This is a genomic window from Paenibacillus sp. ISL-20 (genome assembly GCF_018613005.1).
Classification (GTDB): Bacteria; Bacillota; Bacilli; order Paenibacillales; family Paenibacillaceae; genus Paenibacillus_AQ.
The window spans coordinates 1-57,671 of record NZ_JAGGRD010000011.1; the positions used below are offsets into that span (position 1 = coordinate 1).

The 57,671-nt window shown below is 49.9% G+C and carries 58 protein-coding genes (1 of these 58 running past the window's edge); 41 read left to right on the forward strand and 17 right to left on the reverse strand.

Features of this window, described 5'->3' with window-relative positions:
- Positions 1–294: 294 nt before the first annotated feature.
- Both J7E85_RS07735 and trxB read left to right on the forward strand, forming a co-directional pair.
- A complete protein-coding gene (locus tag J7E85_RS07735; protein WP_483311306.1) occupies positions 295–2,031 on the forward strand; it encodes a tetratricopeptide repeat protein in 1,737 nt (578 codons plus the stop codon).
- A 111-nt stretch (positions 2,032–2,142) separates the two neighbouring features.
- A complete protein-coding gene (trxB, locus tag J7E85_RS07740) occupies positions 2,143–3,096 on the forward strand; it encodes a thioredoxin-disulfide reductase (RefSeq protein WP_076326141.1) in 954 nt (317 codons plus the stop codon).
- Between the two features lie 128 nt (positions 3,097–3,224).
- Here the strand turns inward: trxB and J7E85_RS07745 are convergent, their stop codons facing one another.
- Positions 3,225–3,710, reverse strand: coding sequence for a spore coat protein (locus J7E85_RS07745; RefSeq protein ID WP_215156581.1), 486 nt, complete (start codon positions 3,708–3,710; stop codon positions 3,225–3,227).
- Positions 3,711–3,798: 88 nt separating this feature from the next.
- Positions 3,799–4,251 (reverse strand): GNAT family N-acetyltransferase, encoded by a 453-nt coding sequence (locus tag J7E85_RS07750; protein WP_076326142.1) that lies wholly within the window; start codon positions 4,249–4,251, stop codon positions 3,799–3,801.
- 181 nt (positions 4,252–4,432) lie between these two features.
- On the opposite strand from J7E85_RS07750, the gene J7E85_RS07755 reads away from it, so the two are divergent.
- The 12 genes from J7E85_RS07755 (at position 4,433) to J7E85_RS07810 (ending at position 17,884) form a co-directional block, all read left to right on the forward strand.
- Positions 4,433–5,251, forward strand: a complete 819-nt coding sequence (locus tag J7E85_RS07755; protein ID WP_215156583.1) for a helix-turn-helix domain-containing protein — start codon at positions 4,433–4,435, stop codon at positions 5,249–5,251.
- Between the two features lie 119 nt (positions 5,252–5,370).
- Entirely contained in the window at positions 5,371–5,709 is a 339-nt protein-coding gene (locus tag J7E85_RS07760; protein ID WP_076326144.1) for a DUF2642 domain-containing protein, read from the forward strand.
- A 7-nt stretch (positions 5,710–5,716) separates the two neighbouring features.
- Positions 5,717–6,655, forward strand: coding sequence for an aminoglycoside 3'-phosphotransferase (locus tag J7E85_RS07765; protein WP_353049472.1), 939 nt, complete (start codon positions 5,717–5,719; stop codon positions 6,653–6,655).
- A 19-nt stretch (positions 6,656–6,674) separates the two neighbouring features.
- Complete coding sequence (locus tag J7E85_RS07770; RefSeq protein ID WP_215156585.1) at positions 6,675–7,169, forward strand: GNAT family N-acetyltransferase; 495 nt, start codon at positions 6,675–6,677, stop codon at positions 7,167–7,169.
- A gap of 43 nt (positions 7,170–7,212) precedes the next feature.
- Positions 7,213–7,764 carry a GNAT family N-acetyltransferase gene (locus tag J7E85_RS07775; RefSeq protein ID WP_215156587.1) on the forward strand — a complete coding sequence of 184 codons (552 nt, stop codon included), beginning with the start codon at positions 7,213–7,215 and terminating at the stop codon, positions 7,762–7,764.
- Between the two features lie 236 nt (positions 7,765–8,000).
- Positions 8,001–8,909 (forward strand): carbohydrate ABC transporter permease, encoded by a 909-nt coding sequence (locus J7E85_RS07780; RefSeq protein WP_076326148.1) that lies wholly within the window; start codon positions 8,001–8,003, stop codon positions 8,907–8,909.
- Between the two features lie 99 nt (positions 8,910–9,008).
- Complete coding sequence (locus J7E85_RS07785; protein ID WP_215156589.1) at positions 9,009–9,830, forward strand: carbohydrate ABC transporter permease; 822 nt, start codon at positions 9,009–9,011, stop codon at positions 9,828–9,830.
- A gap of 130 nt (positions 9,831–9,960) precedes the next feature.
- Positions 9,961–11,322, forward strand: coding sequence for an ABC transporter substrate-binding protein (locus J7E85_RS07790; RefSeq protein ID WP_215156592.1), 1,362 nt, complete (start codon positions 9,961–9,963; stop codon positions 11,320–11,322).
- Between the two features lie 134 nt (positions 11,323–11,456).
- Complete coding sequence (locus tag J7E85_RS07795; protein WP_251035549.1) at positions 11,457–13,256, forward strand: sensor histidine kinase; 1,800 nt, start codon at positions 11,457–11,459, stop codon at positions 13,254–13,256.
- Complete coding sequence (locus J7E85_RS07800; RefSeq protein ID WP_251035553.1) at positions 13,225–14,829, forward strand: helix-turn-helix domain-containing protein; 1,605 nt, start codon at positions 13,225–13,227, stop codon at positions 14,827–14,829. Before J7E85_RS07795 ends, J7E85_RS07800 begins: the two co-directional genes overlap by 32 nt.
- Before the next feature lie 30 nt (positions 14,830–14,859).
- Positions 14,860–16,779 (forward strand): DUF2264 domain-containing protein, encoded by a 1,920-nt coding sequence (locus J7E85_RS07805; RefSeq protein WP_215156595.1) that lies wholly within the window; start codon positions 14,860–14,862, stop codon positions 16,777–16,779.
- Positions 16,760–17,884 (forward strand): glycoside hydrolase family 88 protein, encoded by a 1,125-nt coding sequence (locus J7E85_RS07810; protein WP_215156597.1) that lies wholly within the window; start codon positions 16,760–16,762, stop codon positions 17,882–17,884. The genes J7E85_RS07805 and J7E85_RS07810 overlap by 20 nt, the downstream gene beginning before the upstream one ends.
- Positions 17,885–18,097: 213 nt before the next feature.
- Here J7E85_RS07810 and J7E85_RS07815 read toward each other — a convergent pair whose 3' ends face one another.
- The 5 genes from J7E85_RS07815 to J7E85_RS07835 all read right to left on the reverse strand — a co-directional run bounded on the left by J7E85_RS07815 (position 18,098) and on the right by J7E85_RS07835 (position 22,908).
- Positions 18,098–18,343 carry an HPr family phosphocarrier protein gene (locus J7E85_RS07815; protein WP_215156599.1) on the reverse strand — a complete coding sequence of 82 codons (246 nt, stop codon included), beginning with the start codon at positions 18,341–18,343 and terminating at the stop codon, positions 18,098–18,100.
- 35 nt (positions 18,344–18,378) lie between these two features.
- Complete coding sequence (locus J7E85_RS07820; RefSeq protein WP_215156601.1) at positions 18,379–19,800, reverse strand: NAD-dependent malic enzyme; 1,422 nt, start codon at positions 19,798–19,800, stop codon at positions 18,379–18,381.
- A gap of 36 nt (positions 19,801–19,836) precedes the next feature.
- Positions 19,837–21,363 (reverse strand): tripartite tricarboxylate transporter permease, encoded by a 1,527-nt coding sequence (locus J7E85_RS07825; RefSeq protein ID WP_215156603.1) that lies wholly within the window; start codon positions 21,361–21,363, stop codon positions 19,837–19,839.
- Positions 21,364–21,381: 18 nt separating this feature from the next.
- The gene (locus tag J7E85_RS07830) at positions 21,382–21,837 is read right to left on the reverse strand and encodes a tripartite tricarboxylate transporter TctB family protein (RefSeq protein WP_215156605.1); all 456 of its coding nucleotides are present in this window, start codon (positions 21,835–21,837) and stop codon (positions 21,382–21,384) included.
- 63 nt (positions 21,838–21,900) lie between these two features.
- The gene (locus J7E85_RS07835; protein WP_098741316.1) at positions 21,901–22,908 is read right to left on the reverse strand and encodes a Bug family tripartite tricarboxylate transporter substrate binding protein; all 1,008 of its coding nucleotides are present in this window, start codon (positions 22,906–22,908) and stop codon (positions 21,901–21,903) included.
- A 257-nt stretch (positions 22,909–23,165) separates the two neighbouring features.
- On the opposite strand from J7E85_RS07835, the gene J7E85_RS07840 reads away from it, so the two are divergent.
- The 13 genes from J7E85_RS07840 to J7E85_RS07900 all read left to right on the forward strand — a co-directional run bounded on the left by J7E85_RS07840 (position 23,166) and on the right by J7E85_RS07900 (position 32,952).
- Complete coding sequence (locus J7E85_RS07840) at positions 23,166–24,776, forward strand: ATP-binding protein (RefSeq protein WP_215156608.1); 1,611 nt, start codon at positions 23,166–23,168, stop codon at positions 24,774–24,776.
- Positions 24,754–25,446, forward strand: coding sequence for a response regulator (locus J7E85_RS07845; protein WP_215156610.1), 693 nt, complete (start codon positions 24,754–24,756; stop codon positions 25,444–25,446). Before J7E85_RS07840 ends, J7E85_RS07845 begins: the two co-directional genes overlap by 23 nt.
- A 44-nt stretch (positions 25,447–25,490) precedes the next feature.
- Positions 25,491–25,751, forward strand: coding sequence for an HAD family hydrolase (locus tag J7E85_RS07850; RefSeq protein WP_215156708.1), 261 nt, complete (start codon positions 25,491–25,493; stop codon positions 25,749–25,751).
- Positions 25,752–26,020: 269 nt separating this feature from the next.
- Complete coding sequence (locus tag J7E85_RS07855) at positions 26,021–27,127, forward strand: VanZ family protein (RefSeq protein WP_215156612.1); 1,107 nt, start codon at positions 26,021–26,023, stop codon at positions 27,125–27,127.
- 103 nt (positions 27,128–27,230) lie between these two features.
- Positions 27,231–27,848 carry a hypothetical protein gene (locus J7E85_RS07860; RefSeq protein ID WP_353049473.1) on the forward strand — a complete coding sequence of 206 codons (618 nt, stop codon included), beginning with the start codon at positions 27,231–27,233 and terminating at the stop codon, positions 27,846–27,848.
- Positions 27,849–27,894: 46 nt separating this feature from the next.
- Positions 27,895–28,371 (forward strand): hypothetical protein, encoded by a 477-nt coding sequence (locus J7E85_RS07865; protein ID WP_215156614.1) that lies wholly within the window; start codon positions 27,895–27,897, stop codon positions 28,369–28,371.
- A gap of 186 nt (positions 28,372–28,557) precedes the next feature.
- Positions 28,558–29,019, forward strand: a complete 462-nt coding sequence (locus tag J7E85_RS07870; protein WP_215156615.1) for an NUDIX domain-containing protein — start codon at positions 28,558–28,560, stop codon at positions 29,017–29,019.
- A 66-nt stretch (positions 29,020–29,085) separates the two neighbouring features.
- The gene (locus J7E85_RS07875; RefSeq protein WP_006207549.1) at positions 29,086–29,289 is read left to right on the forward strand and encodes a DUF4177 domain-containing protein; all 204 of its coding nucleotides are present in this window, start codon (positions 29,086–29,088) and stop codon (positions 29,287–29,289) included.
- A 26-nt stretch (positions 29,290–29,315) separates the two neighbouring features.
- Entirely contained in the window at positions 29,316–30,065 is a 750-nt protein-coding gene (locus tag J7E85_RS07880) for a DUF3891 family protein (RefSeq protein WP_215156617.1), read from the forward strand.
- A gap of 104 nt (positions 30,066–30,169) precedes the next feature.
- Entirely contained in the window at positions 30,170–30,346 is a 177-nt protein-coding gene (locus tag J7E85_RS07885; protein WP_215156624.1) for a hypothetical protein, read from the forward strand.
- A 63-nt stretch (positions 30,347–30,409) separates the two neighbouring features.
- Complete coding sequence (locus J7E85_RS07890) at positions 30,410–31,219, forward strand: DUF368 domain-containing protein (RefSeq protein ID WP_215156712.1); 810 nt, start codon at positions 30,410–30,412, stop codon at positions 31,217–31,219.
- A gap of 262 nt (positions 31,220–31,481) precedes the next feature.
- Positions 31,482–31,676, forward strand: coding sequence for a hypothetical protein (locus J7E85_RS07895; protein ID WP_098741325.1), 195 nt, complete (start codon positions 31,482–31,484; stop codon positions 31,674–31,676).
- A 262-nt stretch (positions 31,677–31,938) separates the two neighbouring features.
- Positions 31,939–32,952: a serine hydrolase domain-containing protein gene (locus tag J7E85_RS07900; RefSeq protein ID WP_215156714.1), complete on the forward strand. Its 1,014-nt coding sequence runs from the start codon at positions 31,939–31,941 to the stop codon at positions 32,950–32,952.
- A gap of 89 nt (positions 32,953–33,041) precedes the next feature.
- Here the strand turns inward: J7E85_RS07900 and J7E85_RS07905 are convergent, their stop codons facing one another.
- The 8 genes from J7E85_RS07905 to J7E85_RS07940 form a co-directional block, all read right to left on the reverse strand.
- Positions 33,042–33,494: a hypothetical protein gene (locus J7E85_RS07905; RefSeq protein WP_215156626.1), complete on the reverse strand. Its 453-nt coding sequence runs from the start codon at positions 33,492–33,494 to the stop codon at positions 33,042–33,044.
- Positions 33,495–33,555: 61 nt separating this feature from the next.
- Positions 33,556–34,245, reverse strand: coding sequence for a hypothetical protein (locus J7E85_RS07910; protein WP_215156628.1), 690 nt, complete (start codon positions 34,243–34,245; stop codon positions 33,556–33,558).
- A complete protein-coding gene (locus J7E85_RS07915) occupies positions 34,238–35,116 on the reverse strand; it encodes an ATP-binding cassette domain-containing protein (protein ID WP_215156630.1) in 879 nt (292 codons plus the stop codon). The genes J7E85_RS07910 and J7E85_RS07915 overlap by 8 nt, the downstream gene beginning before the upstream one ends.
- 12 nt (positions 35,117–35,128) lie before the next feature.
- The gene (locus J7E85_RS07920) at positions 35,129–35,491 is read right to left on the reverse strand and encodes a GntR family transcriptional regulator (RefSeq protein WP_215156632.1); all 363 of its coding nucleotides are present in this window, start codon (positions 35,489–35,491) and stop codon (positions 35,129–35,131) included.
- Positions 35,492–35,663: 172 nt separating this feature from the next.
- Positions 35,664–36,275: a response regulator transcription factor gene (locus J7E85_RS07925; RefSeq protein WP_215156634.1), complete on the reverse strand. Its 612-nt coding sequence runs from the start codon at positions 36,273–36,275 to the stop codon at positions 35,664–35,666.
- Entirely contained in the window at positions 36,208–37,440 is a 1,233-nt protein-coding gene (locus J7E85_RS07930) for a sensor histidine kinase (protein WP_215156635.1), read from the reverse strand. Before J7E85_RS07930 ends, J7E85_RS07925 begins: the two co-directional genes overlap by 68 nt.
- Before the next feature lie 19 nt (positions 37,441–37,459).
- Complete coding sequence (locus J7E85_RS07935; RefSeq protein ID WP_215156637.1) at positions 37,460–38,206, reverse strand: ABC transporter permease; 747 nt, start codon at positions 38,204–38,206, stop codon at positions 37,460–37,462.
- A gap of 2 nt (positions 38,207–38,208) precedes the next feature.
- Positions 38,209–39,132 carry an ABC transporter ATP-binding protein gene (locus tag J7E85_RS07940; protein ID WP_213646112.1) on the reverse strand — a complete coding sequence of 308 codons (924 nt, stop codon included), beginning with the start codon at positions 39,130–39,132 and terminating at the stop codon, positions 38,209–38,211.
- A gap of 311 nt (positions 39,133–39,443) precedes the next feature.
- Between J7E85_RS07940 and J7E85_RS07945 the strand changes: the two genes are divergently transcribed.
- From J7E85_RS07945 to J7E85_RS07980, 8 genes are all read left to right on the forward strand, one after another.
- Positions 39,444–40,394, forward strand: a complete 951-nt coding sequence (locus J7E85_RS07945; RefSeq protein ID WP_076326177.1) for an ROK family glucokinase — start codon at positions 39,444–39,446, stop codon at positions 40,392–40,394.
- 52 nt (positions 40,395–40,446) lie between these two features.
- Positions 40,447–41,355: an RNase adapter RapZ gene (gene rapZ / locus J7E85_RS07950; RefSeq protein ID WP_215156639.1), complete on the forward strand. Its 909-nt coding sequence runs from the start codon at positions 40,447–40,449 to the stop codon at positions 41,353–41,355.
- Positions 41,356–41,412: 57 nt separating this feature from the next.
- Positions 41,413–42,354, forward strand: a complete 942-nt coding sequence (locus tag J7E85_RS07955) for a gluconeogenesis factor YvcK family protein (protein ID WP_215156716.1) — start codon at positions 41,413–41,415, stop codon at positions 42,352–42,354.
- Between the two features lie 5 nt (positions 42,355–42,359).
- Positions 42,360–43,289, forward strand: a complete 930-nt coding sequence (gene whiA, locus J7E85_RS07960) for a DNA-binding protein WhiA (protein ID WP_076326180.1) — start codon at positions 42,360–42,362, stop codon at positions 43,287–43,289.
- A 102-nt stretch (positions 43,290–43,391) separates the two neighbouring features.
- Positions 43,392–43,661, forward strand: a complete 270-nt coding sequence (locus J7E85_RS07965) for an HPr family phosphocarrier protein (RefSeq protein ID WP_006207570.1) — start codon at positions 43,392–43,394, stop codon at positions 43,659–43,661.
- A 327-nt stretch (positions 43,662–43,988) separates the two neighbouring features.
- Positions 43,989–45,788: an ABC transporter ATP-binding protein gene (locus tag J7E85_RS07970; RefSeq protein WP_215156641.1), complete on the forward strand. Its 1,800-nt coding sequence runs from the start codon at positions 43,989–43,991 to the stop codon at positions 45,786–45,788.
- Between the two features lie 45 nt (positions 45,789–45,833).
- Positions 45,834–46,514: a response regulator transcription factor gene (locus J7E85_RS07975; RefSeq protein ID WP_215156643.1), complete on the forward strand. Its 681-nt coding sequence runs from the start codon at positions 45,834–45,836 to the stop codon at positions 46,512–46,514.
- On the forward strand, positions 46,514–47,590 hold the full coding sequence (locus J7E85_RS07980; protein ID WP_215156645.1) for a HAMP domain-containing sensor histidine kinase: 1,077 nt from the start codon (positions 46,514–46,516) through the stop codon (positions 47,588–47,590). Before J7E85_RS07975 ends, J7E85_RS07980 begins: the two co-directional genes overlap by 1 nt.
- Before the next feature lie 1,149 nt (positions 47,591–48,739).
- Here J7E85_RS07980 and J7E85_RS07985 read toward each other — a convergent pair.
- Together J7E85_RS07985 and J7E85_RS07990 are read right to left on the reverse strand one after the other, a co-directional pair.
- Positions 48,740–49,468: an amino acid ABC transporter ATP-binding protein gene (locus J7E85_RS07985; protein WP_076326183.1), complete on the reverse strand. Its 729-nt coding sequence runs from the start codon at positions 49,466–49,468 to the stop codon at positions 48,740–48,742.
- Positions 49,461–50,849 carry an amino acid ABC transporter substrate-binding protein/permease gene (locus J7E85_RS07990; protein ID WP_251035555.1) on the reverse strand — a complete coding sequence of 463 codons (1,389 nt, stop codon included), beginning with the start codon at positions 50,847–50,849 and terminating at the stop codon, positions 49,461–49,463. Before J7E85_RS07990 ends, J7E85_RS07985 begins: the two co-directional genes overlap by 8 nt.
- Before the next feature lie 322 nt (positions 50,850–51,171).
- Here J7E85_RS07990 and J7E85_RS07995 point away from each other — a divergent pair, with 322 nt between their 5' ends.
- The 6 genes from J7E85_RS07995 to J7E85_RS08020 form a co-directional block, all read left to right on the forward strand.
- Positions 51,172–51,933, forward strand: a complete 762-nt coding sequence (locus J7E85_RS07995) for an SIMPL domain-containing protein (RefSeq protein WP_215156656.1) — start codon at positions 51,172–51,174, stop codon at positions 51,931–51,933.
- 404 nt (positions 51,934–52,337) lie between these two features.
- Complete coding sequence (locus tag J7E85_RS08000; RefSeq protein ID WP_285228796.1) at positions 52,338–53,309, forward strand: ABC transporter ATP-binding protein; 972 nt, start codon at positions 52,338–52,340, stop codon at positions 53,307–53,309.
- A complete protein-coding gene (locus J7E85_RS08005; RefSeq protein WP_215156658.1) occupies positions 53,306–54,154 on the forward strand; it encodes an ABC transporter permease in 849 nt (282 codons plus the stop codon). The genes J7E85_RS08000 and J7E85_RS08005 overlap by 4 nt, the downstream gene beginning before the upstream one ends.
- Positions 54,155–54,961 (forward strand): ABC transporter permease, encoded by an 807-nt coding sequence (locus J7E85_RS08010; protein WP_353049474.1) that lies wholly within the window; start codon positions 54,155–54,157, stop codon positions 54,959–54,961.
- A 59-nt stretch (positions 54,962–55,020) separates the two neighbouring features.
- On the forward strand, positions 55,021–56,073 hold the full coding sequence (locus tag J7E85_RS08015) for an ABC transporter substrate-binding protein (protein ID WP_285228795.1): 1,053 nt from the start codon (positions 55,021–55,023) through the stop codon (positions 56,071–56,073).
- A gap of 626 nt (positions 56,074–56,699) precedes the next feature.
- A protein-coding gene (locus J7E85_RS08020; RefSeq protein WP_215156666.1) for a PdaC/SigV domain-containing protein crosses the window boundary here: on the forward strand, positions 56,700–57,671 show its 5' portion. The gene runs 102 nt beyond the window's last position; 972 of the gene's 1,074 nt are visible here — the first part of the coding sequence; the start codon lies at positions 56,700–56,702; its stop codon lies off the right edge, out of view.

Here is a 57,671-nt window from a genome sequence, read left to right on the forward strand (position 1 = left end):
CATGCAACTACAAGGGGCGATGGCCATATTCGCTGTAAATCTCAAGCGAATACTGAAATTAGTAGACTAAGAACTACTGGTGAATACAGCATTATGAAGACAAAAAGAAGACATTCATCTCCAAAACGCGGGGTGAATGTCTTCTTTTTACACTATTTGCACCGCCTCCGAAGAAAAACGCAAGTTCTTCAGTGGCCTCGTGTAAACTGGTGTCTTTTTTCTGCAAATGACGTTGAAACTTGTGTTATACTGTTGTGGATAGAGGAGCAAGTTAAAGGAGGTGCCTTGCTTTTCGTGAATGGTTATCCATATGGGTCCAGTGACCCCCACAATGTTATATCTATCGAGATGAATGCCAATTTCTTCTTCGATCGCGCGGTTCGTTCGCTTGATCGTTTCCAATATGACAGGGCTCTGAAATATTTTCGCAAAGCTGTTGAATATGAACCGGATAATCCGGTGAATCATTGCAATATGGCGGGTATATTATCAGAGACGGGAGATTATAAAGCTTCCAACGATGTGCTGGTTCACATTTTGGAGCAAGTTGACCCGTTGATGACGGAGTGCTACTTCTACATGGCGAACAATTACGCCAATATGGAACAGTTCGAGCAGGCGGAAGAAGCGCTTGTTACTTATCTGGAGGAAGACCCCAGTGGTCAGTTTCTGGATGAGGCCGAGGAGATGATGGAGCTGCTTCATTATGAGCTGAATCGTCCTGCCAAGCTGAACCGGATCAAGAGTCGTGAAGGCGTGGTCGAGCATGAGCATGCCCGGGCGCTGCTTGAGGAAGGGAAATTCGCACAAGCGGTCAAGCTGTTGGAGGAAATCGTCAAGGATTATCCGGATTTTCTGGCTGCTCGCAACAATTTGGCTCTGGCCTATTATTATATGGGGCGCTTTGATACTGCGAAGCGTACCATTGGCGAGGTGTTGGATCAGGAACCAGGCAATCTGCACGGTTTATGCAATCTGGCTATCTTCTTTCAGCATGAAGGAAATCAGGAGCAGCGTGACCGATTGATGGACATGCTAACGGTGACGGTTCCTTTTCATCAGGAGCATGTGTTTAAGCTGGCGACAACGATGGGAATACTGGGGCAGCACGAAATTGCCTACGGTCATTTTCGCCGGTTGTTGAAGGAAGAGGAGTTTAGCGGAGATCCTAGTCTGTATCATTATACGGCCGTTGCGGCATGCAACAGCGGTTATTATGACAGGGCCGAGAAATATTGGCGGCAAGCATTGAAGCTGGACGGAGATTCGGTGATTCCGAATTTCTATCTGGCGCAGCTGCAGAAGCGTAAAGAGACCGGTACGGACCAGATGAAGGTGAGTTACCACTATCACCTTCCGTTCGAAGAGCAGTTCAAACGCTGGGAGCATGACGGCGACAAATTGACGGAGGAAGCGAAACAGAATCCGCTGATTCGTTCTTCGTTCTTCTGGGCGCTCCGGCATGGCGATCCCCATACCAAGCTGCAGGTGATCCGGACGCTGGAATTGATTGCCGATGAAGAGGTGCAGCATGCCCTGCAATCGTTCCTACAGGAACCGGGAGAGGATGCGGAGCTGAAAGATGCCGCCCGCCTGGTACTCCAGCAGATGGAGACCGCAAGCAATCGGCTGAAGGAACGCCGCGACGATCGCGATATATCCAGCAGTAAGACCCGCGAGGTGCTGCCGGATTGGCTGCCTTCCTGGAAGGCGGTGCTGGAGAAGGCAGAGCAGACCATGGACATGCGGGTAGACCCTTTTTGGAAAAAAGAGATGGAGAATCTCTGGTCCGAGTTCCTGAGCCGGCTGTACCCTGATATTCCGAACATTCGGAATGTGGAGGGCTGGGCAGCGGCATTGGAATATCTGACGGCCAAGAAGCGTGGACGAACCCTAACCTATGAACAGGTGGCTGTCCGTTACGGTATTTCACCATCAACGGTGAGTCGTTACGCACGTCAAATGGATAGTGTATGTGAAACGAAAGCACAGCCGGATGATAATTTCCGGCCATTTACGGAAAACATTTAAGTAAGAACCCATATTCGGATACTTAGGAGACCTTGGTACATGAAGATTCCATAAGTCCTGAATAGGATGTAACACGTAACAGAAATCGACACCTTAAAGGAGGCCGTATCTATGTACAAATCAATCGTAATCGGAACAGGACCTGCCGGATTGACGGCAGCCATCTACTTGGCACGCGCGAACTTGAAGCCGCTCGTTATCGAGGGAATGCAGCCGGGCGGTCAGCTTACGACAACGACGGAGGTTGAGAACTTCCCTGGATTTCCGCAAGGAATCATGGGTCCCGAGCTGATGGATAATATGCGTCAACAAGCGGAGCGCTTCGGTGCAGAGTTCAAGAGTGCCTGGGTCGAGTCCGTTGATTTCTCCGAGCGTCCGTTCAAGGTGAATGTCGAGGGCATGGGCGAGCTTCTGGCTGAGTCCGTTATTATATCGACGGGAGCTTCCGCGAAGTATCTCGGAATTCCGGGAGAGCAGGAGAACGTTGGCCGCGGCGTAAGTACATGCGCCACATGCGACGGGTTCTTCTTCCGCGGGAAAAAGATCATTGTCATCGGCGGCGGCGACTCCGCGATGGAGGAAGCCAGCTTCTTGACGCGTTTTGCTTCCAGCGTAACGGTAGTGAACCGCCGTACCGAGCTGCGTGCATCCAAGATCATGCAGGATCGTGCACGTGAGAATGAGAAGATCCAGTGGGCTCTGGACCGTACGCCGGTTGAGGTGGTTACCAGCGAAACCGGTGTTAAAGGGCTGAAGGTCCGCAACAACGAGACCGGAGAAGACGAACTGATTGAAGCGGAGGGCGTATTTGTGGCTATCGGCCATACACCGAACACAGGCTTCCTTGGCAATCAGATTACGACCGATCCAACGGGCTACATCTTGGTTAAACCGGGTACGACGGAGACGAACATTCCGGGCGTATTCGCTTGCGGTGATGTCCAGGATACCCGTTACCGCCAAGCCATCACGGCTGCAGGCACAGGCTGTATGGCCGCTATGGACTGCGAGAAATATCTCGAGGGCCATATGGTGCATGACTGGAGCGAAACGCTGAATAAATAATCTCCGATTTTTTGAGGGATGATATGTGAAATAGAAAAAGCCTCTGAGCTATACAGCAGACGGTTTTGGCGAGACTAACATCTCGTACAAAACCTGAATTGTGTAGCCCGAGGCTTTTTTTGCTGAGGTTACAGGCTTAATGCCTTGTTGGCATTCTTCACGTCATTCTCCAGCAGCTGCTTCAAATTGTAGGACGGATACAGACCGCGCTCATACATGAAATAGAAGATCTTCCCGTGCAGTTCGATGGCCTTGTTTAACTGCTTCTGCAGCGTTTCTCTAACACTTGGTGTGGCCGCTTCGGTAATGGCAATGGCGTAGCTGCGGACCGAGGTTTTGGCAAAGCCCAGCAGATGGCCTGCGTAATACGCCGTCAAATCGGCATCAGAGAGACTGCGGGTTCCTGTTGGCGCTTCTGAATAGTAAGGTAAAAGTTCTCGCAAATTTTGTTCTATACCTTGGATCGCTTCCGTATATAGTCCATGAAGCTTCGGGTCCCTAATGTCATGCAGTGACATCTTGAACGCCATCAAGTGATTCGCCTGAAAGGCGGTTAATTCATGAATTTCCAGCGTCTCATGCCAAGCGAGATGCCTCGGATTGTTTTGACTCATGCTCAATAGGTTCTCCTCCATAATCAATATGCGATAGCATAGCCTATTCACCGGATGGAGGAATGATGCATCTGCCCAGCCCCGAGCCTTACAAATCTTGCGCCAACCGCACCATGTCACGCAGTCGCATGCCGTTCTCATAGATTTCCTCATCATAATGGCGAACAAAAAAGTCCCGATCGATGCTTGTCATCCGAAATCCGCATTTCTGATACAGCGCCAGTTGCGCCACGCCAGTGCTTCCTGTGCCCACTTCAATTGTTGCATATCCGAGTTCCCGTGCCTGCCCGATGGCATGATTCACAAGCTGTTTGCCATAGCCCTGGCCGTGCAGATTCTCGCTTACCGCAACGTTAACCAGCTCGATCGTATCGGGCCTTGTAGGCAGCAGGACGTAGACCCCGATCTGATGCGAGTCCTCTTCAGCCACATAGCAATGACCGCGCTTTACATAGTCATCAACCAGCCTTAACGATGGATCCGCAAGCAGCAGCAGGTCCATAGGGGGTTTTTCATGAGTATTCAGCTTTCTAATGTTCACGAGCGTTCTCCTTATATCTATAGTGATTTTAAAACAGGTTTATTGTAACATGCCTGGGCACGGAATTCCTGGATTTGGATGATTTCAACTGACGGTTGAATTCTTCCGGGATTCAAAAACCAGGTTATTGTATGCCTTACGTAACGCCCCTACAATGAGGTTAAATAGGAGAGTGATCCATATGAGAGACATGTTAGCCAAAAATATTAATCGTTACCGCAAAGAACGGGGGCTCACCCAGGAGGGATTGGCTCACAAGCTGGGCGTTACGTTCCAGGCGGTATCCAAATGGGAAACGGGACAGACCATGCCCGATATCGCGCTGCTTCCGGAGCTGTCACAGCTGCTGGACGTCAGCATCGATAAGTTGTTTGGTTACTCTGGGGCGGGCAAGCCGATCAGCATATATGAAGAGGAGTACAAAACACCGGAGTACTATTGGGGCACGGAGCCGAACGCGGCCTGTTACCAGGTACTTGAAATGATCCCGCCCACAAGAAGGGTAAAGCTGCTGGATATCGGGTGTGGGGAAGGGAAGGATGCCGTGTTTTTTGCCCGTAACGGCTATGAGGTCACAGCATTCGACATATCGGATGCGGGGATCGAGAAAACGAAGCGATTGGCTGATAACATCGGGGTACACGTGAACGTATTCAAGGCGGATATTTCGGACTACCGTCTGGACTCGGAGTTTGACGTGTTGTATTCCAGCGGCGTTCTGCATTATATCAGACCCGAGTATCGTGAAGAAATCTTTACTAATTATAAAAAATTCACGTCGGCAGAGGGATTTCATTGCCTGAATGTGTTCGTACAAAAGCCGTTCATAACGCCTCCTCCCGAGGATGAGCCGTACGCTTACGACTGGAAATCCGGGGAGCTTATGATGCATTATCACGATTGGTTGATTCACAGCTGCCCGGAGGTTATTTTTGATTGCAATTCGTCAGGCATACCGCACCGGCATGCGATGAGTAAGTTGATGGCACAGAAGGCGTAATGGAAGGCGAGTTAGGCTGCTTTCTAACTTTTTCGTACAAATATGAGGATGGTTAACATAGCTACCCCTTCCCAAACATACATAAGGGTGTAGATTAATATTGGCATGGGAGGTCTTTCATGAACAACCATAACCATTTTGGTTATCCAGCGCCGCCTGCGGGTTATGCACCGGGTTACTATGCTTATCCCCCGCCCCAACCGATACCACTGTATTACGCGCCTCGTACCCCGGCAATTCCGCAGCCAGCCCATTACGCAACGTTGGTTGAACCGGTATTTATTGAACATCTGCTCCGGCATAAAGGAGCCAAGGTAGTCATCGTGACTACCGCGGGGAAAGTCGATGGGATCTTGTCCGCAGTTGCGGTGGACCATCTCCAATTGACGGTTGGGGATAATAAGGCACTGCACATTCGTCTGGCCGAGGTGGTGTACTTCGAGGGAGTTCCGTTCTGATAAATAGGTGAGCAAAAATAGTTTAAATAAAAAATTACCGGCTGGAAGGGAAGGATTAGGCCAGCAAATCGCCAATTCATACAGTACAGATCCGAAGGCGTTCCGAAGGGGACGTCTTTATTCTATTGAACTGAGGCCGACCGATTGGACGGGTCGGTATGGAGGAACGATGAAAAAAGTACGCATTCCATTCGACATAAAAACGCTGCCTGTTAGCTTGCAGCCCTATATCCAGACAGCTGCCGTCTATGACAGTAGCTCCTCGGAACAGGCCAAAACCCTGTACATCGAGGGAGCGAACCAACCGATGTTTTTGAAGATAACGAAACGAGATGAACTTAAGAGAGAAGGGTTGATGTCGGATTATTTACACGGAAAAGGCCTGGCTCCCAAGGTGCTGGCCTATGAGCAGCATGGCGATAACGATTACCTGCTGACCGTCGCCCTGCAAGGGGATGATGGGGTGTCCGGGGGACATCTGGAAGATCCGAAGAGACTGGCTGCCGTGTTCGGGGAGAGTTTGCGTTATCTCCATTCTATATCTGCTGCCGACTGTCCTTTTCCGAATCGAACGGCTGAACTTATCCAGGAGTATCGGGAAAGTTTCATGAACAAAACGGGAGATATCAAAGGGTTTCCGGGCGGAAGAGAACAGGCTCTATTATGCCTTGAGAAGCTGCAGGGAACGGCTGATCATGATGTGCTGCTCCACGGCGATTATTGTCTGCCGAATTTGATTATGAGAGATTTCCAGCTTGAAGGTTTTATCGATCTGGGTTATGGCGGGATCGGAGACCTTCATTACGACCTCTATTGGGGAATTTGGACGCTTCGATATAACCTGGGGAGCGATGACTACCAGGATATTTTTCTCGACCATTACGGCCGGAACGATTTTGATCCGGAGAGATTGGCGCTATGGACCGCATTAACGGATAGTATCTAGGGTGGGAAGGAAGATGCACATGAATTCATACCATATTCGAGTCGCTGGCCGGGAGGATGAATCCTTTTTGCGGGAGATGCTGTATGAGTCTCTGTATGTGCCCGAGGGAGAGGAGCCTTTTAGCCGAGACATACTCGAAGAGCCGTTCATGAAAAAATACGTGGACGACTGGGGGCGAGCGGGCGATTTAGGCTATATTGCCGTGAATGCCACAGGGAAGCCGATAGGCTCGATTACGATCCGTCATTTTGATGAAGAGAACAAAGGGTTCGGTTATGTGAGTGATGACATTCCCGAGCTGGGCATGGCGCTGCTGCCGGAATCCCGCAGGCAAGGGCTTGGAACGGCCCTGATGAAGGAATTGTTCAGAGGAATGAAGGAGCAGGGGATTCAGAAGGTATCGTTAAGCGTCGCTCCCGAGAACACGGCCGCTATGAAATTATATGAGCGTTTCGGATTTCAAGAGGTAGGTGTAAGCGGAACATCTATCACGATGGTTGCGGATGTCATCTGAAACACGGGAATTGGGGATTTAATAAGGAAGATGGGGGATCACGATGCTGGTGTACGAGGCTGGACCGATTACGGTTCGCGAGCTGGAGGAGAAAGATGAATTATCTTTAGTTTCTTGGTTGTCGAATCCGGATGTGCTGCAGTATTACGAGGGACGGGATAATCCTCATGACGTGGAGCGGGTGCTGGAGCATTTCTATGTGGATGATGATGAGACCCGCTGTATTATTGAGTATGAGGGGAAACCGATCGGGTATATCCAGTTTTATCTTTTGGATGAGGAGACGTTAGGCGAGTATGGGTATAACGGGAGTGATGCAGACTGCAGAACATTCGCCACGGATCAATTTATCGGGGAGCCGGATTATTGGAATCGAGGCATCGGTACGAGGCTCGTGACTTCCATGGTGGAGTATCTCGTGTTTCAGAGGCAGGCTGACCGGATCGTGATGGACCCGCAGGCTTGGAATGAACGGGCGATTGCTTGTTACGAGAAGTGCGGCTTTCGGAAGATCAGGCTGCTGGAGAAGCATGAACAGCATGAAGGAGAACTGCGAGACTGCTGGATTATTGAATATCGGGCGGAGCGAAATTAGCGAAATTAAATACATTTGGATATAGAGGGATGGGCCAGCGTGGCTCATCCTTTTTTGTTCCGCGCAAACGCACAAAAAGTAAAATTCGTTCCAAAATGCACATTTCTCTTTCTTATAAGCGGCAAGCGACTTTTTTACAATGGAGGTATCCAGATTCTATGTTCAACAGCATCGGTCTCAAATAGAGATACAAGTGAAATGTGGTGCTAAGCAAAAATGCCCAGGAGGAGAGACGTATGAAACGAACAAACAAATCTGCCCATCTTAGCATGGCAGCGAAGGAGCAAATTGCCGGATATTTATTTGTTGCTCCTTTAATGCTTGGGCTGTTTATTTTGACATTAATCCCTGTCATTGGGTCTTTGCTGCTAAGTTTCACGAATTGGAACTTCGTAGCCGGGATGGGCGCAATCAAATTTGCAGGACTGAGTAATTTCGTCACCCTATTCAAGGACAGTGCGTTTATGCAAAGTTTGGTTAACAATCTGGTCTTCATTATTACCGTTCCTGTTACCATGATTTTGGCCTTGGTACTTTCGGTACTGATTGACCGGCAGGTCTATCTTAAGGGTGCCTTTAAGGTTATTTACTTTCTTCCCTATATTTCAAGCATTGTTGCTGTCGCCATGGTGTGGCAGGTTCTATTCCACCCATCTCTTGGCCCGGTGAATAAGTCGCTGATGTCCCTGGGTATAGATAATCCGCCGAAATGGCTTGCGGATATCGATTTTGCGCTGCCGTCCCTGATGATGATTCAGGTGTGGATCCTATTAGGGTACAACATCATCATCTATATTGCCGGATTACAGTCCATCCCAAGAGACCTGTATGAAGCTGCCGAGATTGATGGAGCGAATGCATGGGTGAAATTCCGCAGTATTACGCTGCCGTGCATATCGCCGACCACCTTTTTCTTATTAGTGACCGGGATCATCGGCACCTTCAAGATTTTTGATCTTATCCAAGTGCTAACACAGGGCGGACCGGCTAATTCGACAACTGTTATCGTATATGAATTATACGATACAGCCTTCAATCAGCTGAAGACAGGTTATGCCTCCAGTATGGCTTTGATCCTGTTCCTGATCTGTCTGCTGATCACGGGCGCACAGATGCTAGCTCAGAAGAAGTGGGTCAACTATTAGAGGTTGTTCAAAAAGTCATCCTTTGACCACGAAGCAGCACATGAAGCTTAATCGACATCGAATATTGAATTTAGCCGGGTATGAGAGGAGAGGTATCCCATGAAATTAAATATATCCAAATTGATTTGGACGATCATTATGGCCTTCATCGGTATTCTGTTTATTCTTCCGTTTGTATGGATGTTGTCAACCTCCTTTAAACCGGAGATGGATGTGTTCAAATTTCCGATTGAATGGATTCCGAAAAATTGGAATGCCGTAGAGAACTACCAGACGGTATGGAGCGGACAGTTCGTACGTTATTATTGGAACTCCATTTATATCACGATCGCAACGACCGTCATTAATGTGTTTGTATGCGCACTTGCAGCCTATGGCTTCTCCAAGCTGCGTTTTCGCGGCAGAGATGCCATGTTTGTGCTTGTTCTGGCTTTGTACATGGTTCCGCCGCAGGCTTCGCTGGTACCGCAGTTCTTATTGTTCAATTGGATGAATCTGATTGATACCCATGCGGGTCTGATCCTGCTGAACAGCTTCAGTATTATTGGAGCATTCATGTTGAAACAATTTTTCATGGGCGTGAACAACGAGTATATTGAGTCCGGCAAAATGGACGGGGCGGGCCACTTCCGAACCTTCTGGCAGATTGCTCTTCCGCTTATCCGTCCGGGTGTCGCTACTTACGCTATTCTCCGGTTCATCTGGACATGGAACGACTATCAGTATCCATTAATTTTCTTGAAGTCCAAAGATCTGTTTACGATCCAGCTCGGCATCCGACTCTTTGGGGACCAATATGGGGATGTATATTCCCTCATGATGGCTGGCGCAGTATCGGCCATATTGCCTCTGCTTATCATTTTTGCGATTGGTCAGAAGCAGGTTATCGAGGGCATTTCGCTTGGCGGGGTCAAGGGCTGACAAAAAGTCAAAATAGTTTGGCTTCCGTAAAAATAGGGAACTACGCTGAAAGATCGATCATGATAGGATGATTTTGTAAGCACTTACTTCTATGAATAACGGGAAGCAGTTACTTTCGAGGAGGGTCAATATGAAAATCAAGAGATTATCGGCGATGTTGTTAAGCTTATCCTTTGCGCTTGTTGTTTCGGCTTGCGGAGGTGGAGGCAGCACGACGTCTGATTCGGCCGCTCAAGGCAGCGCGGACGCAGGCAAAGAAGCAGCACCTGATCAAATTGTGTTGAAATTAAGCACGTGGCAGACAGATGCAAAAGCGCAATGGAGCAAGATTATTCCCGAGTTTGAGAAGAAGTATCCAAACATCAAGGTAGAGCTGGATCTTCTGAACGAGAAGGGCGATTCGCTTGCTTCCATGCAAAAACTGGACCTGATGGCCGCTTCGAATGACCAACTGGACATCGTTGAGCTTCCTTATACGAATTATTCGCAGCGGGCAGATATCGGGCTTTTTGAACCACTCGAGAGCTACATAGAACAAGATGGCTACCAATACGATGATGAATACTTGGTGGATACCAGAGTCAACGGCAAAATTTACGCACTGCCATCCTCCATGCAGCGCTGGTTCGTTATTATGAACAAAGCGATGTTGGAGGAAGCGGGTCTGCCGATCCCTACGGACTGGACGTGGAAAGAGTTTGAGGATTACGCGAAGAAGCTGACCAAGGGGGAAGGTGTCGAGAAACGATATGGTGCTTACCTGCACAATTGGCCAGATTACTTCCAGCTGCAATTGATGAGCAAGCCGTCTGATAATACGTTTCTTAAAGGCGACGGAACATCCAATGCCAAGGACCCACTGCTGAAAGCTAATCTGGAAATGATGAAGCGAATGATGTATGAGGATAAGAGCGCGAATCCGTACGAAGATATTATTTCGCAAAAGCTGGCTTACCGTAATCAATACTTCAACGGGCTTGCTGCTATGCTCCCTATGGGCGATTGGATGGTGGCGGAGTCTGGAGGAACGGACGCCATTCCGGCTACCTTCGAAACCGTATTTGCACCTCTGCCTAAACTGGAAGGGGAAAGCAAACATTACTCCCCGGTACAACCGACATATATGGCAGTGGCAGCAAAATCCGAAAATAAGGAGGCCGCTTATCAATTCGTCAGATGGTATACGTCCGAAGGTCTCGAAATAGGGGGAAGAGTATTCTCCGGCTGGGCCAAATCGGATACAGATAAGCTGATCGATACAATTGTAGGCTCCTCGAAAGATCCATCGAAGATCGATGTGGAGTCACTGAAATATACGATTAATAACACGGTGCCAGGATCAGCTCCGGTGCCTGTAAAATATGCCGAGGAAGCAAAGAATGTTGTGATTCCTGAAGCGGAGCTGTATATTCTGAATAAGCATGATCTGGACAAAACGATCGACAGCATCGATCAGAAGATTACCGAGGTTGTGAATAGTAATAAAAATTAGGCTGAGTTCGCAAGAATGTGATATGCCTAATGCATTAACAGGATACGAGGATGGTTAAGGGGAAAACTCAGGTTTTCCCTATTCCAATTCATTAAGATTTGAGGACTGCATCTGTGATGATTCCCAAATTATCATTGCGAAAAAAATTAATCTGGTCAGCACTGTTATGTTTTCTGTTTCCCCTGGGCGGAATATATTGGGTTACCAATTATTTAACCAAGGATCTTCTGCTGGATAGGGCCATTGTGAGCTCTGAGGATGCACTAAAAGCGGTTCAATCCGATGTGAATAGCGTTCTGGATCAAACATTGGAGCTGTCCAACATGGTGCTGACGAACTCGGAGATCAGACAGCAAATTATGTCCAGGCAGAAGCAGGGCACGCAGGAATACAAGAATGAGATCCTTGTAAACTACAGCCGCTTGATCCGGCTGCTCGATGAGCTCTTTAGACAGCATGATGATTATTATGTCACCATCCTTGGAAAGAACGATTTTACATATACCAATTATTCTCACAACGACTTTAATCCGGCCATCTTATACAAGCAGCCGTGGTTCGCGGAGCTAAACCAAATTCCCTCGTTCTCAACCTATTGGGTGGGATTGCAGGACAATTATTTTCATGCTGCCGACAAGGATGGTTCTTATCTGATTACGATCGGGCGACCGATAAGAACCTCCTCCAACAGCATCATCGGTTATGTCATCATCAGCGTGAATGAACGTAAGATCCGCAGCCATCTTCAGAGCGGCTCTAATTCAGACCAGGATATGATGCTGCTGGACGAGAAGGGTGTGGTCATCTCTCACTCCGATCCGTCCCTTATCGGAAGCAGGATGACCTGGTGGAATCAGGATGAGCCTGCACGAACGATTGAAATGGATAGCCGGGAATATGTATACGCGGAGCAGTCCATTCGTCCGAATACTTGGAATCTGGTCGGCTTAATTCCGTTATCATCAGCCGTCTCCAAGTATAAACAGATTTTATTAATTAGTTTTGGGCTGCAGGTGCTTTTCTTTACCTTATTCTGTCTTCTTCTGATGGTATTAATTTCGGCCTTTACGAAGCCGATGAGGGAACTGAGCAGCTTCATAACCCGCATTGGCCGGGGGCAGCTGGATATCCGCTCGGGCATACGCGGCAACAACGAGGTGACTCAGCTCGCACGGACGATTGATCATATGCTGGACAGGATCGAATCCAATATCGAGCAAATTACCGTGGAACAGGCCAAGAAGCGAAAGGCCGAGCTGGAGATGCTGCAGGCTCAGATCAACCCGCACTTTATGTTTAATCTTCTGAATTCCATCCGGCTTAACATATTGATCGAAGGGGATAAAGAGAACGCCGAATTAATTGCCTCCTTGTCTTCCCTGCTGCGCATGACGATTAACCGCGATAATGAATTTATTCCGCTTCATGAAGAGGTGCAGACGGTTCATCACTATATCCGGCTCATGAATTTCCGGCATGCCAACCAGGTGAGACTTGAGGTGAATTACGAGGCAGGCTGCGAGCAAGCGTTAGTTCCGCGCTTCATGATTCAACCAATAATTGAAAACGCTATTATTCATGGCTATGAGCAGTTTGCCGGGGTCATCTTCATCCAGGCGGTCCATATCACTGAAAAAGGAGCCAACGATATCTGCATCACGGTCCGTGACAACGGGATCGGGATGAGTGAGGCTGCGCTTCAAGAGCTGCGCGCCAATGTGGACTCGGTTCAGGGAGCAGCAGCACCTGCCAAAAAGGGATTTTCCGGCATTGGTGTCAAGAATGTATTTCAGCGCCTTCGTCTGATCTACGGAACGAACGCCCAACTGGAGATTCACAGTGAGCAGGACATTGGAACAAACATCACGTTAAAGTTTCCATTCGAGGTGGAGAGAGGTGAGCATGGTGTTGACAGCGATTCTGGTGGACGATGATTATCCTGTTGTGCGCTATTTGTCGCAAAGCATTGCGTGGAAAGAGCTGGGTGTTGAATTGATCGGTTGTTACTCGAACGGCTTGGAGGCTTGGGAGGATGCGCAGCTTAAGCAGCCTGACATTATTATTACGGATATCGGGATGCCCAAGATGAATGGCCTGGAGATGCTTGAAAAGTTCAACACAGTGAATCCCTTGTTTCGAGCTGTCATTTTATCCTGTCATAACGAGTTCCATTATGCGCAACAAGCTATGAAGCTCAAAGTGAGTGATTATATTCTAAAAGAGAGTTTGGATGTAGAGCAGCTGCAGCAGCTGCTGCATAACATCGCTATTGATCTGAGCGAGGAGAAGCACAAAGCGGCAGAAGTGATGATGTATATGCAGAAGGAATCGCTCAACCGGTCCGCGCTAAAAGATCAATTGCTGAAGGATACCCTGTACCAGTTATCTTGGACAAAGGAAGCATGGATTAAGCATGCCCGGTTAAATGGTGTTGACCTTCAGGCCAGATATTACTTGCCTTTCGTTGTCTCTATTGACCGAATGCCCGAAGTTTCAAGGACACGCAAAATGAACGATTATACGATTGCATTCGCGGTCGAAAATGTGCTGCAGGAAGTGCTCGATTCGATGCACCGCAGCGTTATTTTTCATTACAGCAACAAAGAACTGGTTGTTTTCATCTGTTGCGAGGACCCTGTTAAGGAACAGCAGATACTCTACTATTCCCTGCAGCGGGCGATAACGGCCATGAAACAATATTTGAAAATATCCGTTACCTGTCTATTGGGACGGGAAGCCGCAGCACCTGAAGAGCTTCGGCTTATATTAATGCCCATGCTCAAGGAATGGAGCCATCGCTTCTATCTGGAGGAATCCAGCATCTGCCGGTACGAGAAGGCGTCCTTCACCAGCGGAGATATGTATGGAGAGTATGCCGTATTCTTCTCGCGGATCAATGACATGCTGGCCTTGAATCGGCCTGAGCACGTAGAGGAGATTGTAAAGGAATGGGCGGCATGGGTGGAGACGAACCGGTTCCCTCCTGCGGATGTGAAAGAATGGGTGCTGCAGCTGCTCATGGATTTACAGATGAAAACGAAAGTGACATTACAGGTTCAGGACAGCATAACCGAAGAGAAGCTGTATGACGCGATCAACGATATTCATTCCATGGAACATCTGCGGAGCTGGATCATGGCATATCTGACGGAGCTCTCCCGCAGATTAAGTGTATTATCCATCCGCTCTAAGCGTTCCGAGATCATCCGGGCACAGAAATATGTGATTCAGCACGTGACCGAGAAATTGACGCTTGAAGAGATGGCGGGTTATTTAAATTTGAACTCAAGCTATTTCAGCCGCTTGTTTAAACGTGAAACGAACCAGAATTTTATCGAATATGTCAATATGGTCAAACTCCAGAAGGCGAAGCAGTTACTTCAACAGTCTAATAAGACCGTCGAGGAGATATCGGACTATCTGGGTTATGCCAATAAGAGCTATTTTATCAAATTGTTCAAGCGGGAAATTGGCATGACGCCGAGCGAGTTTACGTCTTGGAGTTAATTTTTAGCGATAGGAGGAGAGAGTGAGATCATGGAACAGACACAAGGATCGTTACAAGGCTTTCCACTTCGCACCAAAGCCGATCTGCAGAAGGCCGTGCTGGATACGCTGGAGCCTTTGAAGCGGCGGTTCACGTCGGGATATGCCGGGCTAACGCTTGGATCTACAGCAGCCATACATAATGACGCCATCGCACTTATGGAGGCTTTTGCCAGACCCTTATGGGGATTGATTCCTCATGCCAGTGGAGGCGGCGAATCGGATTTATGGCCGCTGTACCTGAAGGGCATCGTGAATGGCACGGACCCGAAGCATGCCGAATATTGGGGAGAGTTTACGACCCAGGATCAGCGTATGGTCGAGCAGGCGGTATTCGGATTTGGACTGGCGCTTGCTCCACATAAGCTGTGGGAGCCATTGCAGGAGCAGGAGAAGCAGCAGCTGTACCGGTGGCTCAATCAGATCAAACTCGTGGATCATTCCAATCCGAACAATTGGCTGATGTTTACAGTGCTTGTAAATATGGGCTTCAAGAAGGTGGGCATGCCTTACAATCAAGCCATTATGGATGAGTATCTCGATATCATCGATACTTACTATTTAGGCGATGGATGGTATTCCGACGGCAAGACGGACCAGCGGGATTATTATATTCCGTTTGCGATGCACTTCTATACGCTGATCTACGCGAAGCTGATGGAGCAACATGATCCTGAACGTGCTCGGATTTATAGGGAGCGGGCGAAGATGTTTGCAGAGCAATTCATTTATTGGTTCGCCGAGGATGGAAGCAGTCTTCCCTTTGGACGAAGCCAGACCTATCGCTTCGCCCAGGTCTCCTTCTGGTGTGCGCTCGTATACGCCGGCGTCGAGCCATTCTCCCTCGGCGTAATCAAAGGGATCATTATGAGGCATTTGCGGTGGTGGTTTGCCCAGCCCATCTTTACGACAGACGGCTTGTTAAGTATCGGATATGCCTACCCCAATTTGATCATGGGGGAAAGCTACAATGCGCCGGGATCACCATACTGGGCGTTTAAGTCATTTCTCATATTGGATTTGCCGGATGATCATCCGTTCTGGACAGTGGAAGAGGAGCCCTTGCCAAACTTGAAACCGGTGTCAGCCCAGCCTCATGCCAGAATGCTGATATGCAAACCGGAAGATGATGGACATATAACAGCCCTGGCTTCCGGTCAAATGGCTAACTTTGATATGGCACACAGTGCAGCCAAATATGCAAAATTCGCCTATTCTACGCGATTTGGTTTCAGTGTTCCCAAAGGGTATTATGGCCTCGGACAGGGGGCTTATGATTCGATGCTTGCTCTAAGCGAATGCGATGAGCATTATCGTGTACGGCGCTTTTGCGAGGAGTTCCGCATCGAAGAACAGCATGTATACTCCAGATGGCTTCCTTGGCATGATGTCGAAGTGCGGACATGGCTGGTTCCTGCCGGACTGTGGCATGTACGGATTCACCATATCCATTCAAGCCGCTGCTTGACTGTGGCTGAGGGCGGATTTGCCGTGGGAAGGATGATTGATTTTGCCCTGAGCGAGACCGAGGCGGTCAAGGCGGAACCCCAACGGATGGCTGCGATGATGCCGGGTGGAATCAGTGGAATCGTCAATGTGCAAGGATACGGCGGTGCGGTCATGGTTTACCCGGAGGCCAATACGAACCTGCTCAAGCCGAGAACGATGATTCCGACGTTAACCGTCCAGCTGGAGCCAGGGGAACATGTTTTGATATCGGCCGTATACGGAGCTTCAAACCGCGAGGACAATCGGAGACGCTACGACTTCCCTCCGATTGTAGAGCGCACACTCGAAGGAAACATCGTTGTTATGGATGCCGAGAACGGAAGCGTCCTATTTCGTTTGGACATATTGCACAATCAAGCATATGAGCAAGGGGAGGATGAACATGTGGAAAGGCACAATTGAGGATGCCATTCAGAAAATCAAGCAAAATATTAGGAAGCATCCGGGGAAGTTGCCGCATATTATCGAGGGCCAGCGATACGAGTGGGGCGATAATAACGACTGGATCGAAGGGTTCTATGTCGGGATGATGTGGCTTGCCTACGAGTATGGACAAGATCCCTTCTATAAGGAGGCGGCTGAGTCTTACCTGACCAATTTTCAGGATCGGCTGGATCGGCATGTGGCATTGGATCATCATGACATCGGTTTTCTATATTCACTGTCTGCGGTAGCGCAGTGGCGTGTAACGGGGAGCGATGCGGCTCGTATGACGGCACTGCAGGCAGCGGACACCTTGCTGGCACGGTGGCGCCCCCAAATGGAAATCATACAGGCATGGGGGGCAGCGAATGATCCGGAGAACGGGGGACGGATCATCATCGATTGTCTGCTGAATCTCCCGCTATTATTTTGGGCTCATGAGCAGACAGGGGAAACAAAGTATTATGATGTTGCCATGAAGCATGCCTTGCAGAGCCAGAAATTTCTGGTGCGTGGGGACGGTTCCTCCTACCATACGTTCTATTTTGATGTTAACAATGGAAATGCGCTTCGGGGCGGTACCCATCAAGGGTACCAAGACGGATCGACCTGGACACGTGGTCAGGCTTGGGGGATATACGGTTTTGCACTGGCTTACAGATATACGAAGCATGAGGCATTTTTGGATACGGCCAAGCGTCTTGCCCGATATTTTATCGAACGCATGGCTGAGGATGGGGTTGTCTATTGGGACTTCGATGTGCCAATTGATGAGGGCACACCGCGCGACAGCTCGGCATCGGCTATTGCAGCGTGCGGATTGCTGGAGCTTCTGGAGCTTATGGAAGACCATGATTCGGACCGGGCGCTGTTCGAGGATGCCTTGAACCGCAGCATGAGCGCATTGGTGGAGCATTATTCAACGATGGACCTGCCCGATGCGGAGGGGCTGGTGAAGCACGGCTCTTACCATGTGAGGGGCGACCGGGCGCCGGATGATTATATGATCTGGGGAGATTATTTTTATTTGGAAGCGCTGGTCCGGCTCGAACAAGGAATTAAAGGCTATTGGTACGAATCTTAAAGCGAAATATGTAACGGGTATAGACCTCTGTCGGCGATCTGCCTGCAGAGGTTTTTTGTGTATCTGACGAACGGGACGAGGTAGCTAACGTAAAGAGGCCGAGCGAACATGCAAAGAGCAAGAGAGTACGGTTCCTGTTAGGACCGTACTCTCTTGCTCTTTTTTTTCGGACTCATATCGTACGGCCCAAGCTCGATTTCGGTTGCTCGACTCTTAGGGATCCTCTTTCAGCTGCAGCTGCAGATGGTGCTTGGCGAATACTTCCCGCATGGCAGCTTTCGCCTCCATTTGGTCCGGACCATAAACGTAGAGAAGGTACGTTTGGTTGCGGTACAGTGTCATGCTTAGACCCAGTATGCTTTTTGCGTCGTGATCCGGTCCAAGGACGAGTACGATGCTGGATGAGAAATCATTCGCCCTCTTATTGATGTCCACGATAGCTCGTATGCTGCTCCCCATTCCTGAACCCTCCCCGTTTCATGGAATCGTAATCGTTAGCGGTATTCCCTTGGAATACGGCGCGCGACCCCGGTTCGGATGGCTGCCTGGATGACAAGGTCCCGGATGCCGCTGACGACTTGCTGGTTGAATACGCTCGGGATGATGTAATGCCGACTCCGTTCCTTGTCCGTGACCGTCGAAGCGATCGCTTCGGCTGCGGCGAGTTTCATCTCCTCATTGATGGCGGAGGCTCTGCAGTCCAGAGCGCCGCGAAAAATACCGGGAAAACATAACACGTTGTTAATCTGGTTCGGATAATCGGATCTTCCCGTTGCAATGACGCCCGCGATATCCTCGGCCTCTTCCGGCAAAATCTCCGGGATCGGATTGGCCATCGCGAAGACGATAGGACGCTCTGCCATCGCCTGAACATCCTCTCTCTTCAGGATTCCGCCGGCAGACAAACCGATAAACACGTCGGCGCCTTGGATGACGTCTTGAAGTGATCCGGAACGCCGTTCGGGGTTGGTGTTGCTGGCGTACCATTGCCACATGGGATGGTCATACGTCTGATCGGCGGTCAGCGCGCCGAGGCGATCGACGCCGATGATGTTCTTCACGCCAGCCGACATCAGGATCTTGCTGCAGGCAACGCCCGCGGCGCCGATGCCGCAGACGACAACTTTCAGATTCTCCACGGTTTTTCCGACGACCTTCAGTGCATTGATCAAGGCAGCGTACAGGACGACGGCGGTTCCGTGCTGATCGTCATGGAACACTGGGATGTCCAATTCCTCGCGCAGGCGCTGCTCAATCTCAAAGCATCGCGGCGAGGAGATATCCTCCAGATTGATACCGCCAAACGCGGGAGCGATCGCTTTGATCGCCGTAATGATGCCCTCGGTATCCTGCGTATCCAGGCAGATCGGGAAGGAGTCTACGTCCGCCAGCTGCTTGAAGAGCATCGACTTGCCTTCCATCACCGGCATGGCCGCATAAGGGCCGATATTGCCAAGTCCCAGGACGGCGCTGCCATCGGAGATGACGGCCACGGTGTTACGTTTGACGGTGAGCGTAAAGGCTTTACGCGGTTCTTCGTGGATCGCCATGCATATGCGAGCAACATCCGGAGTATACACGCGGGAGAGGTCGTCGCGGTTCTGGATCGGCGCTTTCAGCTTGGTTTCGATCTTTCCTCCCAGGTGCAGCAGGAAGGTGCGATCAGATAGATGCAGCAGCTGAACGCCGGACATGCTGCGAATGCGCTCGGCAATAATGTCGATGTCGATGGTGTCGATTACCGTGATGGTGACGTCGCGAATCGTGGTATGCTTGCTCGTCTGAATGACATCAATGGCCACGATGTCGCCGCCAGCCTCAAAGATGGCGGCCGTTACTTGACCGAAGCTGGCTTCTTCCGTATTCATTTCAATTCTAGCGATGACACTTTTGCCGCCTAGTTTGCTGGTATTCATGACTGCCTCCTTGAGCTATCGATATACGTATGATGGTTAGCCTTCTTCGTTCACGACAACTTCCTTGCCTCTTCGCTTGAGTAGAATCGGAACGACAATCCAGAGCAGGGCGATGATGAGAAATGCCAGCGACATCGGCTTCTGCAGGAAGATCATAAAGTCGCCGTTGGACGTGGTCAGCGCCCGGCGCATATTGTTCTCGATCATGGGACCCAGCACGAGTCCGAGCACCAGTGGCGCGAGCGGAAAGTCATTGCGGGCCAGCAGGAAGCCGGCAATGCCGCAGATGAGCAGCAGGACCAGGTCGAAGATCTGCGCTTGTACGGCGTAAACGCCGAAGATGGAGATGGCAATGATGATTGGAATGAGATATTTGGCCGGGGTCTGGATGACCTTGGCGAATACCTTGACCAGCGGCATGTTCAGTACGAGCAGAAGCAGGTTACCAATGAGCATGCTCGCAATCAGTCCCCACGCAACTTGAGGATGCTCCTCGAACAGCAGCGGGCCTGGCTGGATGTTGTACATGATGAGCGCCCCCATCAGGATGGCCGTTGTCCCGGAACCGGGAATGCCCAGCGTCAGCAGCGGGATCATGGCGCCTCCGGAAGCCGCGTTGTTGGCCGACTCGGGGGCTGCAACGCCAGCGATGTTACCTTTGCCGAAGGATTCCGGATGCTTGCTGACCTTTTTCTCAACAATATAACTGAAGAAGGAAGCAAGCGTTGCCCCGGCGCCCGGCAGAATACCGATAAAGAAGCCAAGGATCGAGCCTCGGGCAATCGGTCCCGCGCTATCCTTCAGGTCTTGGCGAGTCGGCAGGATGCGGCCGATCTTGGAAGTTGGACCTGCTGCGTAGTCTCTCTCCAGGATGGATTTGAACACTTCGCCAAGGGCAAACAAACCGACAGCGATCGTTAGAAATTCCAGTCCAGAGTACAGGATGGGGATATCGAAGGTGAACCGTGCGACGCCGGATACGGTATCCATGCCGATGGTAGCGAGCAGCAGACCGAATACGGTCATGATGAGTGCCTTGGTGATCGATTTGCCTGCAAGCCCGCTTACTGCACAGAGTCCAAGCAGCAGGAGCGAGAAATAATCGGCCGGGCCGAATTTAATCGCTACATTGGATAAGGGCTCCGCCAGCGCGATCAATGCCACAAGCGCGAAGAGCCCGGCTGCGAACGAGCCGATCGCAGCGATGGACAAGGCCGGGCCTGCTCTGCCTTGCTTCGCCATCTGGTAGCCGTCCAGCGTCGTCACGACAGACGAGGACTCTCCGGGCGTATTGAGCAGGATCGAAGTTGTAGAGCCTCCGTACATGGCCCCATAATAAACGCCTGCGAGGAGAATGATGGAGCTGGTTGCTGCTGCTTCCGCTGGCAAGCCGCTAGTCATGGAGGCGGTGACGGGGATCAGAAGCGCGACGCCACTCATCGGACCGATGCCGGGCAGCACGCCGACCGAGGTGCCGATCAGCACACCTATGAAGGCAAAGAGCAGATTATGCCACTGCAAGGCGGTCATAAAGCCATCCGCCAAATAATCCAGAACGTTCATTGTAGATTCCTCCCATGCTCATGATAGCCAAGACGGGAAGCCCGGCATGGAGCCTTCCAGCAAGACAACAAAGATGACGTATACACCGCCGGAGAACAGCGCGGAGATTAGAATGGATTTCAGCCACTTGCCTCGTTCCAGTGTCTGAAACGCAAACAGGAGGAACAGGAAGGTGCCGATGATATATCCGATGAATTCCAGGAAATAGGCATAGAGAAACGCTGCTGCAAAAATCATGAAAAAGCGTTTATAGTCCAGCTTCTCCACATGGTTCTCCGTCGGCTTGGCTTTCAAGGCTTCATAAAACAAACGAATGCTTAGCAGCGTAAGCGCCAATCCGAGACCAAACGGGAATATGTTAGGGCCGACGGTGCTCCCGTATGCGGATGCGCTGATCTTGGCGCTCTGCCACATAAAGCCGATGCCAAGGAGCAGAAATACGATGCTGGCGTAGCGGTCAAACGTTCTGTTCAAGGTTGACACCTCCTCAAGGATGAAACGGGAGAGGGGAGCGCACCGCTCCCTCAATTCCAACGCTTACTTCTGCATGCCTAGCGCTGTGAGCAGCTCCTGCACGTCTTGCTCCTGTTCTTCAAGGAATGCCTTGAAGTCAGCAGCGTTTCGGTATTCGCTTGCCCAGTCGTTGGCAACCAGCTCTTTTTGCCACACTTCGTTCTCGGAGAGCTCCTTCAGCGTTTTGTCCCAGAAGGCCAGCTGCTCTTCCGACAGTTCCTTCGGACCGAATACACCACGCCAGATGGTGAATTCGGCATCCAGACCCAGCTCCTTCAGAGTCGGCACATCTGCAAAGTCTCCGCCTAGGCGTTCGCTTGAGGTAACCGCCAGGATTTTGATCTTGCCTGCTTTCAGGTAGCTCCCGAGCGAAGAGATGTCCGTGCCGATCGCATCGGCATTGTTGCCGAGGAGGGCCGCGATGGCCTCGCCGCCGCCATCATAGGATAAATACTTCACGGTTCTCGGATCCACACCGGATTTGAATGCAGGCAGAACGCTGATCAAGTGGTCCATCGAGCCCGGAGCGGAACCGCCCGCAAGTGTGACGGAAGTCGGATCGGCTTTGATCGCATCGACCAGCGATTGCAGGTCGGTGAATTTGGAGTTTGCCGGTACGGCAATCGCTCCGAAGTCTTTGGTCATTTGGGCGAGCGGCGTCACGTCCTTGTAGCCGAATGGACTGTTCCCTTCTTTTTTTAGATTGTTAATTAGAATGGGGGGAGAGCTGACGAACAGCTTGTAGGGATCTTTGTTGTCTTTTGCTACGTATTCAGCGAGAAACACGGTCCCGCCGCCGCCGGGCTTATTCTCAACCGTCATGGTTTGTTCGATGAGCTTTGTTTCCGTAAGTACTTTGGTGAGGGAACGTGCGGTTTTGTCCCATCCACCGCCGGCGCCAGAAGGCGCGGTCACGATAAATGGTTTTTTCGGATATTCGCCGGCGCTGCTTCCGGTGCTGTTGCAGGCTGTCAGGCTCATGGCCAGGACAAGCGCAGCGGTTATAATTTTTATGCCGTTTCGTTTAAGCATGAATAAGTTCCTCCTTATCGTTGTGCGAGAGTTCGCATATTTGTAAGCGCTTACTTAATTGAAGTTCCTTCATATTATCATCGAGCGTCTGGCTTGAACAGAATTGCGGCATAAGTTGAAAAAACATCATTTCGCTAATTTTGTTCATAAAATTTACGACCGATTTTTTCCAGAGACTATTGTCACATGTGTGATCTAGAATACAATAGGAAAATCAGAGCTACGCTTATGGCGACAATGTGTATGGAGGAATATGAATGCGTTTACAGACGAGATTGATTCTGCTTATAGGCACCCTGTTGTTCGCCGTCATTGTCGCCCTCACCTTCAGTTTTGAGCGGTTGCTCATCACAACGCTGGAGAAGAGTATCGGCGCTTCGGCATTAAAGCTGGCGAAGGCCGTGGCGGAAATGGACGTTATTCAGAATGCGTTCGAGGAAGAGGACCCGTCAGCCATCATTCAGCCCGTGGTGGAGGAAATTCGGCTGGAGACGGATGCGGAATATATCGTCATCGGTAACCGTGAAGGAATTCGGTATGCGCATCCTCTCGCCGATCGGATCGGCAAAGAGATGGTCGGTGGCGACAACGGCCCGGTATTGAAGGGCATGAGCATCATATCGAAGGCGATTGGATCCATGGGACCCTCGCTCCGGGGGAAGACGCCGATCTACAATGATAAGAACGAAATTATTGGTATCGTATCGGTTGGCATTCTAATGAAAGATATCGAGATATCAGCACAATCGTACCGAAATCGTGTCCTGTTCTTTGCAGGAATTGCGTTAATCCTGGGATGCGGCGGCGCTATATGGATATCGTCCAGCGTCAAGCGATCCATTCACGGGCTGGAGCCCAAGGAAATCGGTTTATTGTATCAAGAGAAACGCGCGATTCTGGAAACGATTCATGAAGGCATTATCGCCGTCAATCGAGAGGGCATCGTAACCTTGGCCAATCATACAGCCATGATGCTGATCGATCCAAAGGAGCGTAGGGTGATCACCGGGCAGTATGTTCAGGATGTCATCCCGGGCACTAGGCTGCTGGAGGTGATGCAGTCCGGGGTAGCAGAGAAGGATCAAGAGATGGTCATTAACGATCACGCGGTTGTGGTCAACCGGCTGCCTATCTATGATCATGAGCATCGGATTGTGGGGGCGGTCTCCAGCTTTCGGAACAAATCCGAGCTGCTGCGCCTGACCGAAGAGCTTACGCAGGTGAAGAGGTATACGGAAGCGCTGCGCGCGCAGACGCATGAATATTCCAATAAGCTGTATACGATTTACGGACTGATTCAGCTGGAATCGTATCAGGAGGCAATGGATCTGATTACGCATGAGACGGATGTGCATCAGAACCTGATACAATTCCTGCTGCAGGAAATTCCCGATCCGATCATTGGCGGCATTCTCATTGGAAAGTTTAATCGCGGAAGCGAGTTAAAGGTGAAGGTTGAGATTGACCGGAGCAGTTCCTTTAAAGACATTCCCGGTCATATTAGCCGAAACCAGCTAGTTGCCATTATTGGAAATTTGATCGACAACGCCATGGAGGCGGCATTGGGATCCAAACCGGAGAACAGATGGGTAAGCGTAAAGTTACATGACAAGGGCAATCAATTAATGATCGAAGTATCCGACAGCGGGTCCGGTATCGCCGAGGCTGGAACGGATCGTCTGTTTGAGCGGGGCTATTCCACCAAGGGGGAACGCAATCGAGGATTTGGCCTATCGATCGTCAACGGGGCAGTACAGCAATTACACGGTACGATTGCGTGCCATAACTCGCCTGCGGGCGGTGCGGTGTTTACGGTCAAGATTCCAAAAACAGGGGGGAATATCCATGATTCGGGTCGTAATCATTGAAGATGATGTGCGCATTGCCAGCATTAATCAACGGTTCGTAGAGAAGGTAGAGGGCTTCGAGGTCGTCGGCATTGCAACGGATCGGGTCCAGGCACATGAGCAGCTGGATATTCTGGCGCCTGATCTGGTGCTGCTGGATTTGTATTTTCCCGATATGTCGGGATTGGATCTGCTGCAGCATATACAGCGGGGATACCCGAATACCGATGTTATTATCATAACGGCAGCCAAGGAATTCGATACGGTGCGGGAGGCGATTCGCGGCGGAGTGTACGATTTTATGATCAAGCCGGTGGTCTTCGACCGTTTCCAGGAGAAGCTGAAAGCCTACCGGAAATATTACGAGCAGATGAAGCAGCTCGGCGGAGCAAATAAGCAGATCGATCAACAGGGCATCGACCAGCTGTTATGGCGTGCCGGTGAACGGATGGAGAGGGAAACGTATTTTCCAAAAGGCATCGATAAATTGACGAGTGAGAAAATCCTGTCCTACATCGAGGAGTCCGAGGACGTGTGGACCGCGGAGGAGCTTGGAAAACGTGGCGGCTTCAGCCGAACGACGGCCAGAAGATACCTGGAGTACTTCGTGGAGAAGGGCATCCTCATGGCGGATATTTCATATGGCACGGTAGGCAGGCCGGAACGGGTATACCGGAGAGCAGGGGATTAGATGACCGGATGCTGGCGCGGCATCTCTCCTAAACTTACAGCGATATATCGCTAGAGCCATTACCCGTATCTGAGTTTCAACAAAATTGTGTCGATTTCCCCAATCTGCATGCAACGTTGGACAGCTTGAAAGGCAAAGGGATAAAACTCGGACTGATCACCAATGGTTACGGCGAATTTCAATACAGCAACATCAGGGGACTCGGCATCGAACCTTATTTTGATCTCAACGTAATCTCGGAATGGGAGGGCAAAGATGGGGAGATCACCGATTTACTCGAAATTATCCACGATTTAAAAAGTTGAAAAACCATTCTCTGTGCATCCTCGTTATTATGATATGAGCCTAATTGGGATAACCATTCAATCCAATGCATTTTGCATATGGTGATCCTGCCCACACTGTTGGTGTGGGTTATTCGGTTTTGGAGTATAGCTACCCCCAGGTTAACAGCAGGGCCGATTATGACGCGGAAGTGCCTTTTTTAAACGCATTTTAAACGAAGGAATCCCCGTCATTTAAACTTGATCCTTTAACCTATAAGTAGAACATCACAGAGGGAGTGAACGAAAGCATGCTGGAAGCCTACCTGTTTCCAATATCTTATGCATTTTTAACCTTTCCCATAGCGGCTTTGCTGTGCGCAGTTCCCTTTCTGATTGTGCAGTATCGCAAATATGGTTATTTTAATAAATTCCGGGGATTTCTGCTGTATTTATTTCTGCTCTACATGATGAACGCAGTGTATCTGGTGCTTCTTCCTTTGCCTGCCTCGCGGCATAATGCTCCAATGAATGTCGCCTCGGTCATGCAGTGGATTCCTCTGAACTTTATCCAAGACATATTGAAGGAGACCAAGGTGGTATGGGGCGAGCCTTCGACTTACATGCATCTATTCAAGGAAAGAGCCTTCTTGCAGGTCGTGTTTAACGTATTTCTCGTGGTTCCGTTCGGCATGTTCCTGCGTTATTATGCTCGGGCATCTTGGGTTACGTGTTTGGTGGCCTCATTCGGATTATCGCTGTTCTTTGAGGTGACCCAGGTGACCGGTATTTACGGCATCTATGATCACCCTTACCGGTTGTTTGATGTGGATGATCTGCTGTTGAATACCATGGGTGGAATGATCGGATTCGTGCTCGCGGATTGGATGAAAAATCACCTGCCTCGCCTCGATCGGCTGGATGAGAAGGTGGATCTATCGCAGAAACGGGTCAGTTATACGCGCCGGGCGATCGCTTTCGGTATTGATGCAGGGGTCGTGTTGCCGATGATTGGCGTGTTGACGGTGCTGAATGTGAAGGGTGCGTATTTTATTGTCGTGATTTTATATCATATCGTGCTGCCGTATATGATGCAGGGACAGACGCTGGGCAAGTGGATTGTCCGGGTCCAGATTCGTGGAGCAGAGGAACATCTGAAGTTGAAGGAAGTGATCATCCGTAACGGACTGCTATATGTGGTATGGGGTGGATTTCATGCCTTGCTTATTCCCGTTAATGTTTTGGGTTCGCAAATCCTGGCTGCCATGTATGCGCTGGGGGTATTGCTTCTGGATGGCGTTGTGTTTATCCATATGCTGTTATGTCTCATCCATCGTGACCGGAAGCTCCTGCATGAGGCCAAGAGCGGAACGAGGCTGGCTATCGTAGAGAATAAACCATTAACTAAGACTGATTAATGTAGGTTACCACAGGGTCTCTTATTTGTTATAATGTGGGAAACGGGTTCGTCGAGGAGGAGTTAAACTGAAAAGTAAAATTCTCTCCATTTCTGCAATCATCGTGGGGTTGCTGTTTATTTCCATCCAACATCTGGGCTACTCGTTCGGAGATGATTTATTCCGCTGGGCAGGGATATCTCCCTGGACTAAGGAAGACAATTATGGTCTTCATTTGCCTGTTCTAGCAGGCCTTATCTTATTGGTAGCTGGCATCTTGTGGGTGGTACGGATTTATCGTCCACGTTATCCGAAGATTATGAGCCGATTATTGCTCGGCTGTGTCGTTTGGATCGTTATTTTTCCATTCATATCAGAGTTTGTGATGTATGCGGTGAATTACAATTCGAGCGGAATATCCACCGTGTCGTACTCCAAGAAAGACAGCAAGTGTGATTACCGCACAGAGAACGATGCTATTCGGGCACACTGCCAGATTCATATTTACAGCTATGGTACCGAGCAACAGATTATGGTGCGGCCGCTAAGCGTTGATATTGGCGGGAGGATGGTTGATTTCGAGTCTAAGGTGGTTACGGTTCGGCCCCGAGGTCGGATACAGATTATTGAAACCTTTGAGGGTTTCTTGGAACAGCCTGACTCTTCTTACAGTATGTCGGGCGGATCCAACGAGCCGGGCATCGAGCTGATCGTGGATGGCAGAAGCAAACAGGTGAAATAGCCATCCGGTTCTTCAGATAACATGACTCTGAATTGTGAGGTGAACCATGGTCGATATTCACCGTGCGGGTCGGCTTATGCAAATATCGCTGGTCACGCTGCTGTTGCTGGTGATGGGTTCATCGCCAGCTGCAGTTGCTTCCTGGGCATATCCATTTGTCGTGAACGACGGGAAGATTTTTGTCGTGTCAGAGAACCGCGTGGATGGGTCCACGCTTGGAGACGTGGTGGGGAAGGTCACCTACCATACGGATCAGGAAGGGACCTACGGCGGCAACTTCTCTAATATTTACCCAAAGGGAACGAAATACTATGCCATCCAAGGAATCGCTCCTGAATCCGCCATCGCGGTTGAGACGCAGGAAGGTTATGTCATGGCTCGTTATGAGGGTGAGTATGGCGGGTCTCGTGTTCCGTGGGAAGTCATCAAGGATTGGATTGTGGCGGGGTTGATTCTGCTAATCGTTGTGTGGGTGGCGGCCGTTGTTCGAAAGAAGCGGGCAAGTGGCTCATATAGGCGTTAGCTGCTTCGGGAGCTAAGCAGACTTATTCACGATGTGCAATAACAGCCGGTATTCATTGAGCATGCTCATTGGACACCGGCTTGTTACATTCATGTATTTGTACGGATTGCAGATTGGCCTATGGAGGATTTATATTTGCTACAATAGAAAATAGAACTAGAAACCGATACGATAAGGAGACAGCTCATGAAACCGATACGAAACTCGGCCAAGGCCGTTATTATGCGGAATCATCAAATTCTTCTAACGAAAAACGTAGACCATTTGGGGGATTTCTATCTGTTCCCTGGCGGCGGGCAAGAAAAGGGGGAAACCTTGGTGCAGGCGGTGATCAGAGAGTGCCAGGAGGAAATCGGGCGTAAGGTGGAAGTTCGTGATCTCCTGCATGTCCGTGAATACATAGGTTCCAATCATGAATTTGCGGAATGGGATTCCGATGTGCACCAAGTGGAGTTTTATTTTGAGTGCAGCTTGGCGGATGCAGGGGATACCTTTCTTGGCCATAACCCGGATGAATACCAGGTGGGTGTGGAATGGATCGATCTGTCCGCATTGGATGAGATTCGAGTATACCCTCGATCCCTGGTAAAGCCACTCCAGGATAAGGCTGCACACCCCGTAGTTTGCTATGTTGGAGATACGAACTGATTTTATCTACAGAAAGTCTTGAAGTCTATGGTCAAAAATTCAATGGGATGATGGAGGATGCCGAATATGGATCAATGGGAATACAAAACGCTGAAATACAAAACCGGAGGATTCCTTGGAGGCAAGGTGAACGAAGAGGAATTTGAGGATTTATTAAACAGTTACGGAATTGACGGCTGGGAATTGATCTCGTGCTTTGATACGAGTGTGCATCAAGGCCAGTCCAGAGACATCATTGCCGTAATGAAGCGAAGAGCTTATCTGGGGTGAGGAATGAATAAAGGGGAGATGATACTATGATCATTCGCGAGACAGAGGATGCTTTTGTGATGACGGCCCAGGACGACCATGGCCGATTCTCGGGCGATGTAGCCCGGGGCTTCAGGCGAGAGCTGTTTATGGATGAGTCTGTATTGGAAGAAGTACTGCTGGCTATAACAGAGCATGACCGCGCTTGGCTTCGGATGGATGACACGCCGATCTGGAATGACGAGAGCCGGACTCCATACACTTTTATCGATTATCCGGTCCTGCCGAAAATGCTAATGTATACAAAGGGTGTTGATGAGATCGAAGCGATGAGTCCTTATGCAGGATATCTCTGCAGCCTTCATTTTGCGTCATTTATGAAAGAGGCGACGGAAACGCCGCTGGTGGAATTCTACCATGAGGAGTTGGCTCGGCAAAAACGACTAAGTGATCAGTTTCCATTTCCCGATGAAGATGTCGTTAACAGACAGTTTGGCCTGCTGCAGCTGTGCGATGATATCTCGCTCTATGTAAACATGAATGATCCTGGTGTTTCCAAGGATCAGGAGCATCCTTGGTTCAAAGAGGGCTTCGATATGTCGATCGATGGGGAAAGGGTCATAGCGGCCTGGGCAAGCGAGCATGAGATTCGATTGCGACCGTTTCTGTTCGAACAGGCATGGTCGGCTTCGGTGAAGTGGAAATATGTGCTGAAGGCGAAGATTGATGAACTGGGAGTGGCCAAGGCATTTGATGGTGCGGCGTGGACGGAGCAGACGGTTACTTTTGTACCATAAGTTCATATGAACGATCATACTTCATCGGCAAAAATATGATATGATCACCGCAGTGGGTTGTAGACTGGACAGATTTGATTCTGTAGGAATGTAGAGGATGAAGAATGAAGAAAAAGGAATTTTTGATCGTTGCGCTGCTTAATTTTTTGGCTGCGATAGCGTTCTTGGTGGTCGTTTTCATTACGGATCGAAGCTCTTGGCAATGGGGATTTGGAATCGTTTCACTGTTGTTTGCGATTGGTGGAATAGGGAATTTGGTATTGCATGCCAAGAACAAGTAAAACCTCCTTCGCAGGGCTATCACGATAAGATTCACTTTGTAAGGTAGGAGGATTATGATTTTGATGGAATGGAAGAACCTATATCGGGGTGTGCTGATGGGAGTCAGTGACCTGATTCCAGGTATAAGCGGCGGCACTATTGCTGTCGTGCTGGGTATCTATGATCGTTTGTTGGCGGCTATCAGTGGATTTTTCAGCAGGGAATGGAAGAAGCAGCTGGGCTTTTTGATTCCACTTGGCGTTGGAATTGGAGCAGCTCTATTGTTACTGAGCCGCGTGATTGAATACCTGCTGGCAAGCTATTATGAGCCAACCCAGTTTTTCTTTACAGGATTGATTTTAGGGGTGTTACCTCTTATTCTGCGTAAAGCGGAGGCGAGAACCAAATTCAAAGCCGTGCATGTGGTCGTGTTGATTGTGGCAGCCGGTGTATTAGCTTCGACGGCCTTTCTCAGAACGGATGCCACATCCGATCCGATATCCGTCCTGACCTGGTCCAACGGGATCGGACTGTTCTTATCCGGCTGGTTGGCCAGCATGGCGATGCTGCTGCCTGGCATTAGCGGGTCGTTTGTACTTCTCCTTCTGGGTGTGTATTCTACTGCCATTTCAGCTCTATCCTCATTAAATATAGGGATTATAGCTGTCATTGGGGCGGGAGTGGTGATTGGCTTCGTGGTTAGCAGCCGGTTGATTCGGTACCTGCTGGACCGTTTCCCACATATGACGTATGCCGTGATTATTGGATTGATATTAGGATCTATTGTTATCGTGTTTCCGGGTATTCCATCCGGAACGGGTATGATGGCTACCAGTATAGGAACCTTGCTGCTGGGGCTTATCGTAGCGGTGTTCATGGGTAGAAAAGAATAAGAATGAAATATAAAACAGGGAGCCGCGGGCTTCCTGTTTTTAGGTTGCACTGAGCAACTTTGCTTCGAAGGAGCGAAGGGTTGAGATGGCATATGAATGATTTATGCCTTTACTTGTCATCGCATTTATGTGACAATATTCACAAATGGATTAACATTAAAAAAGTATTCATGAATAGGATCCGTGAGGATTCCGTTCATATTAAATGATAAAGCAATGCATAGATGTCGATGTTGTCTTTCCAAGTAAAGGAGCGTTATTCATGAGGAATAATGGGATTTGTGTCAGCTGCGGCGGCGAGGTATACCCTGCCTCTAACAGATGCGCTCAATGCGGAATGCTGCAGACATCCGGTCCAACCAAGCACACATTCATGCTGCAGGTCGCTTCGATGATTGGGGCCGGGTTGCTTATTTTTGCGGTCCCGGTGATCCTGCTGCTGATGTGGAGACATTAGGGTAGAAGCGAATATACATTTTACAATCCCCCCACTTGCAGACTGTGATCGAAGCGTTCATCAAGTGATGAAATTCGACATGGTTGGCAGAAAGGGGTTTTTGTGCTTGGAGCAGCGAAAGACCTAAATGGGCTTCCCCCTGGAGCTTCAACCGGCATTCCGGACATAAGAAGGGAATATTTCATTATACTGGTCCTGTACCAAGACCCTCATCCAAAAAGATGTTAAAATATCCCTAACCAGATAAAGGATGGGGTTCTTGATGATACATAAAATGAAGGAATTTGCTGCCGGCATTCGTTTTTCGGGAGCTGTGCTCGTAACAGATGAAAATGACAACATCGTAGGGGATGGTGCCTTCGGTTATTCCAACCGGGCCGATCACATCCCGAATCAAACAGACACCAGGTTTGGCATTGCTTCAGGCTGTAAGCTGTTCACCGCTATTGCGGTTTGTCAGCTTATCGAACAGGGCAAGCTGTCGCTGGACAGCAAGCTAAGCGATTGTCTGGATATTTCACTGCCTAATTTTAGCTCGGAGATTACCGTTTTTCATTTGTTGAGCCACAGCTCGGGTATTCCGGATTATTTTGATGAAGAGGTCATGGATGACTTTGAGGATCTGTGGAAGGCGGTTCCCATGTATACACTCCGGAACGGAAGGGATTTCCTTCCTTTGTTCCAGGATGAGCGCATGAAATTTCAGCCCGGCGAGAGATTTCATTATAACAATGCAGGCTTTGTATTACTCGGTCTGATCGTTGAACAGCATGCCGGAATCCCGTTTCGCGACTATGTCCAGCAGTTTGTATTTGAGCCGTGCGGCATGCAGGATTCGGGATATTTCCCGCTGGATCGTCTGCCCGCAAATACGGCCTACGGGTATATTGATGAGGAGGACGGCACGTGGAGAACGAACCAGTATGCTATCCCGATTCAAGGTTATGCGGACGGCGGGGCGTATGTGACGGCACCGGACATGATAAAGTTATGGAGATCGCTTATGAACAATACGCTGCTCACCGCATCCATGACGGAGAAGCTGCTGGCTTCCCATATGCACGTTCCGGACAGTGACCTGCATTATGGGCTTGGCGTGTGGATTACCAAGAGAAATGAGGATGTGTTTAAATACCACGTCATGGGCTATGATCCGGGTGTGAATTTTCGGTCTGCCTATTATCCGGCCACCGGCTATACCCTTGTAGTGGCTTCCAATGCCGGTGGTGGCGCTTTTGAAATGATACAGTTCATCGAGGAAGAATGGTTGAAGTGAGCTTGACCTACATGAAACAGCCCCAGGCCTTGAATAGGCCAGGGGCTGTTGTTCTGTTGATCCCAAGATCAAGCCGGTGTTGGGTTGACCTACGATTCGGCTTTGAAGTACCGATTCGCCGCGGGTCTGAACATAAATACCAGGGCCGCAACAACGGCGATCATATGAAGGGTACGACTGGAGGCAAATAGTATGGAAATATTGTCTGCATGAGCAAAGGCGTCCCAAAGGGAACCGCCTGTTAGGAGCCATTTGATAGGGTCAATGATTAGGGAGAGAGTACCAAACCCGCCTAAAAACAAAGCCAGTGCGATTCGCGCCCAATTCTTACCACGAAGCATTCTGATCATGATGTAGACAAGGACAGCGAACATCGTCGTTCGTGCGGCGACTTGAATGAGAATACCGACAATTCCAGCACCCGTTAGGCTGGATATCGAATCGATGACAGCCAGGATCATCTCAAATACCCCTGCACCGATGGCAATTATCCATAACAGAAAGGACTGGAACACCTCAAGGGGGGCAGCATCCTTTTTCAAGATCCATCATTCCTTTCGTGCTAGAGTGATCCAAAATTACGCGTTGTTAGGGGAAACAAGCTTAGGCGATGGTGCGTCTGGCCGTGAACCACCAGCCTCCTGCAAGCAGAACGAGAGAGATGATCAGCGTGAGTCCGAGTCCTTGCAGCAGCGAATCGTTGAAGAGAAGGGCCAGCAAGCCATCAGCCAGCGTATGCCGGAGCGAAGGGATGGATGTAAAGATAGGGATTGCCGCAATAAATACCACCCAGACCACCCAGCCCATTACATGACGCAGACCGGAAAACAGCAGATTCAGTAATGAAATAAGAAGCAGGTAAGCACCGAATTGATAGAAGAACATGCCAACGATTCCAAATTGATTCCAACCAAAGATTTCAAGGATGTTGAAGGTACTCTCATATTGTCGTATAAAGCCGATTTCCAACTGAAGCCAGATGATATTGAGGACAGCAAAGATGGCGGACCAAATGGAGTAAACCAGGAGCATGCCAACATAATATTCTTTTCGTGTAGCTCCTAAATTCATCACTCGCCGGAACAACCCTGCCGGTAGCACACTGCCAACAAATATCAGGAACACGGTGAGGAGGTTGGCCGCAGACACCTGCGTATTTTCCGAACTGTCTCCAAGAGACAGGCCAACGATAACATTTGCAATCAAACTAATTGCAACGGTGCCGAGCATCACCAAGAGATAAGGTCGAAGCTGAAGAAATGAAGCCCTCATGAGTGCGGTTGTCTTATTCAATGGATTGCCCTCCTTCGATTAAATAGGAGAAAAACTTTTGCAGCGGTAAACCGTCAATAGCAATACCAAGCTTGTTGGCTTGTGCACGGTCTGCCTCATGAATGGCTCCATATATCGCGGTTAAGGAACCTTTACCGTAAGATTCTTTATATATCACGTGACGATCCTTCGTAAATTGTTCGATTTGTTCCTGGTTCCCTGTCAACAGATGAGAATTGGCGCGGATATGGTCAACATCGTCATGTAATAACATTGTGCCGGAATCCATGATGTAGACTTTCTCAACGACGGTTGCGATTTCATCAATCAGATGGGTCGAGAGCAGGATGGTCCGGGGATGATTGGCATAATCCTCAACCAGGACGCGATAAAATTTCTCTCGCATGAGCACATCCAATCCCAGCACCGGTTCATCAAATACGGTGATTGGGGCCCGGCTCGCCAGACCGATGATGTTTCCGACCAGAGATTCCATTCCCCGTGAAAGCTGACGGATTTTTTTGTCCGGGTTCAGCTTGAATGTCTTCAGCAGGCTCTGGGCATAGTCCCAGTCCCAGTTCTCGTGAAAGGCCGATGCCAGGCGCAGCACTTCAATCACCTTGGCACCGCCGAAGAACAAATTTTTCTCTCTTACGTAGCAAATTCCCTTTGGGGTTTCTCCACTCTTAAGCGTTACCCCCGAGATCTGAATACTGCCATGGTCTGGGAAAGATCCGCCGGTCATCATATTAAGCAGCGTGGTCTTTCCGGCGCCATTGCGGCCCAGCAAGCCGTAGATCGTATTCTCTTCCAGCTGGAGCTCCAGATTTCGGACCGCTTCCGTACGCCCGTAACTCTTGCTCAGGTTGGAACAGGTAAGTATTGCGTTCATCCCGCTCATCTCCTATCTCTTTTGTTTGATCATTTCAATAACATCCTCGGTGGTCAATTCAAGCTTTTCGGCTTCATCAAGCAGCTTCAATACGAGTTCGTTGTAAAACCGATCCTGCCGCTTGGTCAATATGATCGGTTTGGCATCTGCAGCAACAAACATGCCCAGCCCCCTTTTCTTGTACAAAATCCCTTCATTGACAAGCAGGGCAATGCCTTTTACAGCTGTAGCGGGATTGACCTGAAAAGTACTCGCGAACTGCGACATCGAGATAATCTGATCATCCGCTTGGTATGTCCCGTTCAATATGTCATCTTCAATCATATCTGCGATTTGCTGAAAAATCGGCTGTCCTTCGTCAAACCTGGAATTCATGATATCACCCTGTCGGTATGTTAGTCTTGTAACATACTATAATACCAGGTGGGAGGATGTGTCAATCAAAAAAGAAAAAAACAGACCCAAATGGGCCTGTTTGTGCTGTGAAATAAAAAGCCCCCGTCTCTTCAAGACGAGGGTAAGGGGTGTGATCAAGCTGCAAGGAATGCTATATCCAGCCCTTCTCTTCCGCCATCGAGATGGCCTCGATTCGGTTCTTGGCACTGAGCTTGCTTAAAATCTCGGACATATAGTTGCGGACAGTCCCATAGGACAAGTGCAGCTTCGACGCAATTTCATTGGAGCTGTTGCCGTCTGCAGCCAACCGCAGCACTTCCCGTTCGCGTTCGGTCAGCGGATTGGCACCCGCACCTGAAAGCGTACCGAATACGAGCTCAGGGGAGACCTCCCGCCGCCCATCCATTACCCGGCGGATGGCTTCTGCCAACCGTTCACTGGGCTCGTCCTTAAGCAGGTATCCCTGAACTCCCGCCTGCACGGCCCGCTCGAAATAACCGGGTCTGGCAAAGGTCGTCAGGATGATGACTCGGCTGGCATAACCGCGCAGCTTTACTTCCTCCGCTACTTCGAGACCACTGCGTACAGGCATTTCGATATCGAGCAGGCATACATCAGGTTGATGCAAGGCAATCAGGGATAGAGCCTCATCGCCGTCGCCGGCTTGACCAATCACATCAATATCGTCTTCAAAATCAAGCAAGGAAGCCAGAGCGCCGCGCAGCATTCGCTGATCCTCGGCGATCAGCACTTTGATGCTCATGGGATGTGTCCTCCTTCCGGTTCTTGATGATGATCGGAACACGAATGTCTATTATCGTGCCTTGCTGGTCGGAGCTGGCCTCTACGGTGCCCCCAATAAGGGAAAGCCGCTCCACCATGCCTTTCAGGCCATTACTGTGGGATGAAGAAGATGGATCTTCTTCTTTGCATTGAAGACCGACTCCATTGTCGGCCACCTCAAGACGCCACTCATTGTCAAGCGACTCGAGGGCAATCCGGCACTGGCTTGCCTGACTGTGCTTCACCACATTGGTCACGGCCTCCCGCAAGCAGAGGCTCAGAATATTGTGGGCCAGGTCGGATATTCCCTCCAGCTTCGGGTTACCGGTGCAGATAAACCGGATATCGGCACTCTCCAGAATGATCTGGGCCTCTACCAATTCCTCGGGCAAGGTGGCGGTCCGCATATCGGACACCAGCTCACGTACTTGGCGCAGCGCCGCACGCGAGGTGTTCTGAATCTCCCGGGCTTCCAATTGGGCCTTCTCGGGATTCTTCATTGCCAGCTTCTCGACAAGCTGGCTCTTCAACGTGATGAGGGAGAGGGTATGACCTAAGGTGTCATGAAGATCCCTGGCGATACGCATCCGCTCTTCGCCTTTAATCAGATTGCGAATCTGCTCGTTAGCCTGCGCGAGCTCCTTCTCCAACTCCTGCCGCCGGTTCAGTGAGCGGATACCGAAGGGTGAAAATAGCATGATGAGAAAGAAAGGAATCATAAAGACCAGATCCTTCCAGCCCAACAAGCTTGCATTTTTGATTAAAGGAATAACCTCTATGATGCCAAACAGCACAAGGGATATCGTGAATTTGCGCCGGTCGGTATACCAGCCGATGAAATTGGCTGTAAAGAAACCCATGTACATATACGTTGGGTAGTACCACATGCAAAGGATGAAGATAATGGACATTTGAATGCCGAGCCACCAGAAAAAACGGGGTGTGCCGGCGGCGAAATAAAGCTGGCGATACGTGACGAGAAACAAGGCGATAAGTGTAAAGCCAATACCCATCTTCCAGCCTCGTTCGCTCATCATGTTGAGCACGGGCAGGAATAAATAAATGAGCCATAAATAAGGGAAAATCCCCAATTGCGTTGGAAAGACCTCAAATCCTGCCGATTTCGCATCTTTCAATTTTTTCATGTTGCCATCACCCTATCCTTTAGTCGGCTTGTTGTTTTTTCCGGATATAGGTGGATATTAACATAAATACCGCCAAATAAGCTGCTAAAATAATGATATTATCCAGTCCGGGCGCTTCTCCACGCACGATTGACCAGGCACCTCCGCCAAAATGATAGGAGGGCATCCACTTGCCGATAGCTTGCATGATGGAAGGCATTGCCTCGATCGGGAACCACATCCCACCGGTTATGGCCAGGCCTAAATAGATGCCGTTACTGACGCCACTTGCTGTATCGACCCGTTTCATGGATCCAATCAGGGTGCCGATAGCCAGGAACGGGACGGATGCAATCAGAATCCACAGTCCGCTGAGCAGCCATTGTCCGAGGGTGAGGGAGACGCCGTTAATCAGGTAGCCGGCTACGAATATCACGATGATGCAGAGCAGATGCATGACCGTCTGCACAAACATTTTGCCAAAGAAATACACGCTGCCGGGAAGCGGCGTTACCCGCATATATATAGCCCAGCCCTGGACTCGCTCTTGAACGAGGCGAATGCCGAGCGACATGATGGCGGTGCCCATGACACTGAAGGATGCCATCGACATCAGATAATGCGCCTGCCATTGTCCGGTATCGTCAGCACCCGTATTCACGACCCGGGTAAAGATGAAATAGAACAGAATCGGCATAGCGAGCGACCAGAAAATATAATACGGATTGCGTACCATCCGGAGCAGCTCCATCTTGCACTGTATGGTCAACAGTTTCCAGGTTGTCATGATTATACGGCCTCCCCTTGATTCATCGTTAATTGCTCAAATGCTTCATCCAGGCTTCCTTGATCGATGCGGATGTCACGTACAGCAAGCCCGGCCCGGAACAGAGCTGCTAGTGCCGTGTCCGTATTATCAGTTACAGCGTTCAGCCGACCGTTCAGTTCATATACATCCGTTACGCCGGGCACCTCATGAAGCAGCTCCTTGACCTGCTGGTGATCCGCATCGACGATAAAGGAGAGCGACCTTCGGGTCAGCTTAGCCTTGATAGCTTCTGGCGTGCCGTCTGCAGCAACCTGACCCTGGTGGAACAGCAGAATGCGGTCAGCCATATCGTCCGCCTCTTGCAGGTAGTGGGTGGTGAACAGAATCGTCTTGCCCTGATCGGCAAGCTTGCGTACCGTCTGCCAGAATAACCGGCGTGCCGATGTATCCAGGCCGACCGTGGGTTCATCGAAGAATAACAGCTCGGGGTTCCCCGCAATCGCCAGTGCAAAGCTGAGCTTGCGTTTTTGGCCTCCGGACATTTTGACAGCCCATTTGTTAAGCTCTTCTGTTGTGAGCCCGCTAAGCAGAGCGATGTCTGAAAGCGACAGCGGATTTGGATAATAGCCGCGAATGAGATTGATGATTTCACGCGTGCGGAGCCCGTCCATGACACTCACCTCTTGAAGCATAGCGCCGATCTTCTCGCGGACCTTCAAGTCCTTCGGGCTTCGACCGAACAGGAGGACCTCACCTTCGCTGGCGTCTTTAAGACCAAGCATCATGGAGATGGCGGTTGATTTACCTGCTCCGTTTGGCCCGAGAATGGCCGTGATAGATCCTTTTTCTATCGTAAACGACACTTGGTTGACTGCTTTTTTGCTTCCGAACATTTTGGTTACCTGCCGTAGTTCCGCAATAGGTTCATGGATTGGTTTTGACATGGTATCGCTCCTTTCGTAATCGAAATGATCTGAATTCATCATACGAAAGCGAGGGAATGCCCGTTAGTAAAGGATGTCATCACTTTGGGGTGACATTTGTCATGTGCGATCTGCTGAAGATTAGAGGAGGTTTCATTATGAACAAATAAGAGCGTTTTCGAGCTTGATTGTATGCGCTTACATATGCGTGATTAAAGGACTGCCTACGGTTTCCTGTCACGTTGTCTTCTCTTGACCGCAGGAGTGCCTTCAATTATAGTGGGTACAGTAGGAGCAATCTATAATATAGAAGGAAAAAGGTGGCTTGAAACATGTCTGAGAACATCTACGTCGGTGTCGATCTGGGCGGAACAGCAATTAAAGTTGGAATTTGCAATGAAGAAGGGCATCTTCTGCATAAGTATGAGGGGCCGACGGAAACAGCCAAAGGCGTTGACACGGTTATTGACAACATTGAGAAATATGTGCGTCACATTGTAGAAGAATCGCCATACAGCTGGGATCAACTTGCTGGTGTGGGAGCTGGATTCGCCGGATTTACGAATATTCGTGAAGGCATCATTATTTTGGCACCGAATGTAGGATTTAAAGATGTACCGATCCGCGCACTGCTTGAAGAGCGTCTCGGCAAGCCCGTCAAAATAGACAACGACGCCAATGTAGCTGCATTGGGTGAAGCTTGGAGCGGCTCAGGCCGCGGCGTTGAGAACTGCGTATGCTACACACTGGGTACCGGTGTCGGCGGAGGCATTATTATTAACGGCAAAATTTATCAGGGGTTTGGCGGCATGGCTGGCGAGCTTGGACATATCTCGGTTGTGCCGGACTTGGAAGCGATTCAATGCGGATGCGGTGAAATGGGCTGCCTCGAGACGGTTTCATCGGCAACCGGCATTATCCGCATGGCGAAGGATGCCGTAGAGCGTGGCGACCGTACTTCCCTTGCCCATGTAGAGAGCATTGCGGCGAAGGAAGTGTTTGACGCTGCAAAAGCCGGCGATGAAGTTGCCGTTCGGATCGTGAATCGCGCAGCTTATTACCTGGGCAAATCCATGGCTGCCGTTGCGGCCGTGTTGAATCCGGAAGCCTTTATTATCGGCGGCGGCGTATCCAAAGCCGGCGACATTCTGTTTAATGAAGTTCGTGCTGTATTTGCGAAGCTGACACCAGAGCCGCTTCAGCGAGGTGTACGCATCGTTCCGGCTGAGCTCGGCAATGATGCCGGCGTTGTAGGCGCTGCTGGTCTGCATTTGCGTTCGTAGTCATTAATCACCATGCATCGTCTGATCTAAACTTATAAGGGAGGGAAAGCTGATGCTGGAAGCAGCCAACCGCGGCAGCAACACATCATCCATGGCCACCCTGATCATCATCACCGGGATGTCGGGAGCAGGTAAGACCTTGGCCGTACAAAGTCTGGAGGATCTTGGATTCTTTTGCGTCGATAACCTGCCTCCGGTGCTCATTCCCAAATTCGCGGAGCTGATCGAACAATCCAAGGGGAAGATCGGCAAGGTTGCATTGGTCATCGACCTGCGTGGCCGCGAATTTTTCACGGCTCTATCAGAGTCTCTGAGTTACATCAAGGATCACTTTACCATCCATTGCGAGATTCTGTTCCTGGATGCAACGGATTCCGTGCTTGTTCAACGCTATAAGGAAAGCCGTCGTCGCCATCCCCTCGCTCCGGAAGGCATGCCGCTTGACGGTATAAGGTTGGAGCGCAAAATGTTGGATGAGCTGAGGAATTCGGCCACTCAGGTGATCGATACCAGCAATATGAAGCCTGTGCGATTGAAGGAGAAGATTATCTCACGCTTCACACATCTGGAGAGCAGCACATTATCGGTAAATATTACATCCTTTGGGTTTAAATACGGTATTCCGATTGACGCTGATCTGGTGTTTGATGTGCGCTTTCTGCCCAACCCGCACTATATTGAGCAGCTGCGCCCAAACACCGGCCAGAACAGTGATGTATATGAATATGTGATGAAATGGCCGGAGACACAGGCTTTCTTAACCAAACTGCTCGATATGCTGCATTTCTTGATCCCGCAGTATCGGAAGGAAGGAAAAAGCCAGGTTATTATCGGCATTGGCTGTACCGGCGGGAAGCATCGCTCCGTTGCGATAGCAGAATATCTTGGCAAAATGCTGGGCGTTAGCGAAACGGAGACGGTATCGGTGAGTCACCGTGATTCTGAACGGGATCGGCATTAATTAAGGGAAGTGATAAATGTGGCTGTGCAAGCTAGAAAGCGTCCCCGCATCGTGGTGATGGGTGGAGGAACCGGGCTGTCCGTGATGCTGCGGGGACTCAAGGAAAAGCCGCTCGATATTACGGCCATCGTTACCGTCGCTGATGATGGGGGAAGCTCCGGCATACTGCGTAGTGAATTGCAGATGCCGCCCCCAGGAGATATTCGAAATGTACTTACAGCGCTCGCCGATGTGGAGCCGCTGTTATCCGATATATTGAAATACCGTTTTAAGAATGGCTCGGGACTGGCCGGGCACAGCCTCGGCAATTTAATCTTGGCTGCCATGACGGATTTGCACGGTGATTTTGTCACGGCAGTCAAGGAGATGAGCCGGGTTTTTGTTGTTCGTGGACAGGTTCTGCCCGCAGCGGGTGAAGCCGTTATTTTGCATGCGGAGATGGAGGACGGTTCCATTGTGACCGGTGAATCCAAAATCCCGGAGGCCGGACGCCGCATTAAGCGGATCTTCCTGGAGCCGGAGCATGTCGAGCCGCTGCCGGAGGCGCTGGAAGCAATTCAGCAAGCCGATGCGATTCTGATCGGTCCGGGAAGCTTGTATACCAGTATTTTGCCCAATTTGCTTGTTCCCAAGCTTGCTGAGGCTATCGTATCCTCTGAGGCGATCAAAATGTTCGTGTGTAATGTGATGACGCAGCCTGGAGAAACCGATGATTATACAGTGAGTGATCATTTGCAGGCTGTTTACGACCATATTGGTCTTCATCTGTTCGATTATGTTATTGTAAATGATGGAGAAATCCCGCCTCAGGTTCAAGAGAAGTATGCCCAGAAGGGTGCAAAGCCCGTGTTCCTGGATCGTGATGAGGTGACGAGCAGAGGGTACAAACTCATTGCAGATAAGCTTGTGCTATTTAGAACATACTTAAGGCATGACGCTGACAAGCTGAGCAACCATATTTTTCAGCTGGTACAGGATTGGATTACACGAAAGGGGTGAGTACCTTGTCCTTTGCGGCACAGACGAAGAAAGAACTGACAATGATCGAAAGCCAGAACTGCTGTGAAAAAGCCGAGCTGTCCGCGCTCATTCGGATGAACGGTTCTGTTCAGCTTTCGAACAAAAAGGTAATCCTGGATATTTCAACGGAAAATGCCGCGATTGCAAGACGTATTTATTCCTTAATTAAGAGGCATTTCCAGGCGCATACTGAACTTTTGGTGCGTAAAAAAATGCGTTTGAAGAAGAATAACGTATATATCGTTCGTATTCCCGCCCAGGTTCAGGAGATACTTAAAGAACTGTGCATCGTTTCCGAAGGATTTCTGTTTCAATCGCGGATTGATAAACAAATCGTTCGCAAAAATTGCTGTAAACGCGCCTATTTGCGAGGTGCCTTTATGGCTGGCGGATCCGTGAACAATCCGGAGGGGTCTTCGTACCATCTCGAAATTGCCTCAATGTATGAAGAGCACTGCCAGTCCCTGGTGGATCTGGCGAATGAATTTCATCTGAACGCACGTTGTATCGAGCGGAAGAAAGGCTTTATCTTCTACATTAAGGAAGGCGAGAAAATTATCGAATTCCTTAATCTGATCGGTGCCCACCAGGCATTGTTCAAGTTCGAGGATGTTCGTATTATGCGGGACATGCGTAACTCGGTAAACCGGATCGTGAACTGCGAGACCGCCAACCTGAACAAAACGATCGGCGCTGCCGTCCGTCAGATTGAGAATATCAAGCTGCTCCAAAAGGAAATGGGTCTTGAGAATTTGCCTGATAAACTGCGGGAAGTGGCAGAAATTCGACTGGCTCATCCGGACATGAATCTAAAGGAAGTCGGCGAGCTTCTTAAAGGAACCGTCAGCAAATCCGGCGTCAATCACCGTCTGCGCAAAATTGACGAATTGGCCGAAAAGATTCGGAATGGGTAAGAATTTTTTCTTCTAGTGTCCTGTATGGTAAAATGGTATAATATTATAAAATGTCAATCGCGCTTTCAATGCAGCAGATTTATTAGATAGGGGGTAATTTTCATGACAAAGCACCCGGTAGTCGTTCGGTTAAAGACGGGTCTTCACGCCAGACCGGCCGCGCTGTTCGTTCAGGAAGCGAATAAATACTCATCTGAAATCTTCGTTGAAAAAGATGATAAAAAAGTAAATGCCAAAAGTATCATGGGAATTATGAGCCTTGCGATCAGCTCTGGTACGGAAGTTTACATTAGTGCTGAGGGAGCCGACGCGGAGCAAGCGGTTACTTCACTCGTGAACTTGGTGAGCAAAGAGGAACTCGAGAACCAATAAGGGCAACCGTGATTGAAGTTTAAGAAAAGTCTTGTTACTGCAAGGCTTTTTTTGCTATCAAGCTCTGGTATTGCTGGGATTCTCGCTTGATTCTACGTACATAAGAATAGATTTTAAGAGAAGGGGCGGATATCTCCGCCCTTTTTCAAATCAGTTTTTTGGGGTCCCCGCAAAGGATTTGGAATAAACATCGTAGCATAAGCTCCACTTTGTGGGGTTATTTTGCGTTGTTTTCATAAAATTAAGCCTTTGTTTAACTTCAGTTTAACTTGTTGATATATTCTTTCCTTACAGATAATAAATAGGGATGGAAGTGAAGAGAAACCGATGAGAGAAACGGATCATACTTCTATACAAGAAATAACGCAGGAAAAGTCGGCCGGCAGCAACAAAGCAGGTTCGCAGGCCTTCTTCCGGCTGTTGAAAGAAACGAAACCTCCGATGCTGTTGCTGATTGGAGCGATCCTGCTGAGTGTGGTATCAACCCTGGTCGGACTAGTCATTCCGATGTTTACGAAGAGCCTGGTGGATGGCTTCTCCTTAACGGATATGAATCGTTCCCATATCATCGGGCTTGGCATTGCGTTTGTGGTGCAGACGATTGCCTCCGGGGTTTCGATTTTCCTGCTGAGTTATACGGGACAAAAGATGGTGGCTGCCCTTAGGGAACGGCTGTGGAAAAAGCTGCTTGTGCTGCCGATCCGCTACTTCGATCATAACCGTTCAGGGGAATCGGTTAGCCGGATGACGAATGATACAGGAGTGATCAAAAGTCTCATATCGGACCATGTGGCCGGATTCTTCAGCGGGATCATTTCTATTGTCGGTTCGATTGGGGTGCTCCTCTATTTAAACTGGATGATGACGTTGACGATGTTTATCGTCATTCCGATTGCAGCGCTGATTCTTGTGCCGCTCGGCAAGAAAATGTATAAAATATCGCTTGGTATGCAAGATGAGACAGCTACGTTTACGGCGAATATCAGTCAGGTGCTGTCCGAGATTCGCTTGGTTAAAGCTTCTAATGCTGAGGACAGAGAGTATGAGAATGGGCATAAAGGGATCACCAATCTGCTGAATTTCGGGATTAAGGAAGGTGTGGTATCCGCATGGATCGCGCCGCTGATGTCCTTCGTGCTGATGATGCTGCTGGTGGTAGTCATCGGATACGGCGGACTTCAGGTCTCCACAGGGGCACTGACCGCTGGGGAGCTGGTTGCGTTTATCCTGTATCTGATTCAGATCGTGATGCCGATGACGCAGTTAACGACGTTTTTTACCCAGTTTCAGAAGGCTAAAGGAGCAACGGAGCGAATATTGGAAACACTGGATGCAGAGGAAGAGTCCATTTCGGCAGGTAGCGATGTGGTGAACGCGAATCAGCGGATGTCCATTGAGAATCTTTCGTTTGGTTACAAGCCGGATGAGCTGGTGCTGCATGATATCAGCTTTCAGATGGAGCCGGGCACGGTCACGGCCGTGGTTGGACCGAGTGGCGGAGGCAAAACGACGCTGTTCTCCATGCTGGAGCGTTTTTACCTTCCGCAAAAAGGGCAGATTCGATTGGGCAAGACGGCGATCGATACGTTCTCTTTACGCTCATGGCGCGGATTGATCGGCTATGTCTCACAGGATAGTCCAATGATCGCGGGAACCATTCGTGACAACTTATGTTATGGGATGGACCGGGAGGTGAGTGATGGGGAGATCCGAAGAGCGGCAGAAATGGCCTATGCGGATGGATTTATCGACGAGCTGCCTCATGGTTTTGATACGGATGTGGGCGAACGGGGTGTGAAGCTCTCGGGCGGACAGCGGCAGCGGATTGCCATCGCCAGAGCCCTGCTGCGGGATCCCAAGATTCTGATGCTGGACGAAGCCACCTCCAGTCTGGACAGCCGTTCCGAGATTGAAGTGCAGAAGGCGCTCAAGAATCTCATGGCTGGACGGACGACGATTATTATTGCGCACCGGTTATCCACGGTTGTGGGAGCTGATCAGATTATTTTCATTGAAAAAGGAACGGTAACCGGACGGGGAACGCATGATGAATTGATTGAGCAGCATGATATGTATAGAGAGTTTGCCGTGCAGCAGCTGCAGATGAATGAAACGATCGAGGCCTAAGGCCTAAGGGCGCCTTGAAGATGCTGGGGAAGAAGGGATGCCACCATGGCAAAAATATTGGTAGTGGACGATGACCCGAACATCCGCGAACTCATAAAGGTGTTCCTGGAGGAAGCGGGGATGGAAGAGGTGTTCGAAGCTTCGGATGGCGTCGAGGCCTTGTCCGTCATGGATCAGACATCCGTTGATCTGGTCGTGATGGATATCATGATGCCGAATATGGACGGATGGGAGTTATGCCGGGAGATCCGGAGGAACACCGGTATTCCGGTGCTGATGCTGACGGCCAAAGGGGAAACAAGCCAGATCGTGAAGGGCTTTGAGCTGGGTACCGACGATTATCTGGTGAAGCCCTTCGAGCCCGCGGAGCTCGTTGTGCGCGTCAAAGCGCTGCTGAAGCGGTATCAGGTAGCTGCATCGCAGACGGTGACCGTCGGCAAGCTGCAGATGAACCGCAGAACCTATGAGGTCAAGGCGGGCGATGAGGTCTTTACTCTGCCGCTGAAGGAGTTTGAGCTTCTCTTCAAGCTGGCCAGTTACCCGGGGAGCACGTTGACACGTGATCGGCTGATCGAAGAGATATGGGGCTATGACTTTGAAGGGAACGAACGGACGCTGGACGTCCACGTGAATCGGCTGCGGGAGCGGTATCCGGAGGAAAAGTACCGGTTCAGGATTCGGACGGTGCGTGGGCTGGGATATCGCCTGGAAGCAGGTGAGGGCTGATGAAAAAAACGCCCAAAATCTTGTGGAAGATCGTTCGAGAAACGCTTCAGACGATCTTGGTCTTCGCGGTCTTGGGAGCGTCATGGACGGCGGCGACCTATGTGACGCGGTTGGTTTACACCTGGACGGGAACCCCGCCGTGGGATTATGTCGTCCAGCTGATCGACTTGTTTGTCGGCGTGATCATCTTCTTCCTGTGCATGCTGGTCGTGGGCATGTTCTTCAAGCACCGGCAAATGGCCATGCTGAATTCCATTACGGATGCCATGCGCCGGATATCGCAGGGGGACTTCAATGTAAAGATGAACGAAAATGAATGGCGCGGGGAGTTCAAGATGATCGCGAGCAGCATTAACGACATGGCCGGCGAATTGGGGCGGATGGAGACCATGCGTCAGGATTTCATCTCTAATGTGTCCCATGAAATCCAATCCCCTCTTACTTCGATTCGGGGGTTTGCCCGAGCGCTCCGAAGTCCCCGCCTCACGGAGGAGAAGAGAGCTCGTTATCTGGAGATCATCGAAGGAGAGAGCCGCCGCTTGTCGCAGCTGAGTGACAATCTGTTGAAGCTGTCGTCCCTGGAAGGAGAGCAGCCTGCATTCGAAAGGGCCCGCTACCGGCTCGACGGGCAGCTGCGTGTGGTCGTGCTGGCGAATGAACCGCAGTGGCTGGCGAAGCGGATTCAGGTGGATCTGGACCTTGCTGAGGTAGAGATTGAGGCCACGGAGGATCTCCTGAGTCAAGTGTGGAACAATTTGCTGCACAACAGCATCAAATTCACGCCCGAAGACGGCATGATTACGATCGTGCTGAAAGCAGGGGAAGACGGGGCCGAGATTACGATGACGGATACGGGAGTCGGGATGTCGGAGTTGGATCAGCTGCATATATTCGAACGCTTCTACAAAGCGGACAAATCGCGCAATCGCGCCGCGGGCGGCAGTGGGCTGGGATTATCCATCGTGAAGCGGATCGTCGATATTCATCAAGGTAAGATTTCGGTCCAATCCGAGCTTGGGAAGGGATCTGTTTTTACGGTGATGGTGCCTTATAAGCGATCTCTGGATACGAAGTAATGATTGTGCAGTGAAGGTTTGACATTAAGATGTACGTGAAGATGTGACATGAAGTTGGATATGAAGATTCGATAAGAAGATTCGATGGGTTTGGATATGAAGAATAGATGGGTTTAATGAAGTACGTGGGGAGCTGACATAAAAAGGACGCTGATCGTCGTGACTCTCCTCCAGGAAGGCGGGAAGGTATAGAGGATTAGGACTGTTTCGGGGATGTTCCCAAGCAGATTTAGAACTAAGGTGTGAGGATATGGCTGCTTACCCGCCATATCTGGAACAACTTGAACCGGATATGTCCATAGAACAGGAGTAAGGGCTATGATCGCCCCTACTCCTGTTTGAGCTGTGCGTGATGCGATATAGACTAACTCACCAAGGCGGGTTAAAGCAGGTGATTCAGCTAAAACGGTCGCGAATTTAGCGGACACCAAGGACCTTATTTGCCGAATTGAGCGCCGTATCCTAAAATAACGGACTCCAGATCCGTTATTTTAGGATTTGTTTATGCAAATGCTGCCTTTTGGAAGGAATAACGGATCCTTGGTCCGGTAGTTTCCCGAAAATCGCCATTTTCCCTCAAATAAGGTACTCTCGGTCCGTTAACTCTACTAAAGCAGCGTGCAGCCATCGCATGACCACCGCAGTCGGCCCTAATTTTAATGCACATGCTATTATTAGCCGTATGATAACCGGTTAGTTTTACCCTAAGGGGCTAGCCGGATAATAGGGTCACTGGGTACTGCATGAATCTAGTCGACAGCCCTCCATACACGCACCGTGCTCACAGAGAGCTGCGCACAGGGAGCGTACGCACAGAGAGCTGCGGACAGGGGGCAGAACGCACAGGAAGCAGAACGCACAGAGAGCGTACGCACAGAGAGCAGAACGCACAGAGAGCAGTACGGACAGGGGGCAGAACGCACAGGAAGCAGAACGCACAGAGAGCGTACGCACAGAGAGCAGTACACACAGAGAGCAGTACACACAGGGAGCAGAACGCACAGAGAGCAGTGCGCACGGAGAGCAGTACGCACAGGGAGCAAAACGCACAGAGAGCAGTGCGCACGGAAGCAGTACGCACAGGGAGCAACCCGCAAGGTACGTGTAGCTACACGGCAGCGGTTTGTTAAAGATAGGTTAGCTGCGTGATTACAGCACCTTCTCCAAAAAGCTAATCGTACGCTCATGCTTCGGTCTGCCGAATACTTCCTCCGGCGGGCCTTCCTCTACGATGTATCCGCCATCCATGAAGATCACCCGGTCCGCAACCTCGCGGGCAAAGCCCATCTCGTGCGTGACGATCATCATCGTCATGCCTTCGCGCGCCAGATCCTTCATGACGCCGAGCACTTCGCCGACCATCTCGGGGTCCAGCGCCGATGTCGGCTCGTCAAACAGCATGATGTCCGGATTCATCGCCAGCGCCCGGGCAATCGCTACACGCTGTTTCTGACCGCCCGACAGCTGGCTCGGGAAAGCCTCCGCCTTATCGGAGAGGCCTACTTGCTCCAACAGCTTCAGCCCCGTGGCACGAGCCTCGGACGCGTTCTGCTTGCCTAGCTCGACCGGGGCGAACGTAATGTTCTTCAGTACGTTGAAGTGGGGGAATAGATTAAAATGCTGGAATACCATGCCGATGTTCTGGCGCGCCTTGTTGATGTCTGTTTTAGGGTCATTGATATCCTTGTCATGCACGAATACCCTTCCTGCCGTGATGTCCTCCAGCCGATTGATGCAGCGCAGGAAGGTGCTTTTGCCGGAGCCCGAAGGCCCAATGACACAGACAACCTCACCTTCCTGGACCTGCATGTTAATGCCTTTCAGCACCTCATTCGTGCCAAAGTTCTTCTTCAGTCCTTCTACGCGGATTTTATCCATGACGCACCTTCCCTTCCAGACGGCCCGAAATTTTGGTCAGAATCGTGATCACGACCAGATACATGATGGCGACCACGAGCCAGATATCAAACGAAGCGAACGTTCTTGCAATGATGATTTTCCCGGATTGGGTCAGTTCGACCAGACCGATTACCGACAGGATCGACGTATCCTTGAGGGTGATCACGAGCTGGTTAATAAAGGTCGGAATCATCACTTTGATCGCTTGGGGAATGATGATTTTCATCATGGCTTTGCGGTATGGCAGTCCGAGCGAGCGGGCAGCCTCCAGCTGTCCAGGGTCAATGGATTGGATACCGCCCCGGATAATTTCCGTTACATAAGCACCGGCATTCAGGCTAAGTGTCAGGACCGCTGCCACGATCGGCGACATCGTGAAGCCGAGTGCCTGCGGAATACCAAAGTAGATGAAGAAGGCAAGGACTAGCAGCGGTATGCCGCGGAAAATGTCCACGAATACGGTTGCGATGCCTCGAAGCCATTTATTGCGTCCGACCTTCATGAAGCCGAATATCAATCCTAAGAAAAACGCGAAGAACAGCGATACGATGGTCAGCAGCAGCGTATTGCCAAGGCCCTTCAGCAGCGAAGGCAGCGACTCCACGATCAGCTCCCAACGGCTTTGAGTCGCCGCGCCTACGGCATTTTCGCCAATGTATTTTGCCTTAATACGGTCATACTCCCCGTTTGCCTTCAAGTTAATCAAGCCGGCATTGAATTTCTCCAGAAGCTCTTGGTTCTGTCCTTTACTAACGGCAAATCCGTAGGAGGCGCCAGGGACCATATCCGTAACGATCTTCAGTCCATTGTTCTGTTCGACTCCATAAGCCAGCACGGGGAAATCGTCAAAACAGGCAACGGAATTGCCGGTCCTGACATCGTCATACATCTGGGCCGAATCGTCAAAAGGCACGATGGTGAATCCGTACTTGGAGGAAATAGATTCCGCGAAGCTGTAGCCCTCTGTACCCGTTTTGACGGCGACTTTTTTCCCTTTTAAATCCTCATACCCTTTGATGGACTCCTGATCCTGGCGAATGGCCATGACCACACCTGAGTTAAAATAAGGATCGGAAAAGTCGAATTTCTGCTTCCGCTCATCCGTGATGCTCATGCCGGCAATGACACCGTCCACCTGATTGGCTTCCAGCGCCTGAACCGCCGCATTGAAACCGAGCGGCTTGACTTCATATTTGAAGTTCTGATCTTTCGCGATCGCATCCAGCAAATCCATGTCGATACCGACAAATTTGCCGCTAGCATCCTGGAATTCAAACGGGGCAAACGTAATGTCCGTTCCGATCTGATAGGTTTTACCGGAGGCTGGCTCTGCCGCGGCGCTTGCCGCCCCGTATGGCATGCCCGCTGCCATGAGTAGCAGCAGTGACATGAACGCGTATAACATCCGGAATGACTTCATAGTGACCTCCTCTTTTTAACACCGATGTAGTTAGTTACCCATGAAGGCTTCCTTATTAAACAGTTGCCGTCATCTTCATTGGGTATCTTATTTTGCTAATCCACCAATCATGCCTAGATATACCAATTAACAGGGGCGTATCAACAAAGTAAAAGAAAAATCTCAAAACGCTCCGTTCCGGATGCAACATTTACCAATGCCCTCACGTTAGAAGGGTAAGGCAAGCATGGCAGCGATGCCAATATAAAGGAGGCTGACAATAATGAAAAGATGGGTCAAACAAGTAGGTTCCATCATGATTGCAGGTGCACTGTTGACTGGAAGTACGGCTTTAGTAGGATTGAGCGGGGCAACCGAGGTGCATGCGGCGGAGGCAGCACAGCAAAACCTTCTTACCGTACTCGGTAAAGGCGAGATCTCGGTGAAGCCAGATATCGTATATCTTTCCATCGGGGCTGAATCATATGCGGAAACCGCAAAATCCGCACAGAAAAGCAATGCGCAGAAAATGGATAAGATTACGAAGATGCTGAAAGAAACATGGAAGATCGATGACAAGGATATCAAAACCGAACAATTCTATGTACAGCCTAACTATACGTACTCTGATGATAATGGACGTAAAGTGAAGAATTACAGTGCTTATCATTCTCTGGAAGTTACGCTTCGCGACTTGAGCAAAGTTGGCGATCTGCTCGACGCAGCGTCTGATGCCGGTGCCAATTCCATTGGCAACGCCCGTTTCTCGGTCGAGAACCGTGATGCTTTTGAAGCCCAAGTGATAGATAAAGCCATGGCGAATGCGGACCTGAAAGCCCAAGCGATGGCAAAAGCCTCCAAGCGTCAGTTGGGCATCGTGCTTAACATTGTGGAAGGATCTGTTGGTGTAGATACCATCTATGGCCTCGAAAAAATGGCGATGGAAGCACAATCCGTTGCAGCGGACGCGGGCGCCAACACCTCCGTGAAGCCGGGCGAGATCAAAATCTCGACGCAGCTGTACGTGCAATATGAGCTGAAATAGCAGCTGATTTCGACTAAGAATACTAGAAACCGTTCATCCGGGTCTTTACCAGGTGGACGGTTTTTTGTGTATCCCTTTTCGAAAAATGAAATACCATTATCCGGTCCTGTATCCGTGCCATCCCTAGTTGAAATACACAGAAAAGTGTTGTGTATAGGGGGAAAACGAGGTATAGTGAATATGCGAAAAACTGAACTTTATCTTAAACGTTACAGCCATACCCATGGATATGGCTTTTTTTTCTTAGTAGAGACTTCTAGACGCTCCCACCCTTAAGAAACGGATTCTGCCAACCTGAGCACGATAGGCAGTATGACCGTTTCTTCTTAGTGGGGAATGTTTTTGTGCATACTGGTTAGCAGGAATGTACACATGGAATAGGTCACATTTTGAAGAAGGGGTTGATGCATGTGATTGAACTTGTCCAGATCGAGAAGCATTTTCAGGGACAAGCGGTCGTGCATCCGCTGTCACTCTCCATTAAAGAGGGGGAATTCTTGACTTTGCTGGGCCCCAGCGGCTGCGGCAAAACGACGATTCTCCGAATGATAGCAGGATTCGAACAGCCGACCGAAGGACAGGTCTGGCTGGCGGGTCAGAATGTGACGGAAATGCCTGCGAACAAGCGGGACTTGAATCTGGTATTCCAACACTATGCTCTGTTTCCGCATATGACCGTAGAAGATAATATCGCTTTTGGATTAAAAATGAAAAAAATGCCGCGTCAGCTCATCGAGGAGCGGGTGGACGAGGCCGCTGCCATGACGCAGCTGACCGCCCTGCGGGAACGCTTCCCGCACCAACTGTCCGGCGGACAGCAGCAGCGCGTGGCCATCGCCCGCGCCATCGCCAACAAGCCGAAGGTGCTGCTGCTGGATGAACCACTGGGTGCATTGGATCTGCAGCTCCGCAAAACTCTGCAGTCCGAGCTCAAGCATTTGCAGCGGACGCTCGGGATTACGTTTGTCTATGTAACGCACGACCAAGAGGAAGCCATGATGCTCTCCGACCGGATCGTTATCATGAATCACGGACGGGTAGAGCAAATCGGCACGCCGCGCGAGATCTATGCGAAACCGCAAACGCTGTTTGCCGCCACGTTTGTAGGGGAGAACAACGTCTTTTCCTCGCCCGAAGGTCTTTTTGCGGTGCGGCCGGAGAAACTTATTCCGCAACGGGAGTCGGGTGGCAGGAAGAACGGCGTGATTGAGGATGTACAGTACCTCGGCAGTGTCCATAAGCTGCTGGTCCAATTGGATGATGAGCCAATGAAGGTCACGATTGCCCTGGATATCTCGGATGACCATCCTTGGGAGGTTGGTGAACGGGTCGGGGTGAACTGGAACACCAAGGATGAGGTGATCATCGGGCCATGAGGAAATCAAGGTTCCTGTTGACTCCGGTGCTGCTGTGGTTATCCCTGTTCCTGATCATTCCGATGCTAATTGTGGTCGGCATCTCCCTGCTCTCGCGGGATTCGCTGGGAAATATCGTTTTTTCCTTTAGTCTCGAAGGCTATAAAACCTTTTTTGATCCATTATATTTGGGAATTTACTGGGATACCCTGGTATTGTCGCTGCTGACTACGGTGATTTGCTTGTTAGTCAGCTATCCTTTGGCCTATTATATAGCCAACGCTTCCCCGCGTATCCAAACCTGGGGATTAATTCTAATCACCGTCCCGTTCTGGATTAACTTTCTGATCCGCACTTATGCCTGGGTTCTCCTGCTACGAACGCAAGGCGTGGTGAACAGCCTGCTGCTGTGGATGGGTTGGATCGACGAGCCGATTCAGATGCTGTATACGTATGGCGCCGTACTTCTCGGCATGGTCTATAATTTCATTCCCTTCATGGTGCTGCCGATTTACGTGGCCCTGGAGCAGATGGATAAGCGTCTGTTAGATGCGGCCAGCGATCTGGGCGCTTCCAGGTGGAAGGCATTCCGCCACATTACCTTGCCGCAGAGTAAATCCGGTATCATGACGGGAGCGGTTCTGGTCTATGTCTCGACTTCCGGGATGTTTGTAGTTACGGATATTTTGGGAGGCGCGAAGTCCTCCATGATCAGTAATATTATTCAGCAGCAGTTCCTGGGTGCGCGCAACTGGCCCTTTGGAGCGGCGTTGTCGGTGATCTTTGTGATCACGTCCCTGGTGCTGATCCTGCTCTTTAACCGGGCGATGCAAGCCCGCCATCAACGCGTAGGGGAGGGGAGATAAGTGAAGAAGAAGAATCACCCGCTGCTCGGGATTCACTCTTTCCTTATGATGGCTTTCATCTATGTACCGATCATCATGATCATCATCTATTCCTTTAACAACACGCGGCTTAGCGGCAACTGGGAAGGATTTACGTTGGATTGGTATGTGTCGCTATTCGAGAATCGGCACGTGATGGAAGCGCTGATGAACAGTTTGACGGTGGCGGTCATATCGACGATCGTTTCCACCTTGCTCGGGACCGCGGCGGCGCTCTCGCTTCGGAGTATGGGGCGCAGAGGTCGCAGCGGCATGAATGGGCTGCTGTATCTGCCGGTTATTATCCCGGATATTATTATGGGGCTGTCGCTGCTGGTATTGTTCAGTCAACTGAATATGCCGCTTGGCAAGATGACGGTGATCATCGCCCATATTACGTTCAGCTTGTCGTATGTCTATGTCGTGGTGACGGCCAGACTGTCAGGCATGGGCAAACAGCTGGATGAGGCGGCCCAGGATTTGGGCGCTACGCCTTGGCAGACATTTCGGCATGTTACATTGCCGCAGATTGCACCGGGCATTATCTCCGGAGCCTTGATTGCTTTTACGCTGTCATTGGATGATTTTATGGTCAGTTTTTTTGTCGCCGGCCCAAGCTCAACGACGCTGCCGATCTATATTTACGCTCAGGTGAAGCGTGGCATCTCTCCAGAGATTAACGCGCTGTGTACGCTGCTCATTCTGGTCAGCATCACGCTGATTCTGTTAGCCCAATATATTCTTAACCGCGGCAATGGGCAAAAGAAACATAAAACATTACCGATCTAAGTGAGATGAACGCTTTTCTCGAAATAAAACATGCAAGTGGAAAGAGAGGAGATATTGAATTGAAAAAATCAAGATGGACCCGCTTGCTGACGGCAGGCATGGTCGCGGTATTGTCTGTGGGACTCTTGGCCGGTTGCGGATCGGACAAGGAGACGCTTCACATTTACAGCTGGGCGGATAACTTTGATCCCGAGGTGCTAAAGGACTTCGAAGCGAAGTTCGACGTGAAGGTAACCTACGACAATTACGCAAACAATGAAGACCTGCTGGCTAAGATCAAGGCTGGCGGCAGTGGATATGATCTCATTCAGCCGTCCGATTATATGGTAAAAACAATGATTGAATCGGAGCTGCTTGAGCCGCTTGATATGAATAATATCCCGAACTTCGTCAATCTTACGGATACGTTCAAAGACCCTTCTTATGACCCGGGCAATAAATATTCGATCGTTTACACGTCCGGTGTAACGGGAATTGCATATAACAAGAAGTATGTGAAGGACGAAATCAACAGCTGGGAAGACCTCTGGAACCCGGAATACAAGGGCAAAGTCCTGCTTCTGGACGACAACCGCGAAATGATCGGCATGGCACTGAAAAAGCAAGGAAAATCCAACAGCAGCACGGATGAAGCGGAAATCACTGCAGCTACGGATGACCTGAAGACGCTGCTTCCGAATGTGCTTGCGTTTGATACGGATAACATCAAGCAGAAGATGATCCAAGAGGAAGGCTGGATTGCTACAGTGTGGTCCGGAGACGCGGCCTTTATCTCAGCGGTGAATCCGGATGTGGCGTATGTGGTGCCTGAAGAAGGAGCAACCATCTTCTCCGATAACTACGCGATTCCTAAGGGAGCCAAGAATAAAGAGCTGGCCGAAAAATTCATCAACTTCATGATGGATCCGGAAGTCAGCGCCAAAAACTATGAATTTATCGGATACAGCAATCCGAACACCAAAGCGATGGAATTCCATAGTGAGAAATACCGCGCCAATACGATGATCAACTTGACTGATGAAGAGCTGGGCCGTACCGAATGGCTCGATAATGTAGGTGACTCGCTCTCGATCTATGATCGTTTATGGACCGAGCTGAAGAGTGGTCGTTAATATATAAGCTTACTTTTTCATATTTTTGTAATAAAGAGAGCCTGTCCCATGAGGGGCAGGCTCTCTTTTGCTTGCAAAGAATAGGTCATAAGACCCGGAATAGGAAAAAATGTCCGATTTATGCGAATCGAACCACAACTTCGGGGCCCGTTTCGTTGTTATATATAAGGGAGGACGTTAACAACTTCAGAACAGGTTTTTATGCGTTTAATCAAGAAAGGTAAAGAGGTTTGAGCGATGTGATGGGCTTGCTGATTATTGCAGGAATTGTTGCAGGAGTTATGGCGATTTTGTTTCTTAGCTTTTTGGAGGAAAAAGCGCGCTGCAATTACTGCTGCTGAGTATTCACCATGCGCTTGTCGGTATTGGCTTATTTCTTTTAACTTATGTGATTGAAGGCAGTAACATGTTGTGGTTTGTAGGTGGATGCGCTCTCTTAGTTCGGTGTGTTTCTAAGCGTGACAGCGTTCATACAGAATGATTGGATGATCGTATAGGACTTATGGCATGGAATCAAAATTGTCATTGGCGTTGTTACCAATACATTGAAAGCTTTCCTTATAATGATTAAGGGTAATAGATTAACAACAAACGGAAACTTAATTTAACAAAGGTGGAATTCTGATATGAATCCTAAATTACGTGTATGTGCATCATTAATTGCAACTAGCGTCCTGCTTGGCAGTCTGGGTTTGAGCGGACAGGTCATCGATGCAAGCGCCGCTAAGGCACCTGTTTCCGCCAGCCAAAAATCGTCAAAGAATGAAGTCGTACTGAAATGGAATGGCAAGACCCTGTCACAGAAAGGTCTCGTGCTGCACGGGGTAACTTATGTGCCGGCAACCGCTTTGCGGGACGGCCTGGGAATGCCTCTTAAATATGATGCGAAAAACCGAACGTATACACTGGGTAACGGTTATAACAAACTGAGTGCCATCGTATATGCTTCAACTGAAATCGGTGTTCTGGTGAATGGTTCGTATGCCGGCGAGCCTGGCGGACAGATCATCCATGGTCGTCTGTATGTGCCATTCAAAACGATCAGCGAATACATGGGTGTTCAGGGACAATGGAATCCTTCCTTGAAAACACTCAGCATGACACCAAAGAAGCAGAATGATATTACGATCAAATCGGCTACGCTGAAGAAGAAGATCCAGGGCGTGGAAGCCGTTGTGAATTATCCTGTAATTAGTGGACTCGATAATGCAGAGGTCCAAGCTGAAATCAACAAAGTGTTGAAAGAAAATGCTTCCGGCGTAATCACCGGTGCCGAAGGGAATGCTGAAGAATTCCCTCCTTCGGAATCCAATCTCCCCTACGAATTCAGTGGTGACTTTGTGGTTCATTACAACCAGAACGACATCCTGAGCATTACGACGTACGATTATTCTTACACCGGCGGCGCCCATGGTATGACCTTCCGTAACAGCTTCACGTTCTCCTTGAAGGATGGCAAGCAAATGAAGCTGGGCGATTTCATCAACATGCAGGGCAAGAATAAACAGAAGCTGAACAACCTTGTGCTGAACACGATGAAAAAAGAAGGGGGCTACCTTGGCGGATTTGAGGGCGTGCCTGCGGATGCTGATTTTTAT

What these genes read in the sequence shown, in the direction of transcription:
- trxB (WP_076326141.1), top strand. Translation starts at nt 2,143, where the DNA reads ATGTACAAATCAATCGTAATCGGAACAGGACCTGCCGGATTGACGGCA.
- J7E85_RS07745 (WP_215156581.1), bottom strand. Translation starts at nt 3,710, where the DNA reads ATGAGTCAAAACAATCCGAGGCATCTCGCTTGGCATGAGACGCTGGAA.
- J7E85_RS07755 (WP_215156583.1), top strand. Translation starts at nt 4,433, where the DNA reads ATGAGAGACATGTTAGCCAAAAATATTAATCGTTACCGCAAAGAACGG.
- J7E85_RS07760 (WP_076326144.1), top strand. Translation starts at nt 5,371, where the DNA reads ATGAACAACCATAACCATTTTGGTTATCCAGCGCCGCCTGCGGGTTAT.
- J7E85_RS07770 (WP_215156585.1), top strand. Translation starts at nt 6,675, where the DNA reads ATGAATTCATACCATATTCGAGTCGCTGGCCGGGAGGATGAATCCTTT.
- J7E85_RS07775 (WP_215156587.1), top strand. Translation starts at nt 7,213, where the DNA reads ATGCTGGTGTACGAGGCTGGACCGATTACGGTTCGCGAGCTGGAGGAG.
- J7E85_RS07780 (WP_076326148.1), top strand. Translation starts at nt 8,001, where the DNA reads ATGAAACGAACAAACAAATCTGCCCATCTTAGCATGGCAGCGAAGGAG.
- J7E85_RS07785 (WP_215156589.1), top strand. Translation starts at nt 9,009, where the DNA reads ATGAAATTAAATATATCCAAATTGATTTGGACGATCATTATGGCCTTC.
- J7E85_RS07790 (WP_215156592.1), top strand. Translation starts at nt 9,961, where the DNA reads ATGAAAATCAAGAGATTATCGGCGATGTTGTTAAGCTTATCCTTTGCG.
- J7E85_RS07800 (WP_251035553.1), top strand. Translation starts at nt 13,225, where the DNA reads ATGGTGTTGACAGCGATTCTGGTGGACGATGATTATCCTGTTGTGCGC.
- J7E85_RS07805 (WP_215156595.1), top strand. Translation starts at nt 14,860, where the DNA reads ATGGAACAGACACAAGGATCGTTACAAGGCTTTCCACTTCGCACCAAA.
- J7E85_RS07810 (WP_215156597.1), top strand. Translation starts at nt 16,760, where the DNA reads ATGTGGAAAGGCACAATTGAGGATGCCATTCAGAAAATCAAGCAAAAT.
- J7E85_RS07815 (WP_215156599.1), bottom strand. Translation starts at nt 18,343, where the DNA reads ATGGGGAGCAGCATACGAGCTATCGTGGACATCAATAAGAGGGCGAAT.
- J7E85_RS07820 (WP_215156601.1), bottom strand. Translation starts at nt 19,800, where the DNA reads ATGAATACCAGCAAACTAGGCGGCAAAAGTGTCATCGCTAGAATTGAA.
- J7E85_RS07825 (WP_215156603.1), bottom strand. Translation starts at nt 21,363, where the DNA reads ATGAACGTTCTGGATTATTTGGCGGATGGCTTTATGACCGCCTTGCAG.
- J7E85_RS07835 (WP_098741316.1), bottom strand. Translation starts at nt 22,908, where the DNA reads ATGCTTAAACGAAACGGCATAAAAATTATAACCGCTGCGCTTGTCCTG.
- J7E85_RS07840 (WP_215156608.1), top strand. Translation starts at nt 23,166, where the DNA reads ATGCGTTTACAGACGAGATTGATTCTGCTTATAGGCACCCTGTTGTTC.
- J7E85_RS07845 (WP_215156610.1), top strand. Translation starts at nt 24,754, where the DNA reads ATGATTCGGGTCGTAATCATTGAAGATGATGTGCGCATTGCCAGCATT.
- J7E85_RS07855 (WP_215156612.1), top strand. Translation starts at nt 26,021, where the DNA reads ATGCTGGAAGCCTACCTGTTTCCAATATCTTATGCATTTTTAACCTTT.
- J7E85_RS07865 (WP_215156614.1), top strand. Translation starts at nt 27,895, where the DNA reads ATGGTCGATATTCACCGTGCGGGTCGGCTTATGCAAATATCGCTGGTC.
- J7E85_RS07870 (WP_215156615.1), top strand. Translation starts at nt 28,558, where the DNA reads ATGAAACCGATACGAAACTCGGCCAAGGCCGTTATTATGCGGAATCAT.
- J7E85_RS07875 (WP_006207549.1), top strand. Translation starts at nt 29,086, where the DNA reads ATGGATCAATGGGAATACAAAACGCTGAAATACAAAACCGGAGGATTC.
- J7E85_RS07880 (WP_215156617.1), top strand. Translation starts at nt 29,316, where the DNA reads ATGATCATTCGCGAGACAGAGGATGCTTTTGTGATGACGGCCCAGGAC.
- J7E85_RS07885 (WP_215156624.1), top strand. Translation starts at nt 30,170, where the DNA reads ATGAAGAAAAAGGAATTTTTGATCGTTGCGCTGCTTAATTTTTTGGCT.
- J7E85_RS07890 (WP_215156712.1), top strand. Translation starts at nt 30,410, where the DNA reads ATGGAATGGAAGAACCTATATCGGGGTGTGCTGATGGGAGTCAGTGAC.
- J7E85_RS07895 (WP_098741325.1), top strand. Translation starts at nt 31,482, where the DNA reads ATGAGGAATAATGGGATTTGTGTCAGCTGCGGCGGCGAGGTATACCCT.
- J7E85_RS07900 (WP_215156714.1), top strand. Translation starts at nt 31,939, where the DNA reads ATGATACATAAAATGAAGGAATTTGCTGCCGGCATTCGTTTTTCGGGA.
- J7E85_RS07915 (WP_215156630.1), bottom strand. Translation starts at nt 35,116, where the DNA reads ATGAACGCAATACTTACCTGTTCCAACCTGAGCAAGAGTTACGGGCGT.
- J7E85_RS07920 (WP_215156632.1), bottom strand. Translation starts at nt 35,491, where the DNA reads ATGAATTCCAGGTTTGACGAAGGACAGCCGATTTTTCAGCAAATCGCA.
- J7E85_RS07925 (WP_215156634.1), bottom strand. Translation starts at nt 36,275, where the DNA reads ATGAGCATCAAAGTGCTGATCGCCGAGGATCAGCGAATGCTGCGCGGC.
- J7E85_RS07930 (WP_215156635.1), bottom strand. Translation starts at nt 37,440, where the DNA reads ATGAAAAAATTGAAAGATGCGAAATCGGCAGGATTTGAGGTCTTTCCA.
- J7E85_RS07935 (WP_215156637.1), bottom strand. Translation starts at nt 38,206, where the DNA reads ATGACAACCTGGAAACTGTTGACCATACAGTGCAAGATGGAGCTGCTC.
- J7E85_RS07940 (WP_213646112.1), bottom strand. Translation starts at nt 39,132, where the DNA reads ATGTCAAAACCAATCCATGAACCTATTGCGGAACTACGGCAGGTAACC.
- J7E85_RS07945 (WP_076326177.1), top strand. Translation starts at nt 39,444, where the DNA reads ATGTCTGAGAACATCTACGTCGGTGTCGATCTGGGCGGAACAGCAATT.
- rapZ (WP_215156639.1), top strand. Translation starts at nt 40,447, where the DNA reads ATGCTGGAAGCAGCCAACCGCGGCAGCAACACATCATCCATGGCCACC.
- J7E85_RS07955 (WP_215156716.1), top strand. Translation starts at nt 41,413, where the DNA reads ATGGGTGGAGGAACCGGGCTGTCCGTGATGCTGCGGGGACTCAAGGAA.
- J7E85_RS07965 (WP_006207570.1), top strand. Translation starts at nt 43,392, where the DNA reads ATGACAAAGCACCCGGTAGTCGTTCGGTTAAAGACGGGTCTTCACGCC.
- J7E85_RS07970 (WP_215156641.1), top strand. Translation starts at nt 43,989, where the DNA reads ATGAGAGAAACGGATCATACTTCTATACAAGAAATAACGCAGGAAAAG.
- J7E85_RS07975 (WP_215156643.1), top strand. Translation starts at nt 45,834, where the DNA reads ATGGCAAAAATATTGGTAGTGGACGATGACCCGAACATCCGCGAACTC.
- J7E85_RS07980 (WP_215156645.1), top strand. Translation starts at nt 46,514, where the DNA reads ATGAAAAAAACGCCCAAAATCTTGTGGAAGATCGTTCGAGAAACGCTT.
- J7E85_RS07985 (WP_076326183.1), bottom strand. Translation starts at nt 49,468, where the DNA reads ATGGATAAAATCCGCGTAGAAGGACTGAAGAAGAACTTTGGCACGAAT.
- J7E85_RS07990 (WP_251035555.1), bottom strand. Translation starts at nt 50,849, where the DNA reads ATGCCATACGGGGCGGCAAGCGCCGCGGCAGAGCCAGCCTCCGGTAAA.
- J7E85_RS07995 (WP_215156656.1), top strand. Translation starts at nt 51,172, where the DNA reads ATGAAAAGATGGGTCAAACAAGTAGGTTCCATCATGATTGCAGGTGCA.
- J7E85_RS08000 (WP_285228796.1), top strand. Translation starts at nt 52,338, where the DNA reads ATGCATGTGATTGAACTTGTCCAGATCGAGAAGCATTTTCAGGGACAA.
- J7E85_RS08005 (WP_215156658.1), top strand. Translation starts at nt 53,306, where the DNA reads ATGAGGAAATCAAGGTTCCTGTTGACTCCGGTGCTGCTGTGGTTATCC.